Annotated in this window: 50 protein-coding genes and 1 pseudogene (2 of these 51 only partly in view); 21 read left to right on the plus strand and 30 right to left on the minus strand. The window is 73.7% G+C overall.

Translation table 11 applies throughout. The annotated features are described in order from the left end of the window. Positions 1-126: the start of a 1,2-phenylacetyl-CoA epoxidase subunit PaaA gene (paaA, locus tag ACVCAH_RS04580; protein ID WP_447134764.1), read on the minus strand. It extends 945 nt beyond the left edge of the window; the window shows 126 of its 1,071 coding nt (coding positions 1-126); its start codon is at positions 124-126; the stop codon falls past the left edge of the window. A 25-nt stretch (positions 127-151) separates the two neighbouring features. Further along, a complete protein-coding gene (locus tag ACVCAH_RS04585; protein WP_447135038.1) occupies positions 152-313 on the minus strand; it encodes a hypothetical protein in 162 nt (53 codons plus the stop codon). A 172-nt stretch (positions 314-485) separates the two neighbouring features. Between ACVCAH_RS04585 and ACVCAH_RS04590 the strand changes: the two genes are divergently transcribed. After that, positions 486-1,436 carry a hypothetical protein gene (locus ACVCAH_RS04590; RefSeq protein WP_447134765.1) on the plus strand — a complete coding sequence of 317 codons (951 nt, stop codon included), beginning with the start codon at positions 486-488 and terminating at the stop codon, positions 1,434-1,436. After that, positions 1,436-2,377: a hypothetical protein gene (locus tag ACVCAH_RS04595; RefSeq protein ID WP_447134766.1), complete on the plus strand. Its 942-nt coding sequence runs from the start codon at positions 1,436-1,438 to the stop codon at positions 2,375-2,377. The genes ACVCAH_RS04590 and ACVCAH_RS04595 overlap by 1 nt, the downstream gene beginning before the upstream one ends. A 41-nt stretch (positions 2,378-2,418) precedes the next feature. Here the strand turns inward: ACVCAH_RS04595 and ACVCAH_RS04600 are convergent, their stop codons facing one another. Genes ACVCAH_RS04600 through ACVCAH_RS04610 form a run of 3 tightly spaced genes read right to left on the minus strand, consistent with a single transcriptional unit; the run spans position 2,419 to position 5,322 of the window. After that, positions 2,419-3,270, minus strand: a complete 852-nt coding sequence (locus ACVCAH_RS04600; RefSeq protein WP_447134767.1) for a menaquinone biosynthetic enzyme MqnA/MqnD family protein — start codon at positions 3,268-3,270, stop codon at positions 2,419-2,421. A gap of 33 nt (positions 3,271-3,303) precedes the next feature. Next, a complete protein-coding gene (locus ACVCAH_RS04605; RefSeq protein WP_447134768.1) occupies positions 3,304-4,698 on the minus strand; it encodes an MFS transporter in 1,395 nt (464 codons plus the stop codon). 42 nt (positions 4,699-4,740) lie between these two features. After that, the gene (locus ACVCAH_RS04610) at positions 4,741-5,322 is read right to left on the minus strand and encodes an ArsR/SmtB family transcription factor (protein WP_447134769.1); all 582 of its coding nucleotides are present in this window, start codon (positions 5,320-5,322) and stop codon (positions 4,741-4,743) included. Between the two features lie 98 nt (positions 5,323-5,420). Between ACVCAH_RS04610 and ACVCAH_RS04615 the strand changes: the two genes are divergently transcribed. Next, positions 5,421-6,287 (plus strand): carbon-nitrogen hydrolase family protein, encoded by an 867-nt coding sequence (locus ACVCAH_RS04615; RefSeq protein WP_447134770.1) that lies wholly within the window; start codon positions 5,421-5,423, stop codon positions 6,285-6,287. On the opposite strand, the pseudogene ACVCAH_RS04620 reads toward ACVCAH_RS04615, so the two are convergent. Continuing rightward, positions 6,209-6,734, minus strand: a pseudogene (locus ACVCAH_RS04620) (HNH endonuclease signature motif containing protein); the annotation flags it as partial. The gene ACVCAH_RS04615 and the pseudogene ACVCAH_RS04620 overlap by 79 nt on opposite strands. A 330-nt stretch (positions 6,735-7,064) precedes the next feature. Between ACVCAH_RS04620 and ACVCAH_RS04625 the strand changes: the two are divergent. The 5 genes from ACVCAH_RS04625 (at position 7,065) to ACVCAH_RS04645 (ending at position 12,271) form a co-directional block, all read left to right on the plus strand. Next, entirely contained in the window at positions 7,065-9,125 is a 2,061-nt protein-coding gene (locus ACVCAH_RS04625; protein WP_447134771.1) for a HelD family protein, read from the plus strand. 75 nt (positions 9,126-9,200) lie between these two features. After that, the gene (locus ACVCAH_RS04630; RefSeq protein ID WP_447134772.1) at positions 9,201-9,677 is read left to right on the plus strand and encodes an ATP-binding cassette domain-containing protein; all 477 of its coding nucleotides are present in this window, start codon (positions 9,201-9,203) and stop codon (positions 9,675-9,677) included. Between the two features lie 140 nt (positions 9,678-9,817). Continuing rightward, complete coding sequence (locus ACVCAH_RS04635; RefSeq protein ID WP_447134773.1) at positions 9,818-10,555, plus strand: ABC transporter permease; 738 nt, start codon at positions 9,818-9,820, stop codon at positions 10,553-10,555. A gap of 96 nt (positions 10,556-10,651) precedes the next feature. Beyond that, complete coding sequence (locus tag ACVCAH_RS04640; RefSeq protein ID WP_447134774.1) at positions 10,652-11,428, plus strand: VOC family protein; 777 nt, start codon at positions 10,652-10,654, stop codon at positions 11,426-11,428. 75 nt (positions 11,429-11,503) lie between these two features. After that, the gene (locus ACVCAH_RS04645) at positions 11,504-12,271 is read left to right on the plus strand and encodes a VOC family protein (RefSeq protein WP_447134775.1); all 768 of its coding nucleotides are present in this window, start codon (positions 11,504-11,506) and stop codon (positions 12,269-12,271) included. On the opposite strand, the gene ACVCAH_RS04650 is transcribed toward ACVCAH_RS04645, so the two are convergent. The 4 genes from ACVCAH_RS04650 to ACVCAH_RS04665 form a co-directional block, all read right to left on the minus strand. Beyond that, a complete protein-coding gene (locus tag ACVCAH_RS04650; RefSeq protein ID WP_447134776.1) occupies positions 12,219-13,058 on the minus strand; it encodes an ABC transporter ATP-binding protein in 840 nt (279 codons plus the stop codon). The two genes, ACVCAH_RS04645 and ACVCAH_RS04650, sit on opposite strands and share 53 nt — an antisense overlap. Beyond that, complete coding sequence (locus ACVCAH_RS04655) at positions 13,055-14,140, minus strand: FecCD family ABC transporter permease (RefSeq protein WP_447134777.1); 1,086 nt, start codon at positions 14,138-14,140, stop codon at positions 13,055-13,057. The genes ACVCAH_RS04650 and ACVCAH_RS04655 overlap by 4 nt, the downstream gene beginning before the upstream one ends. A gap of 31 nt (positions 14,141-14,171) precedes the next feature. Next, the gene (locus ACVCAH_RS04660; protein ID WP_447134778.1) at positions 14,172-15,110 is read right to left on the minus strand and encodes an ABC transporter substrate-binding protein; all 939 of its coding nucleotides are present in this window, start codon (positions 15,108-15,110) and stop codon (positions 14,172-14,174) included. A gap of 392 nt (positions 15,111-15,502) precedes the next feature. Beyond that, the gene (locus tag ACVCAH_RS04665; protein ID WP_447134779.1) at positions 15,503-17,383 is read right to left on the minus strand and encodes a M14 family zinc carboxypeptidase; all 1,881 of its coding nucleotides are present in this window, start codon (positions 17,381-17,383) and stop codon (positions 15,503-15,505) included. A 213-nt stretch (positions 17,384-17,596) separates the two neighbouring features. On the opposite strand from ACVCAH_RS04665, the gene ACVCAH_RS04670 reads away from it, so the two are divergent. Next, positions 17,597-18,928, plus strand: coding sequence for a peptidase C39 family protein (locus ACVCAH_RS04670; protein ID WP_447134780.1), 1,332 nt, complete (start codon positions 17,597-17,599; stop codon positions 18,926-18,928). A gap of 78 nt (positions 18,929-19,006) precedes the next feature. Here the strand turns inward: ACVCAH_RS04670 and ACVCAH_RS04675 are convergent, their stop codons facing one another. The 3 genes from ACVCAH_RS04675 to mqnE all read right to left on the minus strand — a co-directional run bounded on the left by ACVCAH_RS04675 (position 19,007) and on the right by mqnE (position 21,086). After that, positions 19,007-19,294 (minus strand): DUF4229 domain-containing protein, encoded by a 288-nt coding sequence (locus ACVCAH_RS04675; protein ID WP_447134781.1) that lies wholly within the window; start codon positions 19,292-19,294, stop codon positions 19,007-19,009. A gap of 102 nt (positions 19,295-19,396) precedes the next feature. Further along, positions 19,397-19,819, minus strand: coding sequence for a hypothetical protein (locus ACVCAH_RS04680; RefSeq protein WP_447134782.1), 423 nt, complete (start codon positions 19,817-19,819; stop codon positions 19,397-19,399). 97 nt (positions 19,820-19,916) lie between these two features. Next, a complete protein-coding gene (mqnE, locus tag ACVCAH_RS04685; protein WP_447134783.1) occupies positions 19,917-21,086 on the minus strand; it encodes an aminofutalosine synthase MqnE in 1,170 nt (389 codons plus the stop codon). Positions 21,087-21,325: 239 nt separating this feature from the next. On the opposite strand from mqnE, the gene ACVCAH_RS04690 reads away from it, so the two are divergent. The 4 genes from ACVCAH_RS04690 to ACVCAH_RS04705 all read left to right on the plus strand — a co-directional run bounded on the left by ACVCAH_RS04690 (position 21,326) and on the right by ACVCAH_RS04705 (position 27,559). After that, positions 21,326-22,861 (plus strand): C40 family peptidase, encoded by a 1,536-nt coding sequence (locus tag ACVCAH_RS04690; protein WP_447134784.1) that lies wholly within the window; start codon positions 21,326-21,328, stop codon positions 22,859-22,861. Between the two features lie 151 nt (positions 22,862-23,012). Then, positions 23,013-24,938: a hypothetical protein gene (locus ACVCAH_RS04695; protein ID WP_447134785.1), complete on the plus strand. Its 1,926-nt coding sequence runs from the start codon at positions 23,013-23,015 to the stop codon at positions 24,936-24,938. Between the two features lie 199 nt (positions 24,939-25,137). Then, positions 25,138-26,829: a DEAD/DEAH box helicase gene (locus ACVCAH_RS04700; protein WP_447134786.1), complete on the plus strand. Its 1,692-nt coding sequence runs from the start codon at positions 25,138-25,140 to the stop codon at positions 26,827-26,829. Between the two features lie 100 nt (positions 26,830-26,929). Then, positions 26,930-27,559 (plus strand): putative glycolipid-binding domain-containing protein, encoded by a 630-nt coding sequence (locus ACVCAH_RS04705; RefSeq protein ID WP_447134787.1) that lies wholly within the window; start codon positions 26,930-26,932, stop codon positions 27,557-27,559. Between the two features lie 10 nt (positions 27,560-27,569). Here ACVCAH_RS04705 and ACVCAH_RS04710 read toward each other — a convergent pair whose 3' ends face one another. The 3 genes from ACVCAH_RS04710 to ACVCAH_RS04720 all read right to left on the minus strand — a co-directional run bounded on the left by ACVCAH_RS04710 (position 27,570) and on the right by ACVCAH_RS04720 (position 30,106). After that, positions 27,570-28,661 (minus strand): PLP-dependent cysteine synthase family protein, encoded by a 1,092-nt coding sequence (locus ACVCAH_RS04710; protein WP_447134788.1) that lies wholly within the window; start codon positions 28,659-28,661, stop codon positions 27,570-27,572. 22 nt (positions 28,662-28,683) lie between these two features. Then, positions 28,684-29,511, minus strand: coding sequence for an SDR family NAD(P)-dependent oxidoreductase (locus tag ACVCAH_RS04715; RefSeq protein ID WP_447134789.1), 828 nt, complete (start codon positions 29,509-29,511; stop codon positions 28,684-28,686). Between the two features lie 136 nt (positions 29,512-29,647). Then, positions 29,648-30,106 carry an Lrp/AsnC family transcriptional regulator gene (locus ACVCAH_RS04720; protein WP_447134790.1) on the minus strand — a complete coding sequence of 153 codons (459 nt, stop codon included), beginning with the start codon at positions 30,104-30,106 and terminating at the stop codon, positions 29,648-29,650. Between the two features lie 269 nt (positions 30,107-30,375). Here ACVCAH_RS04720 and ACVCAH_RS04725 point away from each other — a divergent pair, with 269 nt between their 5' ends. Next, positions 30,376-30,642, plus strand: a complete 267-nt coding sequence (locus ACVCAH_RS04725) for a BldC family transcriptional regulator (protein ID WP_447134791.1) — start codon at positions 30,376-30,378, stop codon at positions 30,640-30,642. Positions 30,643-30,702: 60 nt separating this feature from the next. Here the strand turns inward: ACVCAH_RS04725 and ACVCAH_RS04730 are convergent, their stop codons facing one another. The 3 genes from ACVCAH_RS04730 to ACVCAH_RS04740 form a co-directional block, all read right to left on the minus strand. Then, the gene (locus tag ACVCAH_RS04730; protein WP_447134792.1) at positions 30,703-31,332 is read right to left on the minus strand and encodes a UbiX family flavin prenyltransferase; all 630 of its coding nucleotides are present in this window, start codon (positions 31,330-31,332) and stop codon (positions 30,703-30,705) included. 84 nt (positions 31,333-31,416) lie between these two features. Further along, complete coding sequence (gene mqnP, locus ACVCAH_RS04735; RefSeq protein WP_447135039.1) at positions 31,417-32,391, minus strand: menaquinone biosynthesis prenyltransferase MqnP; 975 nt, start codon at positions 32,389-32,391, stop codon at positions 31,417-31,419. Next, positions 32,388-33,848, minus strand: a complete 1,461-nt coding sequence (locus tag ACVCAH_RS04740; RefSeq protein WP_447134793.1) for a menaquinone biosynthesis decarboxylase — start codon at positions 33,846-33,848, stop codon at positions 32,388-32,390. Before ACVCAH_RS04740 ends, mqnP begins: the two co-directional genes overlap by 4 nt. A gap of 162 nt (positions 33,849-34,010) precedes the next feature. Between ACVCAH_RS04740 and ACVCAH_RS04745 the strand changes: the two genes are divergently transcribed. Next, the gene (locus ACVCAH_RS04745; protein ID WP_447134794.1) at positions 34,011-34,826 is read left to right on the plus strand and encodes an alpha/beta fold hydrolase; all 816 of its coding nucleotides are present in this window, start codon (positions 34,011-34,013) and stop codon (positions 34,824-34,826) included. 64 nt (positions 34,827-34,890) lie between these two features. Here the strand turns inward: ACVCAH_RS04745 and ACVCAH_RS04750 are convergent, their stop codons facing one another. Beyond that, the gene (locus ACVCAH_RS04750; RefSeq protein WP_447134795.1) at positions 34,891-35,445 is read right to left on the minus strand and encodes a carboxymuconolactone decarboxylase family protein; all 555 of its coding nucleotides are present in this window, start codon (positions 35,443-35,445) and stop codon (positions 34,891-34,893) included. A 129-nt stretch (positions 35,446-35,574) separates the two neighbouring features. Between ACVCAH_RS04750 and ACVCAH_RS04755 the strand changes: the two genes are divergently transcribed. Continuing rightward, positions 35,575-36,048 (plus strand): MarR family winged helix-turn-helix transcriptional regulator, encoded by a 474-nt coding sequence (locus ACVCAH_RS04755; RefSeq protein ID WP_447134796.1) that lies wholly within the window; start codon positions 35,575-35,577, stop codon positions 36,046-36,048. A 65-nt stretch (positions 36,049-36,113) separates the two neighbouring features. Continuing rightward, positions 36,114-36,314, plus strand: coding sequence for a hypothetical protein (locus tag ACVCAH_RS04760; RefSeq protein WP_447134797.1), 201 nt, complete (start codon positions 36,114-36,116; stop codon positions 36,312-36,314). A 13-nt stretch (positions 36,315-36,327) separates the two neighbouring features. Here ACVCAH_RS04760 and ccsB read toward each other — a convergent pair whose 3' ends face one another. The 6 genes from ccsB to hemL are packed head-to-tail and all read right to left on the minus strand — an operon-like array spanning position 36,328 to position 42,376. Then, entirely contained in the window at positions 36,328-37,305 is a 978-nt protein-coding gene (ccsB, locus tag ACVCAH_RS04765) for a c-type cytochrome biogenesis protein CcsB (RefSeq protein ID WP_447134798.1), read from the minus strand. Beyond that, the gene (resB, locus tag ACVCAH_RS04770; RefSeq protein WP_447134799.1) at positions 37,305-38,990 is read right to left on the minus strand and encodes a cytochrome c biogenesis protein ResB; all 1,686 of its coding nucleotides are present in this window, start codon (positions 38,988-38,990) and stop codon (positions 37,305-37,307) included. Before resB ends, ccsB begins: the two co-directional genes overlap by 1 nt. Next, entirely contained in the window at positions 38,990-39,823 is an 834-nt protein-coding gene (locus ACVCAH_RS04775; protein ID WP_447134800.1) for a cytochrome c biogenesis CcdA family protein, read from the minus strand. The genes resB and ACVCAH_RS04775 overlap by 1 nt, the downstream gene beginning before the upstream one ends. Beyond that, the gene (locus tag ACVCAH_RS04780; protein ID WP_447134801.1) at positions 39,823-40,395 is read right to left on the minus strand and encodes a TlpA family protein disulfide reductase; all 573 of its coding nucleotides are present in this window, start codon (positions 40,393-40,395) and stop codon (positions 39,823-39,825) included. The genes ACVCAH_RS04775 and ACVCAH_RS04780 overlap by 1 nt, the downstream gene beginning before the upstream one ends. Continuing rightward, positions 40,395-41,042, minus strand: coding sequence for a histidine phosphatase family protein (locus tag ACVCAH_RS04785; protein ID WP_447134802.1), 648 nt, complete (start codon positions 41,040-41,042; stop codon positions 40,395-40,397). Before ACVCAH_RS04785 ends, ACVCAH_RS04780 begins: the two co-directional genes overlap by 1 nt. Before the next feature lie 2 nt (positions 41,043-41,044). Further along, positions 41,045-42,376, minus strand: coding sequence for a glutamate-1-semialdehyde 2,1-aminomutase (hemL, locus tag ACVCAH_RS04790; RefSeq protein ID WP_447134803.1), 1,332 nt, complete (start codon positions 42,374-42,376; stop codon positions 41,045-41,047). Between the two features lie 232 nt (positions 42,377-42,608). Here hemL and ACVCAH_RS04795 point away from each other — a divergent pair, with 232 nt between their 5' ends. Beyond that, positions 42,609-42,944 (plus strand): STAS domain-containing protein, encoded by a 336-nt coding sequence (locus ACVCAH_RS04795; RefSeq protein ID WP_447134804.1) that lies wholly within the window; start codon positions 42,609-42,611, stop codon positions 42,942-42,944. Positions 42,945-42,987: 43 nt separating this feature from the next. Here ACVCAH_RS04795 and ACVCAH_RS04800 read toward each other — a convergent pair whose 3' ends face one another. Together ACVCAH_RS04800 and ACVCAH_RS04805 are read right to left on the minus strand one after the other, a co-directional pair. Next, entirely contained in the window at positions 42,988-43,542 is a 555-nt protein-coding gene (locus tag ACVCAH_RS04800) for a response regulator (RefSeq protein WP_447134805.1), read from the minus strand. After that, positions 43,539-47,906, minus strand: a complete 4,368-nt coding sequence (locus ACVCAH_RS04805) for a HAMP domain-containing protein (protein ID WP_447134806.1) — start codon at positions 47,904-47,906, stop codon at positions 43,539-43,541. The genes ACVCAH_RS04800 and ACVCAH_RS04805 overlap by 4 nt, the downstream gene beginning before the upstream one ends. A 207-nt stretch (positions 47,907-48,113) precedes the next feature. On the opposite strand from ACVCAH_RS04805, the gene ACVCAH_RS04810 reads away from it, so the two are divergent. Further along, positions 48,114-50,204: a SpoIIE family protein phosphatase gene (locus ACVCAH_RS04810; RefSeq protein WP_447134807.1), complete on the plus strand. Its 2,091-nt coding sequence runs from the start codon at positions 48,114-48,116 to the stop codon at positions 50,202-50,204. Positions 50,205-50,208: 4 nt separating this feature from the next. Here ACVCAH_RS04810 and ACVCAH_RS04815 read toward each other — a convergent pair whose 3' ends face one another. Beyond that, complete coding sequence (locus ACVCAH_RS04815; protein WP_447134808.1) at positions 50,209-51,558, minus strand: FAD-binding oxidoreductase; 1,350 nt, start codon at positions 51,556-51,558, stop codon at positions 50,209-50,211. An 87-nt stretch (positions 51,559-51,645) separates the two neighbouring features. On the opposite strand from ACVCAH_RS04815, the gene ACVCAH_RS04820 reads away from it, so the two are divergent. After that, entirely contained in the window at positions 51,646-53,742 is a 2,097-nt protein-coding gene (locus tag ACVCAH_RS04820) for a S9 family peptidase (protein ID WP_447134809.1), read from the plus strand. Between the two features lie 10 nt (positions 53,743-53,752). Further along, entirely contained in the window at positions 53,753-53,953 is a 201-nt protein-coding gene (locus tag ACVCAH_RS04825) for a hypothetical protein (RefSeq protein ID WP_447134810.1), read from the plus strand. Between the two features lie 132 nt (positions 53,954-54,085). Here ACVCAH_RS04825 and ACVCAH_RS04830 read toward each other — a convergent pair whose 3' ends face one another. Further along, positions 54,086-56,191: the 3' portion of a bifunctional polysaccharide deacetylase/glycosyltransferase family 2 protein gene (locus ACVCAH_RS04830; RefSeq protein WP_447134811.1), read on the minus strand. Its footprint extends 24 nt past the window's final position; 2,106 of the gene's 2,130 nt are visible here — the last part of the coding sequence; the start codon falls outside the window, past its right edge — the gene reads right to left on this strand; the stop codon is at positions 54,086-54,088.

Below are 56,191 nucleotides of genomic sequence, written 5' to 3' on the forward strand. Positions count from 1 at the left end.
CGGGGCGGGCCGGCCGTGCCGGCCGCGCTCGGCGGCCTCCCGCAGCGCCGCCTCGGCCGCCTCGACCTCGCCGAGCAGGCCACCGCCGCCGGGCGCGTCCTCGGCGGAGAAGTCGTTGCCATACATGACGTCAAGTGTTACAGCTGGCGACTCAAGAAACCAGAGGGTGTAACAGGATTGTCCTGCCACCCTTCGTCACCGGCCGAACACTGTGGGTGGACGCCCCGGATATGACGTGGGTCACGTCGTAAAGATGAATCCCCCCAGAGAAGGCATACCGGTCTGATATCCCGTCTTCATGGCAAGTTGCCAGGTGCGGGGTTCTGGCGTGCCGCCGATCCGGACGTAGACTTTCGCCGTCACACCGATCGGCTGCCGACGATCGTCAGCCAGCGAGGCCGTCTCCCCCGGCCTCGGCGGTCCGCCGATCCGTCCGGGCAACAAGCCGGTTCCCCCCGGCCCTGACATCTGGAGCTCACCCACTCATGCGATCCCGCGTGACCATGGTGCTCGCCGTCGTGGCGGTCCTCCTCGGTGGCGTCCTGCTCGTCCCCGCCGCGTACGCGCGGCTCGCCGGTGACGGCGACGCCGGGGGCGGCGCGGGCAGCGTCGCGGCGCCCGCACCGACGCCACCGCCCCCGCCGACCCTCGCGGCGGGACCGGTCGCGGTGACCTTCAAGGGCGAGTTCTTCTCGTGGGCCCTGATGGACCGGGAGACCGGCGAGATCTCCGGCTCGAAGAACATGGCCTCGACCAACTCCACCGAGTCGATGATCAAGTCGTGGTTCGCCGCCGACTACCTCAAGCGGCTCGGCGACAAGGCTCTGTCGGCCAGCGCCAGGAAGGACATCAGCACGGCGATCCGGGACAGCAACGACGACGCGGCCAACCGGCTCTACAAGGCCAACGGCGGCGCCGCGTCCATCAAGCGGATGACCGGCACCTGCAAGCTGACCGACACCAAGCCCGGCAACGTGCCGGGCTACGTCGGCTGGTGGAGCTTCACCCGGATGTCCCCCCGCGACGCGGTGCGCCTCGGCGACTGCATCGCCGACGGCACCGCCGCCGGCCCGAAGTGGACCGCGTTCCTGCTGGACGAGATGGCCAAGGTCCGGGGCACCACGGCGGCCAAGGACCAGAAGGCGCGGCAGGGCGGCGGCCGCTGGGGGATCATCGACGGCCTGCCGAAGTCGATCACCAGCCAGGGCCCGGTGAGCATGAAGAACGGCTGGACCCCGCTGAGCTACGACGGCAACTGGCACGTCAACTGCCTCGCGGTGACCGACCGGTGGAGCCTCGCGGTGATGCTGCGCTACCCGGTCAAGAGCGGGCTGAAGTACGGCGCGCAGGTCTGCGCCAGCGTCGCCAGCCAGCTGGTGACCCCGCAGCCCGGCGCCGCGCTCAAGGTGCCGCAGCAGCCGGTCGGGAAGCTCTGATGGCCGGCCGCCGGGGCGAGCGTAAGGACGGCTCCCCGCTGAAGCTGATCGCCGTCGCGGCGATCCTGATCGGCCTGGTGCTGGTGTCCCTGCGCCTGCTCCCCGGCTCGCCGTTCGAATCCCGGGCCGCCTCGATGTGGGGCGACGCCAGCGGCTCCGGCGACCGCTCCACCGGTACGCCCACCGACCGCAGCTCGCGGCCGTCGCCCACGCCCAGCCCGAGCGAGACGCTGGAGCCGCTGCCGTTCGAGGCCCGGGACCTCGACCTGGACATCGAGGGCTGGTACGCCTGGAGCGTGCTGGACCGGCGTACCGGCGTGATCATCGGTTCGGACAACATGGACGAGACCAGCACCACCGCCTCGCTGATCAAGTCCTGGATCGTCGCCGACTACCTGCGCCGGGCCGACGAGAAGGGCCAGACCCCGAGCGACGCCAAGCTGGCCGACGCCACGAAGATCATCCGGGACAGCGACAACACCCGGGCCCAGCAGTTCTACAACGCCATCGGCGGGTCCGCGTCGATCAAGCGACTGCTCTCGATGTGCGAGTTGACCGACAGCAGCGTCGCCAGCGATGGCGGCTGGAGCCGTACGAAGCTGTCGCCGCGGGACACCGCCCGGCTGGGCAACTGCATCGCCGACGGTCGGGCGGCCGGGCCGAAATGGACCAAGTGGCTGCTCAGCGAGATGCGGCTAGTCCGCGGCGCCGGCGACTTCGGCATCCGCAAGGCGTTCCCGGTCGCCGAGCGGAAGACCATCGCCATCAAGAACGGGTGGATCGACCGGACCAAGGAGCAGGAGATGCACATCAACTGCCTGGCCATCGGCGACACCTGGACGATGGGCGTGATGGTCCGGTACCCGATCGACATGGGCTACGACTACGGCATGAAGAACTGCCAGAAGATCACCGCAGCTCTCCTCCGCGACGCCGTCTGACCCCGTCCGACGGGGCCGTCTGACCCGTCCGGCCGGGCGGGTCAGCCCGTGAAGAAGGCGGGGCCGGTGGCGGGGAGCGCCGGGGTCGCGCCGAGGGCCGCGGCCCGGCGGGCGAACTCGCGCAGGCCGGCCACCTGGCGCTCGCCCAGCGAGAAGTCCAGCGCCCGGAAGTACGAGGCCAGCGTCTCCGCGTCGAACGGCTCCCAGCGGGCGCCCGCCTCGGCCACCTGGTCCAGCTCGGCCAGGCAGAGGTCGCGCGAGCGCAGGAACGCCTCGTGCACCTCCTTGACCAGCCCCGGGTGGGCGGCGGCGAAGTCACGGCGAACCGCCCAGACGGCGAAGACCATCGGCAGCCCGGTCCACTCCTGCCAGGCCTGCCCGAGGTCGGTGACCTCCAGCCCGCGCTTCGGCGCCTCGTAGAGCGCGCGCAGGGCCACGTCGCCGATCAGCACCGCGGCGTCGGCCTCCAGCAGCATCTGGGTCAGGTCCGGCGGGCAGCGGAAGTACTCCGGCCGGACGCCGTACCGCTCGCCGAGCAGCAGCTGGGCCAGGAGCACCCCGGTCCGCGAGGTCGAGCCGAGCGCGACCCGGGCCCCGTCCAGCTCGGCCAGCGGCCGGGTGGAGACGATGTTCACCGAGAGCACCGGGCCGTCGCTGCCCACCGCCAGGTCCGGCAGGAGCAGCAGGTCGTCGGCGTGCCGCAGGTACTCGACGTGCGAGATCGGGCCGATGTCCAGGTCGCCGGCGACCAGCGCGGCGCTCAACCGGTCCGGCGAGTCCTTGTGCAGGTCGACGTCGATCAGCGCGCCGGAACGCATCAGACCCCAGTAGATGGGCAGGCAGTTCAGGAACTGGATGTGCCCGACGCGGGGGCGCGCGACATGCTCGACCATGGCCCGACCGTATCCCGGCCCGCCGGGAGGGGCTCAGCGGGTCGGCGCCGGAGTGGCCAACCCCGCATCCGCCCCGCCAGCCGGACCCGCCGCCACCGGCTCGACCGGCACCACCCCGGCCGACGCCGCCGACGCCGCGGACGCCGCACCAACCCCCGTCGCACCAACCGACGTGGTCGACACCGCACCAACCGCCGTCGCCTGCGGAACGGCCGGCGGAGCCGCCGCGCGGACCGCCCGGCGCAGCGGCAGCGCGACGGCGGCGACCACCAGCAGCCCGGCCACCCCGCAGCCGGCCACCAGCGGCCGGGGCGCGGCGACCTCCAGGAGCAGGCCGCCGGCCAGGTAGCCGACCATCGCCGCGCCCTGCACCGACGCCCCGAAGGAGGCGAAGGCGCGGCCCCGGGCCGCCTCCGGCACCCGGCGGGCCAGCAGCACGGTGTCGAAGACGTTGTTGCCGCCGTTGAGGACGCCGCCGACCAGCCAGATCGGCACGAGCAGCAGGGCCGCCGGCACCGCGGCCGAGGCCAGCACCATCAGGCAGCAGCCGCCGAGCAGTGCCAGGCCGGCCCCGACCAGCGCGCCGTCCCGGTCGAGCCGCCGCACCACCCGGGCGAACAGCCACCCGCCGACCAGGATGCCGAGCGTCCAGGCACCGGTCACCAGGCCGTACATGGTGGTCGAGCTGCCCAGCGTCTCGCGGATGAAGAAGACCTCGACCACGTTGATCGCGCCCACCGCGCCGACCACGCCCGCGACGCTGGCCACCATCGCGACCAGCAGCTTGTCCTGCCGCAGCCGCCAGCCGGTCGCCGTCACCGCGCCGCCGGCCCGCGCCGGCTCCGCGCGCCGCCGGCCGCCACGACGGGTACGAATCAGCAGCCCGGCCACCATCAGCGCGAGGTAGCTGCCGGCGTCCACGAGCAGCGGCAGGCGCGGCCCGAACTCGCCCACCAGCAGCCCGGCCAGGGCCGGTCCGGCGAGCGCGCCGAGCGTGCCGGCCGACTGGTTGAGCGCGCTGGCCCGGGGCAGGTCCCCGGCGCGGACCATCGCCGGCACCAGCGCCGCGAGGACCGGCTGGGTGACGGCCAGGCCGGACGCGAGCAGCGCCACCAGCACGATGACCAGCACCGGGTGCCCGGCGTACGCGAGCGCGAGGCAGATGCCGGCCTGGGCCAGCCCGGCGGTCACCAGGATGGTGCGGCTGTCCACCCGGTCGGCGAGCCGCCCGGTCAGCGGCGCGAGTGCCACCAGCGGCAGGGTCGCCGCCAGCAGCAACCCGGACACGGCGAGCCCGCCGGCCCCGGCGGACTGCAGGGCCAGGGTTAGCGCGCTGGCGGCGAGGAAGTCCCCGCAGCTGGAGATGCCCCGGGCGGCAGTGGCGAGCCAGACGTCGGACCAGCGCGAGCGGACAGGCGTGAAAGACATACTTCGAAAATAATCCTTCACACCTGATCGACTCAACCCCTTTCAGTCCTGCGGCAACACCTTCAACTGCACGGAGACCGTGCGGGCCGCGGCCGGCGGATCCACCCGGGACCGCTTGCGGTACGGCTCGAGCAGGCGTTCCACCGCCTCGTTCAGCGCGCTCAGCTCGGCGGCGGTCAGCAACAGTTGGGTGTCGGAGAGCCGGCTCGCCGCGTACCACTCGGGCGGCTCGTCGGGCGCGCGCCGCAACCAGTCCCGGCTGCGCTCCACGTCGCGGGCCAGCCACGCCTCCACCAGCGCACGCTCGGCGGCCTGGGCCTCCGGCTCGGTGGCCCGCCCGGCGTCGACGGTCCAGCTCGGGCTGACCGTCCGCCACACCCGCTCCCGCGCGTCGCCCCGGCTCGGCGCCTGCTCCACCAGCCCCGCCTTGGCGAGTTCCCGCAGGTGATAGCTGGTGGCGCTCGGGGAGAGGCCGACGATCTCCGCGCACTCGGTGGCGGTCGCCCCGCCCTCCAGCCCGCTGAGGTGTTCGGTGATCGCGAGTCGGGCCGGGTGGGCCAGCGCCCGCATCACCCGCGGATCGCTGATCGTCACCCGGCTACGCTCGGCACGCGGCTCGGTCATCCCCTCATGATCCCGGCCCACCCCGGCGCCGCACCACTGCCCCACGCACCCTGCCACCGCGACGAGGCACGACCGGCCCGGGCCGGGAGGACGGTGACATGAAGACGACCGTGACCATCGGCCAGATCCCGACCGGCTGGGACATCGACGCGAATCTCGCCTCGATCGAGCAGGTGGTGGGTCACGCCCGGGCCGACGACCTCGTGCTGCTGCCCGAGGGCGCCCTCTCGGGGTACGCCCCGGATCTGGCACCCCTCGCCACGCTCGACCGGGCGCGCCTCGCCGGGGCCGTCGAGACGGTTGCCGAACTGGCCCGGAACCGGGGCGTCCACCTCTTCTTCGGAACACTGCTGCACGAGGACGGCGCCTGGTGGAACGTGGCCCTCCACTTCACCCCGTCCGGCGAGCGGTGGGCGTACCGCAAGATCAACCTGGCGGTGAACGAGCGTGCGGTGCTACGGGCCGGAGCCGAGTTGCCCACCCGGCGGGTGTCCCAGCCCTGGGGCGACCTGCTGGTCGGCGTGCAGCTCTGCCGGGAGATCCGCTACCCCGAGCAGTGGCAGCACCTGGCCCGCTCCGGCGCCGCCGCTTTCGTCTTCCTGACCAACGCCGCCAGCCCAGCGGCCACCGCGGGCGTCTGGCGCAGTCACCTGATCAGCCGTGCCGCCGAGAACCAGCGCTTCGTGTTCGCCGTGAACCTCGCCGACCCGCGCCAACACTGCCCGAGCATGGTCATCTCACCCCGCGGCGAGGCGCTCGCCGAACTGCCGGCCGGTGAGACCGGCATCCTCCGCGTCACCGTCGACCTGGCCGAGGTCTCCGACTGGAGCCTCAGCCAGCAACGACGCGACGTCGTCGACCTGCGGTACCTGCCATCGACTCCGCACTACCCGGCCGGCACCGCACGGCGTTCCGGCCCGGCTGGTGACGGCCGGCTCGCGTTGAAGGCGTCGACGCCGGAGTGAGACGCGACCGGGCTTCGCGCCCGGGTCAGGGGTCTTCGGTGCAGCAGGTTGCGGCGGGGCCGCCCGGTGAGGGTCGAGCCAGGCGGGCGGAAGGAACTCGGGTCGACCGTCGGGTGCCAGTCGTACCGTCCAGTCGTCGTGGTGGACGAGGCGGTGGTGGTGGCCGCAGAGCAGGACGGCGTTGTCGAGGGTGGTGGGGCCGCCGTCGGCCCAGTGCCGGATGTGGTGGCCGTCGCACCAGCGGGGCGGGCGGTCGCAGCCGGGGAAGGCGCAGCCGCCGTCGCGCAGGACCAGCGCGCGGCGTAGCGGGCCGGTGATGAGGCGGCGCTGTCGGCCGAGGTCGAATAGTTGGCTGTCGCCGCCGAGCACGGCGGGCAGGACGGCGGCGTCGCAGGCGAGCCGGCGGACCACGCCCGGAGTCAGCCGCAGCCCGGTGTCGAGGGTGCCCATGTACGACAAGCTCGGGCGGCGGCGCGGCGGGCCGCGTCCGGGCTGCCGGCCGCACCACATCGGCGTGGGGCGATGCCCGATCGGGCAGCATCGGGAATGCCGGCCCGCGGCATCACGACGCAGGGCCTCGTCTGCGAAGGCAGCGTGCGCACCCGCCGGTGGACCCGCTCGATTATTCGGTGGAACGGCTGGGTGCTTGCGCGTAAGCTGGCAGGCCGCTTGACGGCCAGGGTGGGTGGACACCGCATCGGACGTCCCGCGCCGGAGGCCGGCCCATCCGCCTACCGGACACGCGAGCGATCAGCAGATGACCCGAGGGAAATCAGCGTGACCGCACTTGACCTCGACCTCGACACCGACCTCGCCACGGAGCGCGAGCACCTCGCCGCCTCCCGGGCCGCCCTGAAACGGATGCGGGAACGCGCCGAGGCCCTCTTCGCCACCGGCGACCAGGTGGCCGGCGACGCGTACGCGGCCGAAACGCTGGGCCGCACCCTCGCCCGCCGGGTCGCCGAACTCGCCGACGACCCGACCACCCCGCTCTTCTTCGGCCGCCTCGACTTCTCCGGCGGCGCCGACCCGGCGACGGCCGGTGGGGAGGTGGACCTCGACCACGCCGGGCGGCGGTACCACGTGGGTCGGCGGCACGTCACCGACGAGCGGGGCGAGCCGCTGGTGCTGGACTGGCGGGCCCCGGTCTCCCGGGCGTTCTACCGGGCCAGCGCGCGGGACCCGCAGGGCCTGGCGGTCCGCCGCCGGTTCGGCTTCAACAACGGCGTGCTGACCAGCTTCGAGGACGAGCACCTGGACCGGGGCGAGGAACTCGGCACGGCCAGCCGGATCCTGACCGCCGAGATCGAGCGGCCCCGGGTCGGGCCGATGCGCGACATCGTGGCCACCATCCAGCCCGAGCAGGACGAACTGGTCCGGGCCGAGCTGGCCGACTCGATCTGCGTCCAGGGCGCGCCGGGCACCGGGAAGACCGCGGTCGGCCTGCACCGGGCCGCGTACCTGCTCTACCTGCACCGGGAACGGCTGCGCCGGGCCGGCGTGCTGATCGTCGGGCCGAACCGGGCCTTCCTGTCGTACATCGCGGCGGTGCTGCCGGCGCTCGGCGAGGTCGAGGTCGCGCAGGCCACCGTGGAGGACCTGGTCGACCGGGTGCCGGTGCGGGCGGTCGACGACCCGGCGGCCGCGATCGTCAAGCACGACGTACGGATGGCCGAGGTGCTCCGCCGGGCGGTGCACGCGCACATCGGCGAGCCGACCGAGCCGATCACCGTCTCCGACGGCTCGTTCCGTTGGCGGATCGGCCTGGAGCCGCTGCACCGGGTGGTCCAGGAGACCCGCCGGGAGGGCCTGCCGTACGCGGTCGGCCGGGAGCGGGTCCGGGCCCGGGTGGTCGGCCTGCTGCAACGGCAGGCCGAGGCGCGGCGGGCCGAGTCGCCGAGCGACGCCTGGCTGCGGCGGATGGGCCGGTGTCGGCCGGTCGTCGACTTCCTCGACGCGGTCTGGCCGGCGCTCACCCCGGACTGGCTGGTGCACTCGCTGTTCGCCGACGCGGCGCGGCTGGCCGCGGTGGCCGACGGCCTGCTCACCCCCGCCGAGCAGGCGCTGCTGACCTGGGCGAAGCCGCCGCGCACCGCCAGGGCCACGAAGTGGACCGCCGCCGATGCGGTGCTGGTCGACGAGGCGGCCGGGCTGATCGAACGCCCGGCCGGCTTCGGGCACGTGGTGGTCGACGAGGCGCAGGACCTCTCACCGATGCAGTGCCGGGTGATCGCCCGGCGCAGCGAGCACGGGTCGATCACCCTCCTCGGCGACCTGGCCCAGGGCACCGCGCCGTGGGCCGCCACGGACTGGCGCGAGTCCCTCGCCCACCTGGGCAAGCCGGACGCCACCGTGGTCCCGCTGACGGTCGGCTTCCGGGTGCCCGCCGCCGTGGTCGCGTTCGCCAACCGGCTGCTGCCGGCGCTCGCCGTCGACGTGCCGCCGGCGGAGTCGCTGCGCCGCGACGGTGCGCTGGACGTGCGTACCGTCGGCGACCTGGCCGCGGCGACGGTGGCCGAGGTGCGCGCGGCGCTCGCGCACGAGGGGTCGATCGCGGTGATCGCCGCGGACCACGCGGTCGACGGGCTCCGCGCGGCGCTGGCCGCCGCCGGGGTCGAGACCGCGACGGCCGACGACCCGGCGGCCGGGGCGCGGGCCACCGTGGTGCCGGCCACCCTGGTCAAGGGCCTGGAGTACGACCACGTCGTCGTCGTCGAACCGGCGGCGATCGTGGCCGCCGAACCGCGCGGCCTGCACCGGCTCTACGTGGTGCTCACCCGGGCGGTGTCCCGACTGTCGGTGCTGCACGCCGCGCCGCTTCCCACCGAGCTGGGCTGAGCCCGGTGGTCGGCGGTTGCGGGGACGGAGTACACCTGAGCGGTACCCGACCGCTGGTGCCGACAGGGAGCCGCCATGATCCTCGCCCGCGCCGTCCAGGCCAGCCGCCGCTACGGTGACGTCCTCGCCCTGGACCGGGTCGACCTCGACGTGCACGCCGGTGAGCTGGTCGGCCTGCTCGGCCCGAACGGCGCCGGGAAGAGCACCCTGATGAACCTGCTGGTCGGGCTGCGCCGGCCCACCGCCGGCCGGGTCGAACTGTTCGGCGGCGACCCGCGCGACCCGGCGAGCCGGCAGCGGATCGGGGTCACCCCGCAGGAGACCGGCCTGCCCGGCACGCTGCGCGTCGGCGAGGTGGTCGACTTCGTCTCCGCCCACTACCCCGACCCGGTCCCCCGCGGCGAACTGCTCGACCGGTTCGGCCTGAGCGAGCTGGTCCGGCGGCAGACCGGCGGACTCTCCGGCGGGCAACGGCGCCGACCAGCTGGTGCGGGACCTGATCACGGCCGGGGTGGCCTTCGCCGACCTGGAGGTCCGGCCCACCTCGCTTGAGGAGGCGTTCCTCGCCATCACCGCGACCGGGGGCGGGGCGACAACCGGGGGCGGGGCGACGACCGAGGGCGGGCCGCCGACCGCGGACGGCCGGCCCGTCACCGCCCGACCGACCACCACCGTCTGAGGAGGCGACCGGAGTGCAGCTCGCCCTGATTCACGCCCGCTACCAGCTGCTGGAGACCGTCCGGATCCCGGTGGCGGTGTTCGGCAGCGCGTTCTTCCCGGCCGCCGCGATGCTCTTCTTCGTGGTGCCGTTCGCCGGGAAGGACCCGATGGCGGCCACCTTCGCGACCGCCTCGATGGTCACCTTCTCGGTGATGAGCGCCAACATCTTCCAGTACGGCGTCGGCGTCGCCGAGGACCGCGACCAGCCGTGGAACCCGTACACCCGGACCCTGCCGGCGGGGCCGGCGCCGCGCTTCGCGGGCCGGGTGCTGGCCGGCCTGGCGCTCACCTACCTGTCGCTGGTGCCGGTGGTGGTGATCGGCGCGACGCTCACCGAGGCGCGGATCACCGCGCCGGCGTTCCTGCTCGCCCTGGTCACCGTCGCGCTGGTGTCGGTGCCGTTCACGCTGATGGGGCTCGCCATCGGCTACTCGCTGCCGAGCAAGGCGGCGATCGTGGTGGCGCAGGTGGTCTTCTTCCCGCTCGCCTTCGGCGGCGGCCTGCTCACCGCCCCGGACCAGGCGCCCGGCTTCATCGAGGCGATCGCGCCGTACCTGCCGACCCGGGGCGCGGTGGAGTTGATGTGGACGGCGGTCGGCGACTACCCGCTGAACCCGCTGTCGATGGTCATGCTCGGGGTCTGGGTGGTGCTGCTCGCCACCCTGGCCGGCTGGGCGTACAAGCGGGACGAGGGTCGCCGGTTCAGCTGACCTTTCCTCGGATTCCGCCCCGGACGGCCCGGCGGCGGTGCCACGATGCCGGCAGGGGCGTGCCGGCCGTGGCCGCCCCGGGCGAGAGGGGTCGACGTGAGCAGCGTCCCGCCGGGCACGCCCTGCTGGGCTGACCTGGCCACCCCGGGCCTCGACGACGCGCGGCGCTTCTATCCGGAACTGTTCGGCTGGACCGGACGGGTGGCGCCGGAGCCCGAGGCCGGCGGCTACACGGTCTTCCTGCTCGGCGGCCGGGCGGTGGCCGGCGCCGGCCCCCCGGCCGTCCCCGAGCAGGTGCCGATCTGGTCGACGTACGTGGCGACCGACGACGCCGACCTGGTGGCCGGCCGCGTCGAGCGGGCCGGCGGGCAGGTGGTGGTGCCGCCGTTCGAGGTCTTCGACCGGGGACGGATGGCGGTCTTCGCCGACCCGGCCGGCGCCACCTTCAGCGTGTGGCAGCCGATGGCGATGCCCGGTGCCGAGGTGTTCAACACCCCCGGCGCGATGGCCTGGAACGAGCTGGTCACCCCCGACCCGGAGGGCGCGAAGGTCTTCTACGAGCTGGTCTTCGGCTGGCGCCCGGACGACCAGCCGATGGGACCGGTCACCTACACCGGCTGGCGGCTCGGCGCACAGATCGTGGCGGGGATGATGCCGCCGCTCGGCGACGACTTCCCGGCGGACTCGCCCGCCTACTGGTCGGTGTACTTCGCGGTGGCCGACGCTGACGCGGCGGCCGCCCGCGCCGCCGAACTGGGCGGCACCATCCTGGTCCCGCCCCAGGACATCCCGGCCGGCCGCTACGCCGCCCTCCGTGACCCGCAGGGAGCCCTCTTCAACGTCATCACCCTCGCCAGCCCCGATGCCGGCTGACGGCCGCCAGCGGTACGGCCCGGCCGTCAGCCCCGCCCAGAACCGCCCACGAGCAGAGGAAGCCGAGCCGAAGCCATGACGGACATTCCACCGGGGGCGCCCGCCTGGGTCGACCTGGTCACCACCGACCTCGCCGGCGCAGTGCGCTTCTACGCGCCGCTGTTCGGCTGGGCCGTCGCCGAGGCGGACCGGGAACCCTCGGCCGACGGTCACCTCGTCTTCCATCAGCAGGGCAGACCGGTGGCCGGTGCCGGACCGGGGGCGGGCCCGCAACGGCCGCCCGCCTGGACGCCCTACCTGGTGACCGACGACGCCGACGGGGCCGGCCGGCGGGTGACCGCCGCCGGCGGCCGGATCCTGACCGAACCGTCCGACGTCCCCGGCTCCCGGCGGACGGCGCTCTTCGCCGACCCGGCCGGGGCGTCGTTCGGGGTGTGGCAGTCGCTCGGCATGCCGGGGGCCGAGGTGTTCGACGTACCCGGCTCGCTGACCTGGGCCGAGCTGACCACGCGGGAGTCGGACCGGGCGAAGGAGTTCTACCGGGCGGTGTTCGGCTGGACGGCGGACGACCAACCGATGGGCCAGATCACCTACACCACCTGGCAGCTGGACGGTCGTCCCGTCGCCGGGATGATGCCCATGATCGGCGAAGACTGGGGCGGCCTCCCGTCCCACTGGATGGTCTACTTCGCGGTCACCGACACCGACCGGGTCGTCGCCGAGGCGCTGCGGACGGGCGCGACGCTCGCCGTCCAGCCGACGGATCTGCCGCGGGGCCGGTTCGCCGTGCTCACCGATCCCCAGGGGGCGTTCTTCTCGATCCTCGGGACCACTCCGCCCTGACCGTACGCGGCTCCGGCCGCACCGGCACCACCAGCGGGCCGTGCTCGCCGTCGACCACCCGCACGCTGGCCCGGTAGTGCTCGGCGAGCAGTTGCTCGGTGAGCACCTCGCGGGGAGTGCCGCTGGCGACCACCCGGCCGTCGGCGAGCAGCACCAGCCGGTCGGCGTACTCACCGGCGACGGAGAGGTCGTGCATCGTGGCCAGCACGGTCAGGCCGTGCGCCCGGCGCAGCTGATCGACCAGCTCCAGCACCTCCTGCTGGTGGCCGATGTCCAGCGCGCTGGTCGGCTCGTCGAGCAGCAGCAGGGTGGCGCCCTGGGCCAGCGCCCGGGCCAGGAAGACCCGCTGCCGCTCGCCGCCCGAGAGGGTGGCCAGCTCTCGGTCGTGGAAGCCGGCGAGGTCCAGCCGGTCCAGCACGTCGTGGGCGGCGGCCAGGTCGGCGGCCGACTCCCGGCCCAGCGGCGGGATGTAGGGGGTGCGGCCGAGCAGCACGTAGTCCAGCACCGGCATGCCGGGGGGCACGACCGGGGACTGGGCCACGGTGGCCACCACCCGGGCCCGGTCCCGGCGGCGCATCGACTCGCTCGGCGTACCGAAGAGGGAGATGGCGCCCGGCGCGGGCAGCAGGCCGCCGACGGCGCGCAGCAGGGTGGACTTCCCGGCGCCGTTCGGGCCGATCACGGTGACCCACTCGCCGGCGGCGACGGTCAGGTCGACCCCGGCCAGGATCGGCGCGCCGCCCAGGCGGACGCGCAGGTCCCGCACCACGACGGCCGGGGTGCTCATCCGACCATCCGCCGGGTGGTGTGCAGCACCAGCACGAAGAACGGGCCGCCGAGCAGCGCGGTGACCACCCCGATCGGGACCTCGGCGGGGGCGGCGGCGGTCCGGGCCACCACGTCGGTGAGCGCCAGGAAGGCGCCGCCGAAGAGCAGCGAGAGCGGCAAGATCACCCGGTAGCTCGACCCGGCGAGCAGCCGTACGGTGTGCGGCACGATGATCCCGACGAAGCCGATCAGGCCGGAGGCGGAGACTGCGGCGGCGGTGCCGAGCGAGGCGGCGGCGATCAGCAGGTAGCGGGAGCGCTGCGGGTGCAGCCCGAGGCTGGTCGCCTCGTCGTCGCCGACGGAGAGCACGTCGAGCTCCCGCCGGTGCAGCAGCACCACCACGCCGGTCAGCAGGAAGTACGGCAGGACCAGCCGGACGTCGTGCCACCCGGCGGTGGCCAGCCGGCCGAGCAGCCAGGAGTAGACCTGCTGGATGCTGTCGGAGTTGCGTTGCAGCAGGTACGTCTGCCCGGCGGAGAGGAACGCGGAGACGGCCACCCCGGCCAGGATCAGGGTGGCCGGGGAGCGGCCGCGGCCGCCGGCGGCGCCGAGCAGGTAGGTCATCGCCACCGCGCCGATCGAGCCGACGAACGCGGCCAGCGGGATGGTCGGCGGCAGCCCGGTCAGCGCGCCGCCCGCACCCACCCCGAGGGTGATCACGGCGGTGACCGCCAGGCCGGCCCCGGCCGCCACCCCGAGCAGGTACGGGTCGGCCAGCGGGTTGCGGAAGACCCCCTGGTAGGCCGCGCCGGCCAGGGCCAGCAGCCCGCCGACCAGCAGACCGAGCACCACCCGGGGCAGCCGCAGCTCGGTGACGATGGCGATCTCCCGCTCGGTCAGCCCGCTGTCGATGCGTACCCCGGGAATGAGGTTGAGCAGCTCGGCCGCGACGCTGCCCGGCGGCAGGCTGACCGGGCCGAGCGACACCCCCGCGACCAGGGCGACCAGCACCGCGACCACGCCGGCGACGAGCCAGCGCGGCCGCAGCCCGGCGGGCCGGGACGCGCGGGGCGTCCCGGCCGGCCGGGTGGGTGGTGCCATGACGGCTGCCCTGGTCATCGCCGGGTGCGGGTCACGCCTGGGCCTTGGCGACCGCGTCGATGATGGCCCGGAGCAGGTCCACCACGCGGGGGCCCCAGCGCGAGGCGATGTCGTCGTCCAGCGCGACGACCTGGTTGTTCTTGACCGCGGTGATCCCGGCCCAGCCGGCGCGGGCCTTGACCGTCTCGGCGCTCTGCTGGCAGCACTTGGTGTCGGCGAGGAAGACGAAGTCCGGGTCCGCCTTGACGATCACTTCCTGGGACAGCTGCGGGTAGCCGCCGTTCTTGCCGTCGGCGTCGGCCGGGTCGGCGATGTTCGCAAGGCCCGCCATCGCGTAGAGGGAGCCGATGAAGGTCTTGCTGGTCGCGGTGTACAGCTCCGGGCCCAGCTCGTGGTAGTAGGTCAGCTTCTCGGCGCGCTGCGGCAGGCCGGCGACCAGCTTGGCGATGTCGTCCTTCATCCGCTTGGTGACGTCGGCGGCCTCGGCCGGGTGGCCGGTGAGCGCGCCCAGGTCGGTGATCTGCCGGTACGAGTCGTCGAGCGTGGTCGCCGCCGAGGTGATGTAGACCGGGATCTTCAGCGTGCCGAGCTGCTCGACGATCTTGTTGCGGTCGTCGGAGAGCACCACCAGGTCGGGGCTCTTGCCGGCGATCGCCTCGGCGTTCGGGGAGAAGCCGGACAGGTCCGTCTTCGGCGCGTCCGGCGGGTAGTTCGAGTTGTCGTCGACGGCGGTGACCTGCGGGCCGGCGCCGATCGCGTAGAGCATCTCGGTGGCCGACGCGGAGAGCGACACGATCTTCTCGGGCCGCTTCTCCAGCGTGAGGTCGCCGACGGTGACCGGGTAGGCGGCCGTGCCGGCGCTGCTGCCGCCGGCGGCGGGCGTGTCGGGGGTCTTCTCGGCGCAGGCGCCGAGGGCGAGCGCGGCGACCGCGAGGGTCGCGGCGAAGAGCCGGGGGATACGTCTGGACATCTGTCCTCCTGTCGGTCGAGGAGTGTGGTGCTTCGCCGACAGGGACCCCGTGCGCCCGTCCGCGAGGCGCCCTTCCTCGAGAGCGCGAGTCGCGACCGCTCCGCAGGCGACCTGGCTCGTCCACCGCGCGTCGGGCGCCGGCCGGGGCCGGCGACGCCGCACGGGGCATCACAGTTGCGGGACAGCGCCGGTTTCGCACCGGCTTCGCTGCGGGATGGTCGGTAAGACGGTAGCGCACCGCCCGGACGTGCTCATCCGCCGACGGACAGATCGCCGCCGGCCGGCCGTCCGGCCCGCGCTGGGGCGGGTCACCGGCGGCCGTCCGGCGGCGATATGTCCTCGAACGGGCTGGTGGGTGGGGCCCCGTCGGGGGCGGAACGGGGCCCCACCGGTCAGGAGCTGGTGATGGTGACGTTGTCCACAGCCGCCTCGACCAGGCTCGCGCCCGAGGCGTCCGCCGCCTCGACGAGGATCCGCACCGACTGGCCGGCGTACGGGGTGAGGTTCAGGTTCGCCACCGCCCAGGCGCCGTTGCGGTTGGTGGCCGCCCCGGACTGGGTGAACAGGGCCGTGCTGCCGCCGCTGTGCACCACGCTAACCCGGAGGTAGTCCGCCGACGAGGCGTTCGACCCGTGCGCCAGGTACCAGGCCAGCGAGAGGGTCAGCGTGCCCGCGGACGGCAGGGTCACCGCCGGCGACCGGGCGCTGGTCACCCCGCCGTCGACGTCGTAGTCACCCGCGCCGACGCCGGCCAGCCGGCCGGTGACCAGGTCGTTGCTGCCGGCGTACGGGGTGAGCTGCTTGGCGCCGCTGGACGTGGTCGCCTGCGCGGCGCCCCGCTCCCAGGCCCCGAGGGTCGCGGTGTCGGTGCCGTTCGGGTTGGTCGTCCACCCGGTCGCGGTCTCGAAGGTGTCCGACCAGACCGTGGTGCCGCCGCCACCGCCGCAGTACTGCGCTTGCTTGCCGATCACCCGGTACGGGCAGTCCGCGTACTCGCTGAGCAGCAGCACCGCCTCCCGGTTGCGCGAGGTCTCCCGCGGAATCACCTCGTCGGGCGGGTAGAAGCCGCCCCCGGTCGCCGAACCCGGGTACATCTCGAAGGTGTACGCCCAGATGCCGTGGGTGCCCCACATCCAGTCGATGCTGTCGCCGTCGGTGATGTAGAGATCGCTGGACTGCTGCGGGGTGTAGCCGTTGGTGTTCGCCATCTGCTGGCCCAGTGTGGCGAAGGTGCTGTACTGGTCGGCGGTCATCCCGGGGGCGGTGTTGTTGTAGGTGTAGCCGAACGGCCAGAGCACCAGCTGCGAGTAGGTGTGGAAGTCGATGTTGGCCTTGATCTGCTGCACCCCGCCGACCACCCGGCTGCTGACGAAGTCGCGCAAAGCCCGGGTCTCCGGCGCGGAGAACGCCGACGGGCCCCGGTAGGTCTCCGACGAGGTGGAGCCGGACGACCCGCCGCAGCAGCCCCACTGATAGGACCAGTTGCGGTTCAGGTCGGTGCCCACGTAGGACGAGCCGCTGTTCGGCTGCCGGTTCTTCCGCCAGGAGCGGTAGGAGCCGGTGGCGATATCGTACTCGCTGCCGTCCGGGTTGACCGTCGGCACGATCCAGATCTCCCGACTGTTGACGATGCTGGTCACCCGGGAGTCGGAGCCGTAGCTGTCGGTGAAGAGGTTGAGTAGGTAGACCGCCATCTCCACGGTGAGGTGCTCGCGGGCGTGCTGCTGGGCGTTGAAGAGGATCTCCGGCTCGCTCTCGTCGGTGCCGACGTTGTCGGAGATCTTCACCGCCATCAGGTCGCGGCCCTCGTACGAGCTGCCGATGCTGATCTTGCGGGCGATGGCCGGGTGGTCGGCGACCACCTGGTTCACCACGGCGGTCAACTCGGCGTAGTCGTGGTAGTTCGAGTCGGCCGGCGGGAAGGCGGTCGTGCCTACGTCCCCCTCGGCGTGGTGGTGACCGTCGGCGGACGGGGCGGGGACCGCCTCCAGCCGGAAGCCGAGCCGGGTGATGGCGGCCGCCTCGGCCGGGGTGGCCGAGACGTTGAGCACGCCGTGCTCGACGTAGTCGATCGCGGCACCGGTGCCGGCGACCGCGGTGCGGTCGGCCACCGTACGCGGGCCGAGCACCCGGTAGGACGCGGCGGCGGTTCCGGCGTCGCGGTCCGGGGCCGGCCGTGCGGTGGCCGGTGCGGCGGCGACGGTGAGCAGTCCGAGCCCGGTGGCGACGGCGAGCGCCAGCCGGCGGCGGAGGGTTGGGGTGCGGAAGGCCATGGACAACCTCCTCGGAGGGCGGGAGATCCCGCTCGGTGGGGGACACTCCACCACCAGCCACATGGTCATATCAATATTCATCGCTGTTTGGTCCATGCCAGCCGGATCCTCACACCGGCAAGGATTTTCCATCTGTCGACCTATGGCGAAACTTCCTTGCGAGCGGGAGACTGACCGGCAACGATGCCCCACCTCTCTCCCTGTGGAGTAGCGATGCCCAGACCACGTCTATCCGCGGCCGTCCTCGCCGGCGTCACCGCGCTCGCCCTCCTCGGCACGACGGCACCCGTCGGCGCCGCGCCGGTCGCCACGACGGTCGCCCACGACGAGCAGATCACCTACCACGACTGGGCGGGAGCCACCGACTGGCAGGCCGGCACCGCCGCCGGCACCGTGGTCACCCCCGCCGGCCTCACCCTCGGCTCGCCGGTCGGCACGATCGCCTACAAGGACCCGTACGACAAGACCAAGCGGTCCTACGCGTACGGCACCTGGACCTCGCCGGTCACCGACATCGGCTTCGACGCGAGCGAACTGGTCGCCTCCTGGAACGCGGACACCCCCGCCGGCAGCTGGCTCCAGGTCGAGCTGCAGGGCACCTACTCCACCGGCCGGCAGACCCCCTGGTACGTCATGAGCCGCTGGGCCTCGGGCGACGGCGACATCAAGCGCACCACGGTCAACAAGCAGGGCGACAAGTGGTCCACCATCTGGACCGACACGTTCTCGATCAACGACGAGACGGCCGGGGTGCTGCTGCGGGCCTACCAGCTGCGGGTGACCCTCTACCGGGACCCGGCGCAGACCGCGTCACCCGTCGTCCGGATGGTCGGGGCGATGTCCTCGTTCGTGCCCGACCGGTTCACCGTCACGCCCAGCGCCGGCGGGATCGCCTGGGGCACCGAGCTGGCGGTGCCGCGCTACTCGCAGAACATCCACGCCGGCCACTACCCCGAGTACGACGGCGGCGGGCAGGCCTGGTGCTCCCCCACCTCCACCACGATGGTGATCGAGTACTGGGGCCGGCGGGCATCCGCGGAGGACACCGCGTGGGTCGACCCGACCTACCCGGACCCGACGGTGAACCACGCCGCCCGGATGGTCTACGACTACGCCTACGAGGGCGCCGGGAACTGGCCGTTCAACACCGCCTACGCGGCCAGCTTCCCGGGCATGGAGGGTCGGGTGACCCGGCTGCACTCGCTGGACGAGCTGGAGCGTTTCATCGCCGCCGGCATCCCGGTGGTCACCAGCCAGTCCTTCCTCGCCAGTGAGCTGGACGGGGCCAACTACGGCACCTCCGGTCACCTCTTCGTGGTGGTCGGCTTCACCGCCGACGGCGACGTGATCGTGAACGACCCCGCCTCGTCCAGCAACGACGTGGTGCGCAACGTCTACCCGCGGGAGCAGTTCGAGCAGATCTGGCTGCGCACCCAGCGGATCAACGCCAGCGGGGGCGTCTCCGGCGGTCCGGGCGGCATCGTCTACCTGATCAAGCCCACCGACGTCGCGTGGCCCCAGGTCGCCGGCTCCACCAACTGGTGACCTGACCGGCCACCCGATCCCCTTGTCGATCAAGAGGTTCGCGTCATCCCGGCACGGCCGGTGACGCGAACCTCTTGGTCACTTGGTGGAGTCGGGATCCGGGCGGTCGGAGGTGGCGGGCTGGTCCTCGCCGGCGAGGGCGGCGCGGAGACGTTCCTTCTCGGCCCGGCGGCGCTCGGCGGCGGTGGCCATCTCCTCGGCCATCTCGTCGCGCCAGCCGCGCAGCAGGAAGAAGGAGGCCGCAGCGGAGAAGGCGAGCGCCAGCATCAGCTTCAGGAAGACGTTCATGTCGACCAGCCAGAGCGCCGCCAGCACGACGACGAACAGGCCGATCCGGGCCAGCGTGTACTTTACCGCCGCGCTCACGACGCCAGCCCAGTTCGCGACTGCGGGGCTGGCAGACCCGGCGCACTCCTCGCGCTCACTTTCCCACTCCGTTCTCCACCGCCGGGATCACCGGCGGAAGCCTCAGCCCGTCCGACGGGCCAGCCAGCGCACGCCCGGGAACCACACCACCGCGTAGCCGAGCGTGAATGCGGTCGCGGCCAGCGCGCCGGACGCCAGCGGCGGCAGGCCGGCGACCAGGCCGGCCACCACCAGCCCGGCGACCACCCCGACCGCGGCGGCCAGCAGCGCCGCCACCACCCGGGCCGCGCCGAACGCCCAGGCCCGGAAATCGTCCCAGAACAGCCAGGCCGGCAGGATCACCGCCAGCCAGCCGTTGGCCCGGCCGAAGTCGCCGTCGCCGACCAGGGCGAACACCCAGTCGAAGAGCACCAGCGCCAGCACGCCGATGACCAGCCCGGCCAGGCTCACCCCGAGCAGGTCACCCAGGGTACGGATGCGGCCCTCGGCGTCGCGCCGCGGGAAGCCGCTCTGCTGCTCGGTCATTGCCTACGAGGGTACGTGCCGGCTCAACGACTGTCGGGACACCCCGGGGCGAGCGAGGCGGAGTCCAGGCCGCGATCCGGGGTGTCCCGACAGTCTCTCAAGCCCAGACCCGCTGCGGCTCGGCGCGGCGCTCGGCCAGCGACGGCGCGGTGTCGTACTCGCGGACCACCTCGTAGCGGGTGTTCCGCTCCACCGGCTGGAAGCCGGCGTCCCAGATCAGGTGCAGCAGGTCGTCCCGGTGCATCGTGTTCGGGGTGCCGTACGCGTCGGCGTCGTGGGTGATCTTGTATTCGACCACCGAGCCGTCCAGGTCGTCGACGCCGAAGTTGAGCGAGAGCTGGGCGACCGACAGCCCGTGCATGACCCAGAAGCACTTCACGTGCGGAACGTTGTCGAACAGCAGCCGGGAGACCGCGAACGTCTTCAGCGACTCGGCCGGGGAGGCCATCGTGGTCCGGGCCTGGATCCGGTTGCGGATCTTGCCGTCCGCCGAATCGACGAAGTCGTGCTGGTAGCGCAGCGGGATGAAGACCACGAAGCCGCCGGTCTCGTCCTGCAGCTCGCGCAGCCGCAGCACGTGGTCGACCCGGTGCCGGGGCTCCTCGATGTGCCCGTAGAGCATGGTCGACGGGGTCTTCATGCCCTTCGCGTGGGCCAGCCGGTGGATCCGCGACCAGTCCTCCCAGTGGCAGGCGTGGTCGACGATGTGCTGCCGGACCTCCCAGTCGAAGATCTCCGCGCCGCCACCGGTCAGCGACTCCAGGCCGGCGTCCATCAGCTCGTCGAGGATCTCGTCCGCGCCCAGCCCGCTGATCTTCTCGAACCACTGCACCTCGGTCGCGGTGAACGCCTTGAGCTTGACGTTCGGCAGCGCGGCCTTCAGCTCGCGCAGCACCTTCGGGTAGTAGCGCCAGGGCAGCGTGGGGTGCAGGCCGTTGACGATGTGCAGCTCGGTGAGCTGCTCGTCCTCCATCTCCTTGGCCTTGCGGACCGCCTCGTCGATGCGCATCGTGTAGGCGTCCTTCTCGCCCGGCTTGCGCTGGAACGAGCAGTACGCGCAGGAGGCGGAGCAGACGTTGGTCAGGTTCAGGTGCCGGTTGACGTTGAACATGACCCGGTCGCCGTTGAGCTCGGTACGCCGGTGGTGCGCCAGCCGCCCCAGCCAGACCAGGTCGTCGCTGGAGTAGAGAGCGATGCCGTCCTCCCGGGTCAGCCGCTCCCCGGCGTACACCTTCGCTTCGAGCTCCCGCTTGAGTCCGGCGTCCATCGAAAGCCACGTCCCTTCCACCTGCAGGTCGGGATCGAGCCTACGTCGCCCCCGCCGACGGTCTCCGGCACGGTCGACGCGGGTGCCCGCGCTCACCGAACTCTCAGCCTGCCGTTACCTGGCCATGCATCGACATCGCTGCCTCCGTGCGGTAAGACAGGATGGGACGCGACACACACTGGTAGCGTCCGCACGGCCGCGTCCACCGAGCGCGGCGGCAGCACCGGACGGGGAGCGGAATGGTCGACAGCGGGCGCGGGCGGCGACACGGACGACGGCGGCCGGTGATCTCGCCGGTGTTACGGCCGGCGCTCTGGTCCGCCCTGCTCGGCGCGGTGGCCGCCGCGGTGCTGGCCAGCCCGTCCTACGCGGAGCCGGGGCTGCCCACCAGCGTCCCCGACACCGGCGCCCGTCCCACCTACAGCGGGGCGCTGCGACTGCCCGGCGGCGCGCCGGTCCCCGGCCTGCCCGGCACTCCCGGCGCACCGGTGTCCAACCTGGGCAACGGCCCCCTGGCCAGCGCGATCTACGCGGCCGAGGTGCGGGTCGGCCAGCTCGGCGACCAGCTGCTGCTGCTGCGGCAGAAGCGCACCGACGCGGAAGGCCAGCTGGCCACGGCCAGGCGGGACCTCGACCTCGCCCGGGACGCGCTCGCCCGGGCGCAGCAGGGCGCGGACGTCGCCGCGGCCGACGCACTCAAGGCCGCCGCGGCCCTGCCGCCCGGCGGGTTCGCCTCCGACCTGCACGACCTGAACCGGCTCTCCCGGATCACCCGGGGAGAGAAGGCCGAAGGCGGCACCACCGCCGCCGACGGCGAGCTGTCCCGGGCCCGCACCGGCGAGCAGGTGGCCTACCAGGCGTGGCTGGCGGCCGACTCCCGAGCTCGGGGCGCCCAGCAGGAGTACGCCAGCACCGAGCAAGCCCTCCGCGCCGAGGAGGCCAAGCTGCTCAAGCTGCGCAAGGACAACGCCGCGCAGCTGGTCGAGATCGAGAAGCAGCAGGAGGCGGCCGAGCAGCGGCTCGGCGCGGGCTACCTCGCCAACGAGACGGTCAACGGGCTGGCCGCGCACCCGATGGCGCTGGCCGCGGTGGCGTACGCCAAGGCACAGCTCGGTGATCCCTACCTCTGGGCGGCCGAGGGACCGGACCGGTTCGACTGCTCCGGGCTGATGTGGGCCGCGTACCGCTCGGCGGGCTACCACGCCCTGCCCCGGGTCTCCCGCGACCAGTACTACGCGACCCGCTCCCGGACGGTGGCCCGCACCGCACTGCTCCCCGGCGACCTGCTCTTCTTCGCCTCGGGCAGCAGCTGGACGAGCATCCACCACGTGGGGATGTACATCGGCGGCGGCAAGATGGTGCACGCCCCGACCACCGGCGACGTCGTCAAGATCTCCACGGTCCGCTGGTCCCGGCTCTACGCGGCCACCCGGGTGATCGGTGCGGTGCCCGCGCCGACCACCGCCCCGACCCCGACCCCAAGCCCGACCACGACCAAGCCGAGCACCCCGAAGCCGACCGAGACGGGCAAGCCGGGGCCCACCCAGCCGGGCACGACGCCGACCCGGCCGCCCAAGCCGACGCCGACCACCCCGTCCCCGACCCCCACGCCCACCGGCACCACCTCGCCGAGCCCGACCGGCTCGCAGACCTCGGCCGCGCCGTCCCCGGACGAGACGACCACGTCGGCCCCGGCCAGCGCCTCGGTGAGCGGCGACCCGGAGGCCAGCGAGAGCACGGCGAGCGGTTCGGTGAGCGCGAGCGCCAGCAGCTAGGCCGGCGCCCGGCCGGCTCGGGCGAGGGCGCTTATCGGCGCGGAACGGACTCCGGCTGTGCGGTCGGGGCGGAATGTGGCACGGTGACAGTCAGGCACGCCCGGACCGTCGCCGCGGATCCGGGTGCGAGCGTGGCGCGGAGGGCGAGCACATGGCCGATCAGCAGGTTCCGGCGGAGCCGGTCGACGACGCGCCGGGCCCGGCCGACCGGGCCGAGGTGACGGCTCGAAAGTCGGCCGAGCCGCCCGCCGTCCGGCCGTCCCCCGCCGAGCCGTCCCCCGCCGAGGCCGGGCCGACCACCGACGAACCCGGCACGGCCACCGAGGACGCTGATCGAGCCGCCGTCGAAGAGGCCGAGCCGACCCCCGACGTTAAGGCCGCGCCGACCCCCGCCGAGGTGGCCGAGCCTGCCCCCGCCGAGGCGGCCGGGTCGGTGCCCGCCGTGAAGGCCGAGCCGGCCCGCCCCGAGGTGGCCGGGTCGGCGCCCGCCGTGACGGCCGAGTCAGCCGCTGCCGAAGAAGGCGAGCCAGCCGCCGCCGGGGTGGGCGCGGCCGAGGAAGCCGCTGGTGGGGAGGCCGCGCCGGCCGCCGACCGGCACGGCACGCCGATCGCGGGTGCACCGGACACGGCCGGTCCGATCGGCGCCGGGGCGCTGTCCGGCGGCGCCGCCCGGGCGAGCGCGCGGGTGAGCGTCGCGAGCGCCGTCACCCCGCCGGACGGCGGGGCGTCGCCCCCGGCGGCCGGCGCCACCACCTACCGGGCCACCGCCTCGGCCACCCCCGTCGCGCCCGCCGTTCCGGGCCAGCGCACCGGGGCTCCGGCCCGGGCCAGCGCCGCCGTCCCCGGCGCCAGCCGGATCTCGGCCGACGAGGTCGAACTGGCCGCCGACGGCCGCGCCGGCGCGGCAAAGGTCTACCGGGCCGGACCGGTCAACCCGGAGCCGCCCGAGCCCGCCCAGCCGCCGGAGCCGGCCCAGCCGCCGAAGCCGCCCACTCCCGAGCCGGAGCCGGCGCCCGCGCCAGTGCCGCCCGTACCCGGGCCGAAGCCGCCCGCGCCCTCCCCGCCCGTGCCGCGCCCGACGCCGCCGACCCCCGGGCCCTACCCGCCCGGCCCGGTGCCGCCGAAGCCGGGCCCCACCCCGCCCGGTCCGGTGCCGCCGCTGCCCGGACCGCCGGCGCCACCGCCCGGTCCGCCGGTGCCGCCGCCTCCGCCGCCGCCCGGGCCGACGCCGGCCCCGCCGTTCCCGCCACCGCCGGCCACCTCCGCCGCGCCGGGACAGCCACCGGTCTTCACCGCCCGGGCGACCGCACCGGTCTCCAACCCGGCCGGCCCGCACGGCGCCGCGCCCGCCCCGCACGGCGCCGCGCCCGCCCCGCGCGGGGCAGCGTCCGTCCCGGCGGCGCCCGTCTCCGGGGCACCGGCCGCCCCGGTACCCACCTCCGCCCCGCCGGTGTCGGGGCCGCCCTCGTCCACACCGCCGGCCACCGCTTCGGTCAGCTTCCCGCCCCCGGTGTCGGGCCCGCCCGCCACACCGCCGTCGGTGTCCGCGCCGCCAGCCACGTCGCCCTCGGCGTCCGCCCCGCCGGCCACACCGCCGGCCGCGGCGCCGTCGGTCCCGGTGCCGCCCGTGGTGCCCGCACCGGCGCTGCCGGCCTGGCCGCCGCCGACCGCCCCCGCCGACCGGCGGGACGACCGCGCCAGCGGGCTCAACCCGGGCGCGTCCGGCGGAGCCGCTCCCTGGTCGGCCACCCACCCGGCCAGCGCGTCCGGCCAGCCCGGCCGGTACGACGGCGGGCCGGATCTGGCCGGCACGGTCTACGGCGCCGGCACCGAGGGACCGGGCTTCGTTACGGTGTCCTTCCCGGCCGGCAACCCGCTGGAGAACTCGGGCTCGCTGACCGGACACATCCTGGCCCAGGGCTGGGCCGACTCCCCGGCCGCCGAGCGGTCCAGCACCGCCCGGGTGGTCATCGTCCTGGCCGCCTCGCTGGGCCTGCTGGTGGCGATCAGCGTGCTGGTCGTACTGCTCGCGAACGATGCCATGGACGGGTTGGTGGGCGGCGTCCTGAACGGCTGACCCGGACGGCGGGCGGCGATGGTGAGCCCGCCCACTACGGCTCCGCGCCGCCGTGCGGACCGGTCGCGCCGCCGTACACTTGTGGAGATCACTGACCCGGCGCGCGTCCTGCGCGCCCATGGGCGATCTTGCGGGCGATTCGGCGGCGTTCAGCCGCGACCGGCCATCGCGAAGATGCGCCCCGCTCGAAAGGCATTTCTTGACCACCTTTGCTGATCCCAGCACGTTTCCGTCCGCCTTCGACGCCCCCATCGGGGAGACCATCGAGCAGGCCGCCGCGGTGACCGCCGCCGAGCCGGCCGCCGAGCCGGTGGACGCCACCCCGACCCCCGACTTCGCCGCGCTGGGGCTGCCCCAGCCGCTGGTCCGCGCGCTGGCCCGACAGGGCATCACCACGCCGTTCGAGATTCAGACCGCCACCGTGCCGGACGCGCTCGCCGGCCGGGACGTCCTCGGCCGGGGCCAGACCGGCTCCGGCAAGACCCTCGCCTTCGGCCTGCCGCTGCTCGCCCGGGTCGCCGCCGGCGAGCGGGCCCGGCCGCTGCACCCGCGGGCCCTGGTCCTGGTGCCGACCCGGGAACTGGCCATGCAGGTCAACGACGCGCTGCTGCCGCTCGGCAAGGCGGTCGGCGTGTTCCTCAAGACCGCCGTCGGCGGCGTGCCGTACGACCGGCAGATCGACGCCCTGCGGCGCGGCGTGGAGATCGTCGTGGCCACCCCGGGGCGGCTCGGCGACCTAATCGACCGGGGTGTCTGCCGCCTCGACGACGTCGAGGTCACCGTGCTCGACGAGGCCGACCAGATGGCCGACATGGGCTTCCTGCCGGAGGTCACCGAACTGCTCGCCAAGACCCCGGCCGGCACCCAGCGGCTGCTCTTCTCGGCCACTCTGGACGGTGATGTCGACGCGCTGGTCAAGCGGTTCATGACCGACCCGGTCACGCACTCGACCGCGCCGTCCACCGCATCGGTCTCCACCATGGACCACCACCTGCTGCTGATCCCACCGCACGACAAGTTCCCGGTGGCGGCGTCGATCGCGGCCCGCGAGGGCCGGACGATGGTCTTCGCCCGGACCCAGCTGGGCGTGGACCGGCTGGTCGAGCAGCTGGCCGCGGTTGGCGTACGGGCCGGCGGGTTGCACGGCGGCAAGACCCAGCGGATGCGTACCCGCACCCTGGCCGAGTTCCGCGAGGGCCGGATGAACGTGCTGGTCGCCACGGACGTGGCGGCCCGGGGCATCCACGTGGACGGGGTGTCGCTGGTGCTGCACGTCGACCCGCCCAAGGACCCGAAGGACTACCTGCACCGGGCCGGGCGCACCGCCCGGGCCGGCGAGTCGGGCGCGGTGGCCACCCTGGTCCTGCCCAAGCAGCGCCGGACCACCCTCGCCATGCTGGAGAAGGCCGGCGTGGAGCCGGCCCAGGCCCGGGTGCGGGCCGGCGACCCGGCGCTCGCCGAGCTGACCGGCGCCCGCGAGCCGAGCGGCGTGCCGGTGCGCAACGAGCCCGAGGAGCCCCGCCGGCACGGCGACCGGCCCGGCGGCCCGCGCCGCTACGGCGACCGCCCGCAGGGCGAACGCCGCTACGGCGACCGGCCCCAGGGCGACCGACGCTACGGCGACCGGCCGCAAGGCGAACGCCGCTACGGTGACCGGCCGACCGACGGCCGCACCTACGGCGACCGGCCCCAGGGCGAACGCCGGTTCGGGGACCGCCCGCAGAGCGAGCGGCGCTACGGTGACCGGCCGACCGACGGCCGTACCTACGGCGACCGGCCGCAGGGCGAGCGGCGCTTCGGCGACCGGGGCGGGTTCCGGCCGGAGGGCCGGGGTCGGGACGACCGGCCGCGCGACGACCGGCGGGGCCGGCCGGCGGCGCGTACCCACTGAACCGGTCGACGGACCATGGACGCCGTCGCGGAGCTCCGGCTCCGCGGCGGCGTTTTCACATGCCCTGCCGACGTGTCCCGGGTCGCGTAACGTCCGGCTCATGCCGACCATGCCGAAGTCGCTCTTCTGGACCCGGACGGACACCGCCGGCGCCGAGCACGCCCGGTTCGACGACGCCCGGGGGCTGACCGCACGGGGCACCCAGCTGGCCGTGGACCCCATCCCCTACACCTGCCGCTACCAGTTGTCGACCGACGAGCGGTGGGCGAGCACCCGGCTCGAGATCGAGGTCGAGGGGGCGGGCTGGCTGCGCAGCGTACGCATGGAGCGGGCGGCCGACCGGTGGCGGGTGACCACCGCCGAGCAGGGTGACCTGGACGCGGCGCTGACCGCCGCCGGCAATCCACCGGCCGGGCTGCCCGGCACCGACGAACCGGACCGGCTGGCCGACGCGGTCGACATCGACCTGGGCGGTTCGGCGCTCTTCAACACCCTGCCGGTACGCCGGCTCGGGCTGACCGACGCGCCGCCGGAGACCGCGCACCGGATCACCGTCGCCTGGGTGCTGGTGCCGAGCCTGCTGGTGGTCCCCGCCGAGCAGGTCTACACCGCTCTGGGCCCCGGGCGGGTCCGGTTCGCCAGCGACACCTACGCCGGCGACCTGGACCTGGACGCCGACGGGTACGTGCTGCGCTACCCGGGCCTGGCCGAGCGCTCCGGGGTGAGCTGAGCCGAGGGGCTCAGGCCGGCCAGGCGCCGGTGGCCAGGAAGCGCTCGACGGTAGCCAGGTGCGGGGCCAGGTCGAGGCCCTGGGCGGCCACCCACCCGTCGGCGTAGTAGGTGTCGGCGTACCGGTCGCCGGCGTCGCAGATCAGGGTGACCACCGAGCCGTGCCGGCCGTCGGCGAGCATCCCGGCGATCAGCCCGAACGCGCCCCAGAGGTTGGTGCCGGTCGAGCCGCCCACCCGCCGGCCGAGCACCGCGGAGGCGGCCCGCATCGCCGCCAGCGACGCGGCGTCCGGCACCTGGACCATCCGGTCGACCACCGAGGGCAGGAAGGACGCCTCCACACTCGGCCGGCCGATCCCCTCGATCCGGGAGCCCCGGCCGGTGCGGACCGACCAGTCGGCCGCCTGCCAGGCCGGGTAGAACGCGGAGTTCTCCGGGTCGACCACGCAGAGTTTCGTGGGCAGCCGGCGGTACCGGGCGTACCGGCCGATGGTGGCGCTGGTGCCGCCGGTGCCCGCGCCCACCACGATCCAGGCCGGCACGGGGTGCCGCTCCAGGGCGAGCTGCGCGTAGATCGACTCGGCGATGTTGTTGTTGCCCCGCCAGTCGGTGGCCCGCTCGGCGTAGGTGAACTGGTCCATGAAGTGCCCGCCGGTGTCCTCGGCCAGCCAGCGCGCCTCCACAACCACCTTGGCCGGGTCGTCAACGAGGTGGCAGCGGCCGCCCTGGAACTCGATCTGGGCGATCTTCTCGGGCGAGGTGGAGGCCGGCATCACCGCGATGAACGGCAGCCCGAGCATCCGGGCGAAGTACGCCTCGGAGACCGCGGTCGACCCGGACGAGGCCTCCACGATGGTGGTGTCCGGGCCAATCCAGCCGTTGCAGAGCCCGTACAGGAAGAGCGAACGGGCCAGCCGGTGCTTCAGCGAGCCGGTGGGGTGCACCGACTCGTCCTTGAGGTAGAGGTCGATCCCCCACTCCCTGGGCAGCGGGAAGGGCAGCAGGTGGGTGTCGGCGGACCGGTTGGCGTCGGCCTCCACGGTGGCGATCGCCTCGGTCACCCAGACCCGGCTGGCCTCGTCGCACCGGTCGAGATGAGTCACGCCGGAAACCTAACAAGGCCGGTCAGGGCCGGTCCGCCCCGCCCCGGCGGCGCTGCCGGCGCTGCCCGGCCCGACCGACCGCACCGATCACCGGGGTCAGCCCGAGCGCGAGCCGGGGCAGCGTGTCCAGCAGCCGCACCTGCGCGCCGCGCCAGCGCGGCAGGCTGACCACCGGCCGGGGCCGCCGGGCCAGCCGGACGGCCCGCGCGGCCACCCGTTCCGGGGTGAGCAGCGCGCCGGTGAAGGAGACCGCCGCGCCGGGGTCGTCCAGCCGGTCGTGCAGCATCGGCGTCCAGATCCCGTCCGGGCACAGGCACGACACATGTACGCCCCGCTGCCCGGCCGCCCGCAGGTCGGCCAGCGTGCCCAGGCTGAACGCGAGCAGGGCGTGCTTGCTGGCCGCGTAGACGGTCTCGCCGGGAGCGGCGATCAGCCCGGCCAGCGAGACGACGTTGAGCACGTGCCCGTACCCCTGGGCCCGCATCACGGCCAGCGCGGCCAGGGTGCCGTTCATCGCGCCGAGGGTGTTCACCTCGACGATCCGCCGCCGGGTCGCCGCGTCGTGCTCCCAGGACGGCCCGGTGACCAGGATGCCGGCGTTGTTGACCCAGAGCCCGAGGCCGCCCCGGCCGGCCGCCTCGGCGGCCACGTCCGCGCAGGCCGCCTCGTCGCGCACGTCGAGCGGGCGGGACCAGCCGCCGAGCGGGGCGGCGGCCGCGGCCACCGCGGCCGGGTCGAGATCGGTGAGCAGCACCGGCCAGCCGTCGGCGTGCAGCGCGGCGGCCAGCGCCCGGCCGAGACCGCCGGCGGCGCCGGTCACCACGGCGGCTCCGGGCGCGGGCGTGTTCATCGGCGCACGCTACCGCCGCCGCCCCGGGCCGCGCCAGAGCCCGACCGACCGGGCGGCACCCGGCCTGACCCGGGGCACCACAGCCCGGCGGGCGCCGGAGCCGACCCGGGCGCCAGGGCCGGCCCGGCGGGGGCGGTCAGGCGGGGGGCGGGCTGACCGGTTGCGGGCGGTTCTCCCACTTGGTCGACAGCGCGATGCCGGTGCGGGTGGAGGCCACCCCCGGCGTCCGGTTCAACCGCACGATCAGCCGCTCCAACTCGGCGATGGTGGTCACCCGCGCCTTGAGCAGGAACGACTCGACGCCGGCCATGAAGTAGCAGGACTCGATCTCGGGAATCGCCCGGAACGCCTCCAGCACGTCGTCGGTGTCGGCGCCGGAGTCCTCGATGATGCCGATCAGCGCGGTCACGCCGAGCCCGACCGCCTCGGGCTCGATCTCCGCCCGGTACGCCCGGATCACCCCGCCAGACTCCAGCTTGCCGACCCGCTCGTGCACGGCGGGCGCGGAGAGGCCGACCTGTCGGGCCAGTTCGGCGTAGGACAGGCGGGCGTTGCCGCGCAACAGTTCCACGAGGCTCAGGTCGATGGCGTCCACGGAATGTAGACCCTAGTCGCAGAGGCGTAACGCCGAGCGTTCGGCATCCGTTGAACATAACGACGTGTAACTGTTTGCAGACTCAGAGTAAAGGGAGCGTCGTCCAGGTAATATTTCCTAACTTCCCACTCAGTGCGTTTTTCGCGTTTGGCGGACAGGCCAGGTCGCTGGTGCTGTAATTGCCATACGTCCCTCATGACGGCTCTGGGCTCGCACCGGCCGGGGGCAGTGTGTTCAGCCGGGGGCTTCGTCGACGCGAGGAGGGGGCTGTGGACACTGGAGATCGCCTGCTGACACCGGGAGAGGTCGCCGCACTGTTTCGGGTTGACCCGAAGACTGTGACGAGATGGGCAGCGGCGGGCCGGATAGGAAGCATCCGGACTCCAGGCGGGCATCGCCGGTTTCGGGAATCCGAGGTGCGAGCCCTGCTTGAAGGGGAGGGCATGCTGGACGAGGCGGAAGACGTGGGCAAAGCGCGCAACGTTGGCCCCACCGCCTCGACCGGGCCGGGTCCCGCCAACGCCGGGATGTACTGAATGGCACGGAGATCGGCACGCGGACCGGGCGCCGGGTCCGGTCCGCGTCCTGCCTGAGCCTCAGGCCCGGGCGGCGCCCAGCTCGCCCGACCAGCGCCGGAACAGGGTGTGCGGTACGCCGAGAGCGTCCAGCACCTTGCCGGCCACGAAGTCCACCAGCTGCGCGGCGGAGGCCGACGCACCCGCGCCGTAGAAGCCGGGGCTGGCCGGCAGCACCACCGCACCGGCGTCGTGCAACGCGATGAGGTGCTCCAGGTGGCTACGGGTCACCGGGGTCTCCCGGGGCACCACCACCACCGGCCGCCGCTCCTTGAGGTTGACCTCGGCCGCCCGCTGCAGCAGGTCCTTGGAGAGCCCGATCGCGATGCCGGCGCAGGCCGCCGTGCTCGCCGGCACCACCGCCATCCCGCGCACCCGGTAGGAACCGCTGCTGGGTCCGGCCGCGAGGTCGCCGGCCGGCCAGTGCCGCACGTCGGCGCCGGCCAGGTCCCGGCCCAGCCAGGTGGCGAGGTCCTCGGCCCAGTGCCCGTCGCGGAACGGGCGGCCGGTCTCGTCCAGCAGGGTCAGCCGGGCCGCCCGGGAGACGATCAGGTCCACCGGCTGCCCGGCGTCGAGCAGCCCCCGTACGACGGCCGCCGCGTACGGCGTGCCGGACGCCCCGGACACCCCGACCACCCATGGCTCACGCATGCCCACCAGCCTGCCTGGTCGCCGCCACCGGGCGCCGCCCGCCCCCGGCAACCGGCGGCCGGAGGAGTCCCGGAGCCCCCCGGATCAGGCCCGCAGGCCGAGCCGGACCACCAGGTCGAGCAGGGCGAAGGCGAACAGCGCGATGCCGACGAAGCCGTTGGCGGTGAAGAAGGCCCGGTTGACCTTGCTCAGGTCGGTCGGGCTGACCACCAGGTGCTGGTAGCCGAAGGCGGCCGCGGTCAGCGCCAGGCCGATCCACCAGAGCCACCCGAACCCGACCAGCGCGCCGAACCAGATGAAGAGCCCGAAGGTCACCACGTGCGCGACGGTCGAGGCGTGCAGCGCGAACCGCAGCCCGTACCGGGCCGGGACGCTGTGCACGCCGATCTGCCGGTCGACCTCGGCGTCCTGGCAGGCGTAGATCAAATCGAAGCCGCCGATCCAGAGCCCGACCGCCGCGCCGAGCAGCCAGGCCGGCCCGGAGCCGGCCAGGGTGCCGGTGACCGCCAGCCAGGCGCCGACGGGGCCGACCGCCTGGGCGACCGCGAGGATGGCGTGCGGCCAGTTGGTGAACCGCTTGCCGTACGGGTAGACGACCAGCGGCACCACGGCGAGCGGCGCCAGCACCAGGCAGAGCGGGTTGAGCAGGGCGGCGGCGGCCAGGAACACCACCAGCGCGACAGCCGCGCCGGTCCAGGCCGTGCGGAGGCTCACCGCGCCGGTGACCAGTTCGCGCGAGGCGGTACGCGGGTTCCGCGCGTCGATCCGCCGGTCCAGGATCCGGTTGGCGGCCATCGCGAACGTCCGCGCGCCGACCATCGCCACGGTGATCAGCAGCAAGTCCACCCACCGCACCCGCCCCCCGTCGACCCGCATGGCGGTCAACGCCGACAGGTACGCGAACGGCAGCGCGAACACCGAGTGCTCGATCGCCACGAGGTCGAGGAAAGCCCGGACCCTGCTCCGCGATCGTGCGCTTGCCGCCCCGGCAGAGCCGGAGGAACCGGGCGAATCGGGGGCGGAGACGGCAAGATCGCGCGGATCGGAGGTGGCCATCAGATGCCGTACTCCTTCCAGCGCTTGTCGACCAGGGAGACCACCTCGGGGCTCATGGACATCTCCTCGGGCCAGCCCCGGGTGTAGCCCTCCCCGGGCAGCTTGCGGGTCGCGTCGACGCCCGCCTTGCCGCCCCAGAACTGCTGGTAGGACGAGTGGTCCAGGTGGTCCACCGGGCCCTCGGTGAGCAGCAGGTCGCGGGCGTAGTCGACGTTGCCGAAGGCGCGGAAGGCCACCTCGTTGTAGTCGTGCACGTCGCAGTCCTCGTCGACGATCACGATCAGCTTGGTCAGCGACATCAGGTGCGCGCCCCAGATCGCGTTCATCACCTTCTGCGCGTGCTTCGGGTAGCGCTTGCGGATCGACACGATCGCGCAGTTGTGGAAGACCCCGGCGGCCGGCAGGTCGTAGTCGACGATGTCCGGGATCAGCAGCTTCAGCAGCGGCTGGAAGATCCGCTCGGTGGCCTTGCCGAGGCCGTGGTCCTCCTGGGGTGGCTTGGAGGTGACGATCGAGTGGTAGACCGGGTCGCGCTGCATGGTCATCGCCTCGACGTGCAGCACCGGGAACGGCTCGACCGGGGTGTAGAAGCCGGTGTGGTCGCCGAACGGGCCCTCCGGCAGCCGCTCGCCGGGCTCCAGGTAGCCCTCCAGCACCACCTGCGCGTGCGCCGGCACCTGCAACGGCACGGTGAGGCAGTCGACCATCTCCACCCGCTCGCCGCGCAGGAAGCCGGCGAACAGGTACTCGTCGATGTCGCTGGGCAGCGGCGCGGAGGCGGCGTACGAGATCACCGGGTCGCAGCCGATCGCGACCGCCACCGGCAGCCGCTGGCCCAGCCGCTCGGCGACCGCGTGGTGGGCGGTGGAGTCCTTGTGGATCTGCCAGTGCATGCCGAGAGTGTTGGGCGAGTGCTGCTGGAGCCGGTAGAGGCCGAGGTTGCGCTTGCCGGTCTCCGGGTGCTTGGTGTGGGTCAGCCCGTAGTTGTGGAAGATCCCGCCGTCGCCCGGCCAGACCTGCAGGCCGGGCAGCCGGTTCAGGTCGACGTCGTCGCCCCGGTAGACCACCTGCTGGCAGGGGGCGGTCTTCACCTTGCGCGGCGGCACCGACTTGAGCTGCATGACCTTGCCCAGGCCCTCGCGGATGCCGGACCAGCCCACCGGCAGCTCCGGCTTGACCAGCGCGCCGATCCGGGCGCCGATCTCGTCCAGCGACCCGACGCCGAGCGCCATCGCCATCCGCTTCTCGGTGCCGAAGAGGTTGATCGCCACCGGCATCTCGCCGCGGGTCGGCCGTTCGAAGAGCAGCGCCGGCCCATCCGCCCGGACCGTCCGGGTGACGATCTCGCTGATCTCCAGCGTGGGGTCCACCGGGACGCTCACCCGCCGCAGCTCACCCGCCTGCTCCAGGGCCGCGAGGAAGTCCTTCAGATCGGTGTACGGGAAGCCACGAGCCGCCATGGGAGCCAGTCTCCCGCACCGGTCGACGGCCCGCCCACGCCGGGTCGGGTGATGTCGACGGCCCAGTGTGCGCTCCGCCACACCGGCCGCCGATCGGGGTGAACCTGTCGGTGCCCGGCGGCAGCATGCGTGGGCCGTCACAGCGAGTGCGAGGGAGCCGGGATGCCACGCCGTACGTCCGTAGCGTTGAACGTCGTCGAGCGGGGCGCCGGGACACCGGTCGTCGCGCTGCACGGCTGGACACCGGACCACCGCCTGATGCTCGGCTGCCTCGAGCCGGTGTTCGCCGGGCGCAGCGGGTACCGGCGGCTGTACCCGGATCTGCCGGCCATGGGCGCCTCCCCCGCACCGCCGGAGATCGCGAGTTCCGACGACGTGCTCGACGCTGTGCGGGACTTCGTGGACGACACCCTGGGCGACACCCCGTTCCTGCTGGTCGGTGAGTCCTACGGCGGTTACCTCGCCCGCGCGCTCACCCGGTCCCGCCCGGAGCAGGTGCTCGGGCTGGCGCTGATCTGCCCGGTCGGCACGGCGGTGGAGCAGGCGGAGCGCCGGGTGCCGCGGCAGCAGGTGCTGCGTCCCGACCCGGGCCTGCTCGCCTCGACCGACGCCCGGACCGCCGCGGAGTTCGCCGACCTCGCGGTCGTGCAGACGCCGGAGACGTTGCGGCGGTTCCGCGATGAGATCCTGGCCGGTCTGGATCTGGCCGACACCGCCGCGATGGCCCGGATCCGTCAGCGGTGGACGCTCACCGAGGACCCGGAGGGCGGCGCGCTGTTCGCCCGGCCGACGCTGATCCTGACCGGGCGGCAGGACCACGCCACCGGCTACCTCGACCAGTTCGCGCTGCTGCCGCACTACCCCCGGGCGACCTTCGCGGTGCTGGACGTGGCCGGCCACAACCTGCAGATCGAGCAGCCCGGGCTCTTCGACGCGCTGATCGGCGAGTGGCTCGACCGGGTGGCCGCCGAACGCTGACCGGCTCCGCCGCCGCGGCCCGGGCGGCCGGACCCACCGCGGCCCGACGCAGGACGCGCCGCGGTCAGCCGGCGGGCGTCCAGGCGTAGTCCGCCAGCGGCGGGTCGACCGGCGCGCCGGTGAGCCGGTTGGCGAAGGTGGAGATGGTGTAGACGCCGACGCCGAGCACCACGTCCAGGGCCTGCCGCGGCTGGTGGCCGGCGGCGAGGAAGGCGCGGGTCTGCTCGTCGGGGACATCGCCCCGGTGCTCCAGCACCGCCAGGGTGAAGCGGCGCAGCGCCTCGAGCCGGTCGTCGGGCAGCGGCGTGCCGGCGCGCAGCGCGTCTACCAGTCGGGGGTCGGCGCCGAGCCGGGTCAGGGTGGCGGTGTGCAGGGCCACGCAGACGTGGCACTCGTTGCGGGTGGCGACGGTCAGCACGACCACCTCCCGCTGCACCGGGTCGAGGCTGCCGGCCTCGAAGCCGGCGTTGGCGGTGAGGAAGGTCTGCAGCAACGCCGGGGACTCGGCCATCAGGGCGACGGCGGCGGGCAGGTAACCGAACTTCCGGCGTACCGCCGCCAGGGTGGGTCGGGCGGCGTCGGGCGCGGTGTCGGCGGTGTGCGGGGTGAAGACGGGCATGGCGACCTGCTTTCGCGGGTGACGGAGGCGGCGACGGATGGAGCCGGTGGCGGCGGCGCGAGGATCGGGGCCGGGCGTGACGTAGGATCGTCAACGTGGTTGTCCAAATGGTAAATCTGGTTGTCGAATATGGCAACTGACCCCGACCGGCCCGGCTTCCTGCTGCCCCTGCTGCTGCTGGCCGGCTTCCGCACGCTCATCGACGACCTGCACGCCGAGCTGGCCCGGCAGGGGCATCCCGAGCTGCGCCCGCTGCACGGCTTCGTGCTCCAGGCGGTCGGCGCCGGCGGCACCACCGCCACCGAGCTGGGCCAGCGGCTGGGCATCTCGAAGCAGGCGGCCGGCAAGACGGTGGACCGGCTGGTCGCCCTGGGCTACCTGGAACGCGCCGACGACCCAGACGACGCCCGGCGCAAGCTGGTCCGGATGACCCCGCGCGGGCACGACGGGCTGCGCCGCTCGGCGGTGGTCTTCGACCAGCTCCGGCAGCGCTGGGCGGACACCTTGGGCCCGGACCGGGTCGCCGCCCTGGAGGACGACCTGCGCGCCGTAACCCCGGCCAACTGGTTCCGCCTCGACGTGCCCGGCTGGTTCGGCGGCTGACCCGCACCGGCGAGAAATGTCACCGGTGCTGGCCCGGCGGCGGCGCGCCGCTGCACGGTGGAGGCATGTCGGACGCGTACGTGGTGGGCGACCCGGACGGGCTGTCGCCGTTACTGACCGAACTCCGCGACGCCGTGGCCCGGGAGCTGCACGCCCAGCTCGCGCTGCGCGCGGAGCGGATCGAACTCGCGGACGTTCCGGAGGTCGCGTACCAGGTCACCCTGCGGGTGGACGAGACCCTCCGGCGCCGCCGCCCCGGCAGGTAGCCGAGTTCGGCGATCAGTCGGGGAGGCCGCCGTAGGAGTGCAGTCCCTCGAAGAAGATGTTCACCCCGAACAGGTTCATCAGCATGGTGAGGAAGCCGACCACGGCCAGCCAGGTGGCCACGTTCCGCTTCACGCTCGGGGTGGCCCGGGCGTGCAGGTAACCGGCGTAGACCACCCAGGAGATGAACGCCCAGGTCTCCTTCGGGTCCCAGCCCCACGGCCGGCCCCAGGCCGCCTCGGCCCAGATCGCCCCGGCGATCACCGCGAAGGTGAAGACCGGGAACGCGAAGGCGTGCAGCACGAAGGTCAGCCGCTCCAGCGCGGCCGCCGCCGGCACCCGCTTGGCCAGCGTGTACGGGAAGCTCCGCTTGCCCTGCTCGTAACCGGCCCGCATCAGGTACGCCACCGCCGGCACCACGCCGAGCAGGAAGATGCCGGAGCTGAACACGATCGTCGAGACGTGGATGACGAACCAGTACGAGTTGAGCGCCGGCACCAGCGGCACCACCGGCACGTAGAGCACCAGCTCGGCGGTGGCCACCAGGAGCACCATCACCAGGGTGAGGAAGAGCCCGAGGCGGCCCAGCGACGGCACCTTCACCAGCACCACCAGCCAGGCGGCGACGCCGATGAACGAGACCGTGAGCACGAACTCGTACATGTTGCCCCAGGGCATCCGGTCGGCGGCGAGGCCGCGGGTGACCAGTGCCCCGAGGTGCAGCAGGGCGGCGAGCGCGGTGACGCCGACCGCGATCCGCCCGGCCAGCCGGGCCCGCTGCGCGGTGCGCTCGGCGACGCTCGGGCCGGCCACGACCGGCTCGGGCGGAGCGCTGCCGCCGGCCGCGCCGACGCCGGCGCCGACCAGTTCCCGGGCGGGCGCGGCGACCCGGGCGCGGGCGTTACCGAGCGCGTACTCGACGGCGTGGCTGATCATGGCGACCAGGTACGCCAGGATCGCGAACGACACCAGCTGGTCGGAGAGTGCGGACATCAGTCGGCTCCTTCTCGCGTCCCGGCCGAATCGCCTCCGTCGCGATCCGCACCGGCCCGCTCGTCCGGCCGCCCGTCACCGCTGACCGCGGCGACGAGCTGCGCGAACTCGTCGGCGAACCCGGGATGGTCGGTGCGCGGCAACCCACCGGCCTCGACCAAACTACTACCGCCCGTCGGAGATTCGTCCGCCGGGTCGGTGGAACCACCCGCGGGGGCGACGGACCCGGCCGGGAGCACCCGGAAGAAGACCCGCCGGCGGCGGACGAAGAGCGAGCCCATCAGGCCGGCCAGCAGGGTCGCGGAACTCACCAGCAGCAGCGTCGAGCCCGGGTCGCGGCGCACCGAAAGGGTGATGTACGGCTCGGTGCCAAGGAACTCGACCCGGGTGCCGTCGTCCAGCGTCCAGGTCTCGCCCAGCTTGACGACCCTGGTGCCGACCTCCTTGACCTTGCCGGCCCGCACCTGCCGCTGGTCCAGCTGGTAGACCGAGCCGGGGATGCCCGCGTCCAGGCCCAGGTTGCCCCGGTAGGCCACCAGGTTGAGCGCCGGGTTGCGCTCGGTCGGGTACTCCGAGCGGGCGTACGGCGGCGCGCCGGGCGCGGTCGGCAGGTAGAGGCCGGTGAAGGCCATCTGCAGGTTCGGGTCGCGCGCGCCGGTGGCCGGGTCGACGTTGGCGTCCGGGAAGGCGGCCAGTCCCTCGCTGGTCAGCCCCATGTCGCCGGTGGTCAGGAACGGCACCACGCTGGTCTGGCTGCGGCCGAACCGGTCGGTGTACCGGATCACCGGGGCGTACCCGTGGCCGAGCAGGTAGACGTTCGCGCCGTCGAGGCGCAGCGGGGAGTTGACCGAGAAGTCGGCCTGCCGGCGCTCCCGGCCCGGCTCGTCCACCGTCACCCGGGCGTTGAAGAACTCCGGCTGCCCGGTGTCGAGGAAGCGGGCCTGGAAGTCGTCCAGCCGCAGGCAGAACCCGGGCAGGTCGGCGCTGTCCACCCGCGGGCCGAGCTTCGCCTCGGCGTACTGCTGGCGGGTGTTGCAGAACGCGTTCTCCTCGCCGGCGACGAGCAGCCGGTTGCCGCTCCAGCCGTACCACGAGCCGAGCGCGACGCCGACCAGCACCACCACCATCGAGGTGTGGAAGAGCAGGTTGCCGGTCTCCTTGAGGTAGCCCTTCTCGGCGGAGACCTCGTCGCCGCGGACCACCACCCGCCAGCGGCGCCGGCGCAGCACCTCGGCGATCGCCGCCGCGCCGCCGGCCGGCGCGGACAGCACCGCGTGCTGCGGCAGCCGGTCCAGCCGCTTCGGGGCGGCCGGCGGCTTCGCCCGCAGCGCCCGGACGTGGTCGCGCAGCCGGGGGGTGATGCAGCCGATCAGCGAGGTGAACAGCAGCAGGTAGATCGCGGAGAACCAGACCGAGCCGAACGCCTCGAAGGCGCCGATCCGGTCCAGCACCGGCGCCAGGTCGGGGTGCGCGACGAAGTAGTCCCGGACGTCCTCCGGGTTGACCCCGCGCTGCGGCAGCACCGAACCGGGGATGGCCGCGATCGCGAGCAGGAAGAGCAGCACCAGCGCGGTACGCATGCTGGTCAGCTGCCGCCAGGAGTTGCGCAGCAGGGCCAGCACCCGGTTGGGTCGGCGCCGGGGCGCCTCGGCCGGGGTCGCCGGCCGGTCGTCCACGACCGTCATCAGATGCTCACCTCGCCCACCCCGACGGTGGTCTGCAACCAGATCACGAAGTTGGTCCACCCGCCGGTGACCAGCGCGAGGCCGATCAGGATCAGCAGGGCACCGCCGATCCGGGTGACCCAGCGGCTGTTGCGCCGGACGGCGCGGAACACCCCGAGCAGGCGCTGGAAGCCCAGCCCGAAGACGACGAACGGTATCCCCAACCCGAGGCAGTACGCCACGGCGAGCACCACGGCCCGGTCGGCGCTGCCGTCGACCGTGGCCATGCCGAGCACCGCGCCCAGCGTCGGGCCGGTGCACGGCATCCAGCTGAGCGCGAAGACCGCGCCGAGCACCGGCGCGCCGAGCAGCCCGGCGGCGGGCAGCCGGTGGATCCGGAACTCGCGCTGCAACCCGGGCACCACGCCGAGGTAGCCCAGCCCGAGCAGCACGACCAGCGCGCCGATGACGATCTCCAGCGTCCGCTCGTGGTCGAAGAAGATCCGGCCGAACCCGGCGAAGAGGATCGCGGTGGCGGTGAAGACGACGGTGAAGCCGGCGATGAAGAGCAGCGTCCCGGCCAGCACCCGCCCCTTCACCGCGACCACCGGCCGGGTGGCGACGGCCACCCCGCCCGACGGGTCCGCCGCGCTCCCCTCGGCCGGCGACGGGCCGGGCCGGGCCGGGCGGCCCTCCAGATCCGCGCCGGCCAGTCCGGTCACGTACGACAGGTAGCCGGGCATCAGCGGAAGCACGCACGGGGAGAGGAAGCTGACCAGCCCGGCCAGCGCGGCCGCGCCGATGGCGAGCAGCAACGGGCCGCTCTGCGCCAGTTCCCGGAACGTCTCGCCCATCAGCGTTGACCGGCGGGCGCCGGCGACTCGGCGGCGATCCGCTCGACGATGGGTTGCAGGCCCTCCCGCTTGACCGCCGCGCGGATCACCGCGGCGATCCGGCCCTCCCGGTCCAGCACCACGGTGGCCGGGATGGTGTTCGGCGGGATGTCCAGGGCGAGCGCCAGCCGGCTCGGCGGGTCGAACAGGCTCGGGTAGCTGACCCGGCCCTCCTCGAAGGCCTTCGCCTTGTCCCGCTGGTCCTGCACGTTGATGCCGAGGAAGGTCACCCCGGAGCCCTTGGTCGCCTGGTAGGTGGCCTCCAGGTCGTCCGCCTCGGCCCGGCAGGGCGCGCACCACGAGCCCCAGAAGTTGACCACCACGACCTGGCCGCGGGCGGTGGCGACGTCATAGCTGCCGCCGGTGAGCAGTTCACCGGCGAGCTTCGGGGCGGCGGACCGCTGGTCGGGGGCGCACTCGATGACGCCGTCCCGGTTGGCGCAGGCTTCCTCGCCGCCCGGCGACGAGCAGGCGGCCAGCGCCACCGCGGTGACGGTGGCGAGCAGACCGGCGGTCCACCTCCGGGCGTTCATCAGGCCCCCTTGGCCGTCCGGGCGGTCGGCGACATCGCGATCAGGTGGGCGGCCGGCTCGGAGTAGCCGATGCCGACCACCTTGGCGCCGTCGAAGTGGAAGGAGGTGAGGCTGGCCAGCCCGCACTGCCGCTTGCGCGGGTCGTGCCAGAGCCGCTTGCGCTCGACGTGGCGGCGCAGCGTCCAGATCGGCAGCTGGTGCGAGACCAGCACCGCCTCGCGCCCCTCGGCGGCCACCCGGGCGGCGTGCAGGGCGGCGAACATCCGCTCCGCGATGGCCCGGTAGGCCTCGCCCCAGGACGGGGTGACCGGGTCGCGCAGCACCCACCAGTTGCGCGGGTCGCGGAACGAGCCGTCACCGGGGGAGACCTTCTTGCCCTCGAACCAGTTGGCGCTCTCGATCAGCCGCTCGTCCACGCCGACCGGCAGCCCGAACTGCGCGGCGATCGGCTCGGCGGTCTGCTGGGCGCGTTCCAGCGGGCTCGCCACCACGTGCACGATCTCCCGCTCGGCCAGCCCCTGCGCGGCCGCCTTGGCCATCTGCACGCCGAGTTCGGAGAGGCGGAACCCGGGCAGCCGGCCGTAGAGGATCTTGTCCGGGTTGTGCACCTCGCCGTGCCGCAGCACGTGGACCACCGTCGTACTCACCGCTACCCCCCGAGTCCCGCCGACGCCGCCGCGGCGGCCGCGTTCGGCAGCGCGGCGGCGATCTGCTCCAGCGCGGCGTCGTCCAGCGCCGCCGACACGAACCACGACTCGAACGCGCTCGGCGGCAGGTAGACGCCCGCGGCGAGCATCGCGTGGAAGAACGCCTTGAACGCCGGCACCTGCTGGGTGCGGGCGCTGTCGTAGTCGACCACGTCGGCGTCGGTGAAGAAGATCGAGAACATGCTGCCCGCGTACGACAGCCGGTGCGGGACCCCGGCGGCGGCCAGCGCGTCGGACGCCAGCTTGCCCACCACGGCGGCCGTGTCGTCCAGCTTGCGATAGAGCGCCTCGTCGGCCAGCCGCAGCGTGGCCAGGCCGGCCGCGCAGGCCAGCGGGTTACCGGAGAGCGTGCCGGCCTGGTAGACCGGGCCGGCCGGGGCGAGCCGGGCCATGATCTCCGCGCGCCCGCCGAACGCCGCGGCGGGCAGCCCACCCCCCATGACCTTGCCGTACGTCCACAGGTCGGCGTCGCTGGCGTCGAGGCCGTGCCAGCCGGAGCGGGAGACCCGGAACCCGGTCATCACCTCGTCGACGACGAGTAGCGCGCCGTGCGCGTGCGCGATCCGGGCCAGTTCCTGGTTGAAGCCGTCGCGCGGGGCGACCACGCCCATGTTGCCGGCGGCCGCCTCGGTGATCACCGCGGCGATGTGCTCGGCGGCGAACGCCTCCTCCACCGCCCGGAGGTCGTTGTACGGAAGCACGATGGTCTCGCTCGCCGCGGCGCCGGTGACGCCGGGCGAGTCGGGCAGGCCGAGGGTGGCCACGCCGGAGCCGGCGGCGGCGAGCAGCGCGTCGACGTGCCCGTGGTAGCAGCCGGCGAACTTCACGATCTTGGAGCGGCCGGTGTAGCCGCGGGCCAGCCGGATCGCCGACATGGTCGCCTCGGTGCCGGAGTTGACCAGCCGGACCTGCTCGACCGGGGTGCGGTCGACGATCTCCGCGGCCAGCTCGACCTCGGCTGGGGTCGGGGTGCCGAAGCTGGTGCCCCGAGCGGCCGCGGCCTGCACGGCGGCGACCACCTCCGGGTGGGCGTGCCCGAGGATCAGCGGGCCCCAGGAGCAGACCAGGTCGACGTAGCGCCGGTCGTCGGCGTCGTAGAGCCAGGGCCCCTCCCCCCGGACCATGAAGCGCGGGGTGCCGCCGACGGCGCGGAACGCGCGCACGGGCGAGTTCACCCCGCCCGGCACGATGGCGCGGGCGCGGTCGAACAGGGCCTCGGAGGCCGGCGCGTCGGCCGGGTAGCGGCCGGATCCGGCGGGAAACATATCGGTCACGATGCGGCCATTGTGTCAGCGCCGGACGGTGAATCGGCAGCCACCCCGGACGGGGGTTACCAGTCTCACCCGGGTCGCGCGGGCGACCGCCCGCTCGCGCCAGGCCCGGCCGGCGCTCCGCCGCGCTCGCGACCGCCCGTCTGCGGTGCGCCCAGCCGGCGATCGCCGCGCGGGTCGGCCGGTCGGCTCGCCTCGACGGGCCGGGTGGTCGAGATCGCGATAGGCTGACCGGGTGGATCGTGCCGAACTGTCCATCACGCTACACCGAGCGGGCGACGAAGCAGTGCTGCGCCTCGCCGGTGAGATCGACATGCTCACGGCCGCCCAGCTGTCGACGGTCGTGAATGAGGTGCTCGCCGACCCCCCGCCGCGCATCGTGCTCGACCTCGGCGGCGTCACCTTCTGCGACTCGCAGGGCCTGGGCACCCTGGTGGTGCTCAGCCGCAAGGCCAGTCACGCGCAGAGCCTGCTGATCCTCACCAACGTGGGCGATTTCCTGCTCCGCGTCCTGGACATCACCGGCCTCCGCTCCGCCCTGATGATCCGTAACGACCAGATCACCCGCTAACCCCGTCCCGCGCCACCCACCCCGCGCACCGCCCAGGGGCGGGTCAGGAGGTGTTGCCCCAGCGGGCCTGTTCGAGGATCTCGACGGCGCGGTCGCGGGCGTCCGGGTCGTCCGCGCGCAGCAGGGCGGTGGCCTCGTCGACCGCGTCGGTCAGCATCCGCCACTGCGCGTCCCGCTCGCGCACCAGGTCGGACTGCGCGGCCAGCTGCCGGGTCTTGACCCACAGCTCCACGAAGACCGACACCTTGGCCCGCAGCACCCACGGGTCGAACGGCTTGGTGAGGTAGTCGACCGCGCCGACCGCGTACCCGCGGAGCGCGAGCTGGGCGTCCCGGTCGGCCGCGGTCAGGAAGATGATCGGCACGTGCCGGGTACGCTCCCGGCGCTTGATGTGACTGGCCGTCTCGAAGCCGTCCATGTCCGGCATCTGCGCATCCAGCAGGATCACCGCGAAGTCGTCGACCAGCAGCTGCTTCAGCGCCGCCTCGCCGCTCTCCACGGCGACCGACTGGACCGGCAGCCCCTGGAGGATCGCCTCCAGTGCCATCAGGTTCTCTCGCCGGTCATCGACCAGCAGCGCCTTCGCCATCTGGGTCACGAGCTCTCCTCGGTCCGGCCGCCGCTGATCCAGGACGCCATGAGCTCGATCAGCTCGTCCAGGTCGACGGGTTTGGTGATGTAGTCGCTGCCGCCGGCCTCCAGCGCCGACTCCCGGTCGCCGGGCATCGCCTTCGCGGTCAGGAAGACGATCGGCAGGTCGGCGAAGCGGTGGTTACGCCGGATCTGGCGGGTCGTCTCGTACCCGTCCTGGTCCGGCATCATCGCGTCCATCAGGACGATGTCCACCTCCGGATGCTCGGCCAGCAGGCGGACGCCGTCCGCCCCGTTGTCCGAGTACAACACGGTCATGCCGTGCAGTTCCAACGCGCTGGTGAGGGCGAAGACGTTGCGCACGTCGTCGTCGACGATCAGCACGGTGGCCCCCTCCAGCCGCCGGGTGGTCGGGCCGGCCGCCGGTTCGGTCAGCTCCACCGGCGGCATGAGCAGCGAGGACGGCAGCCCGGCGCGGGACGGCTGCGGCGGCAGCGGGGCGACCACCGCGTCCGGCGCCAGCACGTCCGGCACGAAGAGCGTGAACGTCGAGCCCTGCCCCGGCGCCGAGGACACGCTGATCGCGCCACCGAGCAGCCGGGCCAGGTCGCGGCTGATCGACAGCCCCAGGCCGGTGCCGCCGTAGCGGCGGCTGGTGGTGCCGTCGGCCTGCTGGAACGCCTCGAAGATCAGCGACAGCTTGTCGTCGGAGATCCCGATCCCGGTGTCGATCACCGTGAACGCGATCACCTGGCGGGCGTTGACCAGGGCCGGCACGTCGAAGACCGCGTTCTCCGCCGCCGGGGCGATGCGCAGCGTCACGGCGCCGTTGTCGGTGAACTTGACCGCGTTGGAGAGCAGGTTACGCAGGATCTGCTGCAACCGCTGGGCGTCGGTGACCAGCGCCGGGGGCAGGTCCTTGCTGATCCGCACCTGGAGGTCCAGGCCCTTCTCCTCCGCCTGCGGCCCGAACGCCTGCTCCACGTAGCCGCGGATCTCGTCGAACCGGACCTCGGTCGGCTCGACGTCCATCCGGCCCGCCTCGATCTTGGACAGGTCCAGGATGTCGTCGATCAGCGAGAGCAGGTCGGAGCCGGCGCTGTGGATGGTCCGGGCGAACTCGACCTGCTTCGGGGTGAGGTTCTGCTCCGAGTTCTCGGCCAGCAGCCGGGCCAGCAGCAGCAGCGAGTTCAGCGGCGTGCGCAGCTCGTGGCTCATGTTGGCCAGGAACTCCGACTTGTACGCCGACGCCCGGGTGAGCTGCTGCGCCTTCTCCTCCAGGCCCAGCCGGGCCAGCTCGATCTCCCGGTTCTTGGTCTCGATGTTGCCCTTCTGCTCGGAGAGCAGGGTCGCCTTCTCCTCCAGCTCGGCGTTGGTGCGCTGCAGCTCCGCCGACTGCTCCTGGAGCTCGTGGGCGAGCCGCTGGGACTGGGCCAGCAGCTCCTCGGTTCGCCGGTTCGCCTGAATGGTGTTCACCGCGATGCCGATGGTGGCGACCAGCCGCTCCAGGAACGACAGGTGCAGCTCGGAGAAGGTGGTCACGCTGGCGAACTCGATCACGCCGAGCAGCTCGCCCTCGAAGAGCACCGGCAGCACGACCAGGTCGGCCGGCGGGGTGTCGGCCAGCCCGGAGCGCAGCGTCAGCCGCCCGTCCGGCGAGCCGCCGACCCGGATCGTCCGGCGGGAGAGCGCGGTCTGGCCGACCAGCCCCTCGCCCGGCCCGAAGGTCACGTCGTGCCCGCGGGCCACGTACCCGTACGAGGCGGTCAGCCGCAGCCGCATCACGCCCTCGGAGGTGTCCGCCAGGAAGAACGCGCCGAGCTGCGCGTCGACCAGCGGGGTCACCTCCATCATGATCATGCGGCAGACCTCGCCGAGGTCGCGCTGGCCCTGGAGCAGGCCGCCGATCCGGGCCAGGTTCGAGTCGAGCCAGCCCTGCTCGGCGTTCTTCTTGGTCGTCTCCCGGAGGGTGACGATCATCTGGTTGATGTTGTCCTTCAGCTCGGCGACCTCGCCCTGCGCCTTGACCGCGATCCGCTGGGTCAGGTCGCCCCGGGTCACCGAGGTGGAGACCTGGGCGATCGCCCGCAGCTGGGTGGTGAGCGTCGAGGCGAGCTGGTTGACGTTCTCGGTGAGGTCCCGCCAGGTGCCGGAGACCCCCTTCACCTGCGCCTGGCCGCCCAGCATGCCCTCGGTGCCCACCTCGCGGGCCACCCGGGTCACCTCGTCCGCGAACGAGGAGAGCTGGTCGACCATCGTGTTGACGGTGTTCTTCAGCTCCAGGATCTCGCCCTGGGCGTCCACGGTGATCTTCTGCGACAGGTCACCCTTGGCCACCGCGGTGGTGACCGAGGCGATGTTGCGCACCTGGCCGGTCAGGTTCGACGCCATCGAGTTCACGTTGTCGGTCAGGTCGCGCCACGTACCGCTGACGCCCTTGACCTGGGCCTGACCACCCAGCTTGCCCTCGGTGCCCACCTCACGGGCCACCCGGGTCACCTCGTCGGCGAACGACGAGAGCTGGTCCACCATCGTGTTGACCGTCGACTTCAGCTCCAGGATCTCGCCCTGCGCGTCGACGGTGATCTTCTGCGACAGGTCACCCTTGGCGACCGCGGTGGAGACCTGGGCGATGTTGCGCACCTGGGCGGTCAGGTTCGACGCCATCGAGTTCACGTTGTCGGTCAGGTCCCGCCAGGTGCCGGCCACCCCGCGCACCTGGGCCTGGCCACCGAGCTTGCCCTCGGTGCCCACCTCGCGGGCCACCCGGGTCACCTCGTCCGCGAACGACGAGAGCTGGTCCACCATCGTGTTGACCGTCGACTTCAGCTCCAGGATCTCGCCGCGGGCGTCGACCGTGATCTTCTGGCTCAGGTCCCCCTTCGCCACGGCGGTGGTGACCGAGGCGATGTTGCGCACCTGGCTGGTCAGGTTCGACGCCATCGAGTTCACGTTGTCGGTCAGGTCCCGCCACGTACCGCTGACGCCCTTGACCTGGGCCTGGCCGCCCAGCTTGCCTTCGGTGCCCACCTCGCGGGCCACCCGGGTCACCTCGTCGGCGAACGACGAGAGCTGGTCCACCATCGTGTTGACGGTGTTCTTCAGCTCCAGGATCTCGCCCTGCGCGTCGACGGTGATCTTCTGGCTCAGGTCGCCCTTGGCCACCGCGGTGGAGACCTGGGAGATGTTGCGCACCTGGCTGGTCAGGTTGCCGGCGAGCTGGTTGACGTTCTCGGTCAGGTCGCGCCAGGTGCCGGAGACGCCGCGCACCTGTGCCTGGCCGCCCAGCTTGCCCTCGATGCCCACCTCGCGGGCGACCCGGGTCACCTCGTCGGCGAACGACGAGAGCTGGTCCACCATCGTGTTGACGGTGTCCTTCAGCTCCAGTATCTCGCCCTGCGCGGCCACGGTGATCTTCTGCGACAGGTCACCCCGGGCGACCGCCGTGGAGACCTGCGCGATGTTGCGCACCTGGGCGGTCAGGTTCGACGCCATCGAGTTGACGCTGTCGGTGAGGTCCTTCCAGGTGCCGGCCACGTTCGGCACCTCGGCCTGGCCACCCAGCTTGCCCTCGGTGCCCACCTCGCGGGCCACCCGGGTCACCTGCTCGGCGAAGAGCCGCAGCGTATCGGTGAGGGAGTTCATCGTGTCGGCCAGTTCGGCGACCTCGCCGCGCGCCCCGACCGTGATCTTCTGCGACAGGTCGCCCTTGGCCACCGCCGTCGCGACCTGGGAGATCGACCGCACCTGGCCGGTCAGGTTCGACGCCATGGTGTTCACCGAGTCGGTGAGGTCCTTCCAGGTGCCGGCGACGCCGCGGACGTCGGCCTGGCCGCCCAGCTTGCCCTCGGTGCCCACCTCCCGGGCCACCCGGGTCACCTCGTCGGCGAACGAGGAGAGCTGGTCGACCATCGTGTTCACGGTGCGCCCGATGCGCAGGTACTCACCGCGCAGCGGCCGGCCGTCGATCTCCAGCGCCATGTGCTGGGACAGGTCGCCGTCGGCGACCGCCACGATCACCCGGGCGATCTCGGTGGTCGGCCGGCCCAGGTCGTCGATCAGCGAGTTGACCGCCCGCTGGCCCTCCGCCCAGGAGCCGTCCAGCCCCTCGTCGTCGAGGCGCTCGGTGAGCCGGCCGTCCCGGCCGACGATCCGGCTGATCCGGCGCAGGTCCAGGTACTGCCGCTCCTGGAGGCTGACCACCTCGTTGAAGGCGTCCGCCACCTCACCCGCCCGGCCCGCCCGCCTGGGCAGCCGAACCTTGAGGTCGCCGCGGCGCACCCGCCGCAGCGCCTCGGTCAGCTCGACGAGGACCGCCTCGTGGTCGGGCGCGGACGGGTCCGCGGCTACCGACTGTTTCGCCGTGGTCATCATTCCTCGCTCACGTCGGGGGCCACCGGTGCGTGCCGGCACGTTGGCATCCCATCATTGTGCCCGCGCCCCCGGCCAGCGCCACGTCGCGCGGCCGGTCGGCACGCCCAATCGTCCCCTCGCCGACCCGGCCGACCACGCAGCGCCCGGCGGGGCCGGCCGGGGGACCGGCTTGGCACCGGGCGGACGGCGGTGGAGGATACGAGGGTGTCAGCGGAGGCGGGGCCCACGGCGACCGGGGGCCCGGACGAGCATGTCCGGCGGGTCCGGCTGCCCGCCGACCGGCGTACGCCCGCCGCCGCGCGGGCCGTCGTCCGCTCGGTGCTCGCCGAGGCGCACCTCGACCAGCTGCTCAACGAGGCGCTGCTGCTGACCACCGAACTCTCCACCAACGCGGTGGAGCACGCCGGCACGGATCTGGACATCGAGGTCGTCGCCGACCGTACCGGGCTGACCGTGATGGTGTCGGACTTCGCGTCCGGCCCGGTCGACGAGCTGACCGTCGGCGTCCGCAACGACGCCACCGAGATCGCCGAGGTCGCCGAGCGCGGCCGGGGCCTGCTGCTGGTCGACCATTTCGCCAGCCGGTGGGGCACCACCTACCTGCCCAGCGGGAAGGGCGTCTGGTTCCGGCTGGACCGGCCCGGCACACCGGGCGCCGAGCGGGCGACGCCGGGAGCCGTGGTGGCGGTGCCGCCGGACACCGGCCCCGGCGGGGGCGGGACCGCCGCCGGGGAGAGCTCCGCGCCGAGCGCCGGGGCGATGAGCGAGCTGATGCAGACCACCCCGGATCCGTACGCCGAGGACCCGCTGCCCGACTTCGCGACCAGCCTGCTCACCCGGGTGGCCGAGATGGTCGGCGCGGCCGGCGGCGTGGTCCGGCTGGACCGGGGCGACGGGCAGGGCGCCCAGGTGCTGGCCCGGTACGGCCGCCAGCCCCGGGCCGGCAACGAGCTGGTCCGGGTGCCGCTGACCGTGCACCGGCCGTACGCCGGCGAGCTGGAGCTGGACGCGGCGCCCTCGGCGTACGCCCGGCCGCTGGCGGCGCTGATGGCCGAGCGGCTCTCGCTGCACCTGGAGAACGACCGGCTGCGCCGGGCGGACGTCCGCCGGCAGGCCTGGCTGACCTTCCTCGCCGAGGCCAGCGAGCTGCTCGCCCAGTCCCTGGACGTCGAGCTGACCATGGCGCTCATCCCGCAGCTGGTGGTGCCCCGGCTCGGCCAGTGGTGCGCGGTGCACACCACCGACGAGTGGGGCCGGCTGCGGCTCGCCGCCGCCAGCCACGCCGACGAGTCGATGCTGCCCCAGCTGCACGCGGTGCTCCGGGAGACCGGCCCAGACTCGATCCAGGCGCGGCTGCGCGAGGCGTCCCGCAACGGCACCCAGACGCCGCTCGGCACCCCGATGGAGGGCTTCGCGGTCCCGCTGATCGCCCGGGGGCAGCGGCTCGGCACCCTGGCGGTGGGCCGGCACCAGCGGCACCGGCACGACCCGGACGAGGTCGCCGTGCTGGAGGACGTGGCCCGCCGCGCCGCGCTGGCCATCGAGAACGCCCGGATCCACGCCGAGCGCCGCCGGGTGGCGCAGACCCTCCAGCAGTCGCTGCTACCGCCGGTGCTGCCGGTGGTCGAGGGCATCGGCTTCGCCGCCGAGTACGTGCCTACCGGCGACGACGCCGACGTCGGCGGCGACTTCTACGACGTGCTGCCGCTGCCGGACGGGCGCTGGCTGGTGGTGGTCGGCGACGTCTCCGGCAAGGGCGTGCAGGCGGCCGCCGTCACCGGCCTGGTCCGGGACGTGATCCGGGTGCTGATCGGGGACGGCAAGCCGCTGCCGGAGGTGCTGTCCCGGCTCAACGGGACGCTGGTCGAACGGGGCAGCGGGCGCTACTGCACGCTGGCCCTGGCGGCGGTCGGCCCCGGCGACGGCGACCAGCTCGACGTCTCGCTGCACCTCGCCGGCCACGACCGGCCGGTGCTGCTGCACGGCGGCGGTGGGGCGACCTTCGTCGGCACCGGCGGCACCGCGCTCGGGCTGCTCGACTCGATCGCCTCGCCGACCGCGGAGATCTCCCTCGACCCGGGCGACGCGCTGGTCTTCTACACCGACGGGGTCACCGAGCGCCGGCGCGGCCGGGAACTCTTCGGCACCGACCGGCTCCGCGACGCCGCCGCGCCGCTGGCCGGCTACTCGGCGGACGTGGTGGCGGCCCGCCTGCGTGCCACCGCGATCGGGTTCTCGACCGAGGCGCCCCGCGACGACATCGCCATCCTGGTCCTCCGCAACGACGCCGTCTGATCGGTCAGAGGCCGCCGGGGAGGCGGCCGGGGGCGAGGCGGTGGTGCGGGTCGAGGTGTTCCTTGGCCTCGCGCAGCCGGGCCAGCCCGACCAGGTCGCCCCACAGGTCGACGGTGCGTCGCACCGGCGCCGGCGCGGCGACCACCACGCAGCGGCCCTGCCGGGCCAGCAGCACCCCGCGTACCGCGGCGAGGATCGCGGCGACCCGGTCGGCGGGCAGCGCCCCGGGCAGCGCGGCGTGCACCACGCCCAGCCCGGCCGAGCCGCGGACCGGCACCGGGGCGCCGGCCGCGTCGCGCAGCGCGTAGACGGCGGCGTGCAGATCGGTGATCGGCACCTCGATGCGCAGCGCGGTGTCGCCCGGGCCGAACGGGTAGCGCCGCCACCAGCCCGGGGCGGCGGGCTGGGCGGCCGAACCCTCGCCGAGCAGCGTCTCCAGGCGCTCGGCCCGCTCGGCCACGTCGGCCGGGCCGCCTTCGAGGAGCACCGCCAGGCTGCCGGCGGCGGCCGGGCCGGACGGCGCGCGACCCGTCATGGACGGGTGGCGCGCCATCGCCGCGGCCCGGCCGCGCGGCACCGGCCGGGATCCCGCACCGGCCGGTAGATCGAGCTCGACCGCGGCCGGGTCGAGCCCGGCGGCGAGCACCGCACGCACCAGGTCGTGCACCTCCAGCGGGGTCCACACCGGACGGGTCGCCCAGACCCGGCGCGCCGGCGCGGCCTGCACCCGCAGGGTCGCCGAGACCAGCACCCCGAGCGCCCCCTGCGAGCCGCAGAGCAGCCGGGCCAGCTCCAGCCCGGGCACACCGCCGCCGGCGTCGACCAGCTCGCCGTCGGCGTCGAGGTAGCGCAGGCCGACCAGCTGGTCGCACGGGGTGCCGTGGCGGTGCCGCAGCGGCCCGGCCTCGCCGGCGGCGAGCACCCCGCCGAGGGTGGCCCCGGGCGAGGGCGCGTCCAGCGCCAGCCGCTGCCCGGTGCGCTCCAACGTGGCCTGTACCGCCCGCAGCGGGGTGCCAGCGCCGATCTCGGCCGTCGGCGCGCCCACCGGCTGGTGACCGATCCCGGCGAGCCGCCCGGTGTCGAGCATGATGTCGACCCGGTCGGGCGCGGCACCCCAGTCGATCTTGGTGCCGGCACCCCTGGGCACCACGGTCAGGTCGTGCGCGGCGGCAAGGCGCAGCACCTCGGCCGCCGCGGCGGGACCACCGGGCACGGCGACCCAACGCGCCGGGCGGCCGGCGACCTCGTCGGCCGGGCCGGCGAAGCGGGCGAACGGCGGGCCGCAGATCTCCGTCAGTCGTCGGGTGATGTCGAGGGCTCCGGGTCGGTCGGTGGAACTCGCTGCAGCCGCCATGCCGGTCATCGTACATGTGTTCGAAAGCGGTGTGGGCGCGTTCGCCAGATCGGGCGACGGGCGGCGGCCGGCCGGTAACGTGACGCCGTGACCACCGAAACCCCCGTGCCCGTGGCCAAGCGGGTGCCCAGCGAGCGCACCCACCACGGCGACACCGTCGTCGACGAGTACGCCTGGCTGTCCGCCAAGGACGACCCGGAGACGATCGCCTACCTGACCGCGGAGAACGCGTACACCGCGGCGCGCACGGCACACCTGGCCGGGCTGCGCGCGGAGCTGTTCGAGGAGACCCGCCGGCGCACCCAGGAGACCGACCTGTCGGTGCCGACCCGCAAGGGCGGCTACTGGTACTACACCCGCACGGTCGAGGGCCAGCAGTACGGCGTGCACTGCCGGCGTGCGGTCCGCGACGGCGAGACCGAGCCCCCGGTCAGCGCCGACGGCGCCCCGCTGGACGGCGAGGAGGTGCTGCTCGACGGCAACCTGCTCGCCGAGGGGCACGACTTCTTCGCGCTCGGCGCCTTCGACGTCAGCCCGGACGGGCGCTGGCTGGCCTACTCGACGGACTTCTCCGGCGACGAGCGGTTCACCCTGCGGGTGAAGGACCTCTCCACCGGCGAGTTGCTCCCGGACGAGATCCCCGGCACCTTCTACGGCACCGCGTGGTCCACCGACGCGTCGGTGCTGTTCTACGTGACGGTCGACGACGCGTGGCGGCCGCACCGGGTCTGGCGGCACGTGATCGGCTCGGCCGCGAGCGACGACGTGGTGGTGCACCAGGAGGACGACGAGCGGTTCTGGGTCGGGGTCGAGCTGACCCGCTCGGAGCGGTTCATCCTGATCGACATCGCCAGCAAGGTCACCAGCGAGGTACGGGTCGTCCCGGCCGGCAACCCCACCGGCGCGCCGGCGCTCATCGCGCCGCGCCGGCAGGGCGTGGAGTACTCGGTCGAGCACCACGGCCACCGGTTCCTGATCCTGCACAACGACGGCGCGGAGGACTTCGCGCTGGCCTTCACGTCGGCCGACGCGCCCGGCGACTGGGTGCCGCTGATCGAGCACAGCCCCGGCACCCGGCTGGAGTCGGTGGACGCGTTCGCCGACCACCTGGTCGTCACGCTGCGCAGCAACGGGCTGACCGGGCTGCGGGTGCTGCCGGTCGGCGGCGGCGACCCGTACGACATCGACTTCCCCGAGCCGCTCTACAGCGTCGGCCTGGACGCCAACCCGGAGTACCGCACCACACAGCTGCGGCTGCGCTACACCTCGCTGGTCACGCCCGACTCGATCTACGACTACGACCTGGTCACCCGGCAGATGGTGCTGCGCAAGCGGAAGCCGGTGCTGCCCGGGCCGGACGGGCGGCCGTACGACCCGGCCGAGTACGAGCAGCACCGGGACTGGGCGCTGGCCGACGACGGCACCCGGGTGCCGATCTCGCTGGTCTGCCGGGTGGGCACCCCCCGGGACGGCTCCGCCCCCTGCGAGCTGTACGGCTACGGCTCGTACGAGGCGAGCATGGACCCGTGGTTCTCCGTCGCCCGGCTCTCCCTGCTCGACCGCGGGGTGGTCTTCGCGGTGGCGCACACCCGGGGCGGCGGCGAACTCGGCCGCCGCTGGTACGACCAGGGCAAGCTGCTGGCCAAGAAGAACACCTTCACCGACTTCGTGGCCTGCGCCCGGCACCTGGTCAAGGCGGGCTGGACGGCGAGCGACCGGCTGGTCGCCCGGGGCGCCTCGGCCGGCGGGCTGCTGATGGGCGCGGTGGCCAACCTCGCCCCTTACGCGTTCGCCGGCATCGTCGCGCAGGTGCCGTTCGTGGACGCGCTCACCTCGATCCTCGACCCGTCGCTGCCGTTGACCGTCACCGAGTGGGAGGAGTGGGGCAACCCGCTCGACGACCCCGAGGTGTACGCGTACATGAAGTCCTACACGCCGTACGAGAACGTGGCGGCCCGGGACTATCCGGCCATCCTCGCGGTGACCAGCCTCAACGACACCCGGGTGCTCTACCACGAGCCGGCGAAGTGGATCGCCCGGCTGCGGGCCACCGCGCCGCGCGGCGACTACCTGCTGAAGACCGAGATGGGCGCCGGCCACGGCGGGCCGAGCGGCCGCTACGACGCCTGGAAGGAGGAGGCGTTCATCAACGCCTGGATCCTCGACCGGCTGGGCCGCGCCTGAGCCGCCCGCGATGACCACCGACGACGAAGACCGGGCGGACGGGCCGCCGCCCGGTCCGGACGTACCGGCGGAGCAACCGGCGGCGGCCCGCCGCGGATCGGCCTGGCTGATCCTCGGCGTGGTCGCCGCCGCCCTGCTGGTCTGCTGCTGCTCGGCCGCCGTCGGCCTGGGCCTCTCCTGGTCCGCCGGCCTCTTCGACGGCCCAGCCTGACCGCCCCGCCCCCGCTCCCCGCTCCAACCGCGCTCGTACAGAGAAAGAGTGGCCATTCCGCGCGGAATGGCCACTCTTTCTCTGTACGTGCGGGATGTGGGGGACGTGCGGGGGGAGGAGGAGGCGCGGGGGTCAGGTGGGGCGGCCGGCGCCGACCAGGGCGGCCGCCTCGCCGGTACGCACCATGCGCTGCCAGCGCAGCCGGTTGCCGATCAGGGCGGTGACCACCGACTGCACCACCACCAGGTACATCACCTGGCGGTAGACCAGTTGCTGGAACGGCAGGCTCCACAGCGGCCCGAGCCGCTCCCGGTCCAGCCGCAGCGCGTAGCCGGCGGTGACCGCCTGGAGCAGCAGCAGCCCGGCCCAGGCCAGCACCAGCGTCGACCAGGGCAGGAAGAGCAGGCCGTAGACGGCGTAGACGTCCACCGCCGGGGCGGCCAGCGGCAGCACGATCTGGAACACGGTCAGGTACGGCAGGCCGCGCCGGCCGAGCTTGCCACCGGCGCCCGGCTCGCGCAGCGCGTGCCGGTGCTTCCACATCGCCTGCATGGTGCCGTAGCACCAGCGGTAGCGCTGCCGCCAGAGCTGCCGCAGCGACGACGGCGCCTCGGTCCAGGCGATCGCCGCCTCCTCGTAGACCACCCGCCAGCCGGCCCGCAGCACCCGCATGGTGAGGTCGGTGTCCTCGGCCAGGGTGTCCGCGGGCACCCCACCGACGGCGAGCAGCACGTGCCGGCGGAACGCGCCGATCGCGCCCGGGATGGTCGGCATGCACTCCAGCACGTCGTACATCCGGCGGTCGAGGTTGAAGCCGATCACGTACTCCAGGTGCTGCCACCGGCCGAGCAGCCGGCGCCGGTTGGCCACCTTGGTGTTGCCGGAGATCGCGCCCACCGTCGAGTCGGCGAAGCCCTGCACCAGCCGGTACACGGTGTCCGGCTGGAAGACGGTGTCGCCGTCCACCAGCACCAGCAGGTCGGCCCGGGCGGCCCGGATGCCGGTGTTCAGCGCCGCCGGCTTGCCGGCGTTGGCCTGCCGGATGACCCGTACGCCGCGCAGCCGCATCCGTTCCACGATGTCGGCGGTCCCGTCGGTGGAGCCGTCGTCCACCACGATCACCTCCAGCGCCGGGTAGGCGCTGGCCACCAGCGACCGGACGGTCGCGGCGATGTTCGCCGCCTCGTTGTACGCCGGCACGATCACCGAGACCGGCGCGGTGACCGCCGGCGGCCGGTGCCGTGGCCGGCGGACCCGCCGCACGTGCAGCTGGGCGCAGACCACCTGCACCAGCAGCCGGGCCACGCCGAGCACCAGCGCGATCCCGAGGAGCAGGTCCATCGTCGTGGCCAGCCCGGCGGCGGCGTTCTGCGTCCAGCGCAACGCGGTGCCGCTCCACCGGCTGCCGGCACCGGCCGGCAGCATCGACGCGGGCGCGTCGACGGCCGCCGAGACGGTGGTGAACCGGTAGCCCTGCCCGGTCAGCTGGGGGAGCAGCCGGTCCAGCGCGGCGACCGTCTGGGCCCGGTCACCGCCGCCGTCGTGCATCAGCACCACCGCGCCCCGCCCCCTCGCCGGGGTGGCCGCCGTGACGATGGCCGGCACGCCGGGGCGCTGCCAGTCCTTCGTGTCCAGGTCGGATAGCACCGCGACGTGCCCGCTGCCGGCGGCGGCGCGCAGCGCGGCGTACTCCGGGCCGGTCAACGCCTGCGGGCTGGACGAGAACGGCGGCCGGAGCAGGGTCACCTCCCGGCCGGTGGCCGCGGCGACCGCCTTGCGGGTCAGCGAGAGCTCCAGGTCCCGCCGCCACTGGGCGGCGGTGCCGAGGTCGGTGTGGGTGAAGGTGTGCGAGCCGAGTTCGTGCCCCTCGGCGAGAATCCGTCGCACCAGGTCCGGGTGCTCGTTGACCCGGGCGCCGACCACGAAGAAGGTGGCGTGGGCGCGGTGCCGGCGCAGCACGTCGAGCACCTGCGGCGTCCAGCGCGGGTCCGGCCCGTCGTCGAAGGTGAGCGCGATCGTCCGGTCCGGCAGCGCACGGGTGACCGGCTCGGGCTGGTCCAGGCGCAGCACCGGACCGCCGGAGGTGACCTGCTTCGGTACGGCCGCCGCCGCACCGGCGGGCGCGGCCGCCCCCGAGCCGGAGCCACCGGCGAGCCCGGTCACCAGGCCGTTGAGGGTGAGCGCGGCGAGCAGCAGCACCAGGCCGAGCAGGAGCAGGATCCAGTGCGCCCGGGGGTC

Source organism: Micromonospora sp. LZ34 (assembly GCF_052981855.1).

What these genes read in the sequence shown, in the direction of transcription:
- ACVCAH_RS04815 (WP_447134808.1), bottom strand. Translation starts at nt 51,558, where the DNA reads ATGGCGGCTGCAGCGAGTTCCACCGACCGACCCGGAGCCCTCGACATC.
- ACVCAH_RS04705 (WP_447134787.1), top strand. Translation starts at nt 26,930, where the DNA reads ATGCCGACCATGCCGAAGTCGCTCTTCTGGACCCGGACGGACACCGCC.
- ACVCAH_RS04755 (WP_447134796.1), top strand. Translation starts at nt 35,575, where the DNA reads ATGGCAACTGACCCCGACCGGCCCGGCTTCCTGCTGCCCCTGCTGCTG.
- ACVCAH_RS04695 (WP_447134785.1), top strand. Translation starts at nt 23,013, where the DNA reads ATGGCCGATCAGCAGGTTCCGGCGGAGCCGGTCGACGACGCGCCGGGC.
- ACVCAH_RS04590 (WP_447134765.1), top strand. Translation starts at nt 486, where the DNA reads ATGCGATCCCGCGTGACCATGGTGCTCGCCGTCGTGGCGGTCCTCCTC.
- ACVCAH_RS04680 (WP_447134782.1), bottom strand. Translation starts at nt 19,819, where the DNA reads ATGACCGAGCAGCAGAGCGGCTTCCCGCGGCGCGACGCCGAGGGCCGC.
- ACVCAH_RS04665 (WP_447134779.1), bottom strand. Translation starts at nt 17,383, where the DNA reads ATGGCCTTCCGCACCCCAACCCTCCGCCGCCGGCTGGCGCTCGCCGTC.
- ACVCAH_RS04670 (WP_447134780.1), top strand. Translation starts at nt 17,597, where the DNA reads ATGCCCAGACCACGTCTATCCGCGGCCGTCCTCGCCGGCGTCACCGCG.
- resB (WP_447134799.1), bottom strand. Translation starts at nt 38,990, where the DNA reads ATGACGGTCGTGGACGACCGGCCGGCGACCCCGGCCGAGGCGCCCCGG.
- ACVCAH_RS04600 (WP_447134767.1), bottom strand. Translation starts at nt 3,270, where the DNA reads ATGGTCGAGCATGTCGCGCGCCCCCGCGTCGGGCACATCCAGTTCCTG.
- ACVCAH_RS04825 (WP_447134810.1), top strand. Translation starts at nt 53,753, where the DNA reads ATGACCACCGACGACGAAGACCGGGCGGACGGGCCGCCGCCCGGTCCG.
- ACVCAH_RS04760 (WP_447134797.1), top strand. Translation starts at nt 36,114, where the DNA reads ATGTCGGACGCGTACGTGGTGGGCGACCCGGACGGGCTGTCGCCGTTA.
- ACVCAH_RS04655 (WP_447134777.1), bottom strand. Translation starts at nt 14,140, where the DNA reads ATGGCACCACCCACCCGGCCGGCCGGGACGCCCCGCGCGTCCCGGCCC.
- ACVCAH_RS04650 (WP_447134776.1), bottom strand. Translation starts at nt 13,058, where the DNA reads ATGAGCACCCCGGCCGTCGTGGTGCGGGACCTGCGCGTCCGCCTGGGC.
- ACVCAH_RS04645 (WP_447134775.1), top strand. Translation starts at nt 11,504, where the DNA reads ATGACGGACATTCCACCGGGGGCGCCCGCCTGGGTCGACCTGGTCACC.
- ACVCAH_RS04615 (WP_447134770.1), top strand. Translation starts at nt 5,421, where the DNA reads ATGAAGACGACCGTGACCATCGGCCAGATCCCGACCGGCTGGGACATC.
- ACVCAH_RS04780 (WP_447134801.1), bottom strand. Translation starts at nt 40,395, where the DNA reads ATGAACGCCCGGAGGTGGACCGCCGGTCTGCTCGCCACCGTCACCGCG.
- ACVCAH_RS04730 (WP_447134792.1), bottom strand. Translation starts at nt 31,332, where the DNA reads ATGCGTGAGCCATGGGTGGTCGGGGTGTCCGGGGCGTCCGGCACGCCG.
- ACVCAH_RS04750 (WP_447134795.1), bottom strand. Translation starts at nt 35,445, where the DNA reads ATGCCCGTCTTCACCCCGCACACCGCCGACACCGCGCCCGACGCCGCC.
- ACVCAH_RS04775 (WP_447134800.1), bottom strand. Translation starts at nt 39,823, where the DNA reads ATGGGCGAGACGTTCCGGGAACTGGCGCAGAGCGGCCCGTTGCTGCTC.
- ACVCAH_RS04745 (WP_447134794.1), top strand. Translation starts at nt 34,011, where the DNA reads ATGCCACGCCGTACGTCCGTAGCGTTGAACGTCGTCGAGCGGGGCGCC.
- ccsB (WP_447134798.1), bottom strand. Translation starts at nt 37,305, where the DNA reads ATGTCCGCACTCTCCGACCAGCTGGTGTCGTTCGCGATCCTGGCGTAC.
- ACVCAH_RS04805 (WP_447134806.1), bottom strand. Translation starts at nt 47,906, where the DNA reads ATGACCACGGCGAAACAGTCGGTAGCCGCGGACCCGTCCGCGCCCGAC.
- ACVCAH_RS04660 (WP_447134778.1), bottom strand. Translation starts at nt 15,110, where the DNA reads ATGTCCAGACGTATCCCCCGGCTCTTCGCCGCGACCCTCGCGGTCGCC.
- ACVCAH_RS04605 (WP_447134768.1), bottom strand. Translation starts at nt 4,698, where the DNA reads ATGTCTTTCACGCCTGTCCGCTCGCGCTGGTCCGACGTCTGGCTCGCC.
- ACVCAH_RS04610 (WP_447134769.1), bottom strand. Translation starts at nt 5,322, where the DNA reads ATGACCGAGCCGCGTGCCGAGCGTAGCCGGGTGACGATCAGCGATCCG.
- ACVCAH_RS04595 (WP_447134766.1), top strand. Translation starts at nt 1,436, where the DNA reads ATGGCCGGCCGCCGGGGCGAGCGTAAGGACGGCTCCCCGCTGAAGCTG.
- ACVCAH_RS04630 (WP_447134772.1), top strand. Translation starts at nt 9,201, where the DNA reads ATGATCCTCGCCCGCGCCGTCCAGGCCAGCCGCCGCTACGGTGACGTC.
- ACVCAH_RS04740 (WP_447134793.1), bottom strand. Translation starts at nt 33,848, where the DNA reads ATGGCGGCTCGTGGCTTCCCGTACACCGATCTGAAGGACTTCCTCGCG.
- ACVCAH_RS04690 (WP_447134784.1), top strand. Translation starts at nt 21,326, where the DNA reads ATGGTCGACAGCGGGCGCGGGCGGCGACACGGACGACGGCGGCCGGTG.
- mqnE (WP_447134783.1), bottom strand. Translation starts at nt 21,086, where the DNA reads ATGGACGCCGGACTCAAGCGGGAGCTCGAAGCGAAGGTGTACGCCGGG.
- ACVCAH_RS04715 (WP_447134789.1), bottom strand. Translation starts at nt 29,511, where the DNA reads ATGAACACGCCCGCGCCCGGAGCCGCCGTGGTGACCGGCGCCGCCGGC.